This window comes from Psychrobacter sp. 78a-MNA-CIBAN-0178 (assembly GCF_040309625.1).
Classification (GTDB): Bacteria; Pseudomonadota; Gammaproteobacteria; order Pseudomonadales; family Moraxellaceae; genus Psychrobacter; species Psychrobacter okhotskensis.
Map to the genome: position 1 here is coordinate 1 of NZ_JBEOOZ010000019.1, position 57,671 is coordinate 57,671.

47 protein-coding genes (1 of these 47 running past the window's edge) are annotated in these 57,671 nt (G+C 42.7%); 25 read left to right on the top strand and 22 right to left on the bottom strand.

Annotated elements, in window-relative coordinates; all coding sequences use genetic code 11:
* Positions 1-80: 80 nt before the first annotated feature.
* The 4 genes from AAEY80_RS10520 to AAEY80_RS10535 all read right to left on the bottom strand — a co-directional run bounded on the left by AAEY80_RS10520 (position 81) and on the right by AAEY80_RS10535 (position 4,373).
* The gene (locus tag AAEY80_RS10520) at positions 81-2,168 is read right to left on the bottom strand and encodes a hypothetical protein (protein ID WP_350588276.1); all 2,088 of its coding nucleotides are present in this window, start codon (positions 2,166-2,168) and stop codon (positions 81-83) included.
* Between the two features lie 2 nt (positions 2,169-2,170).
* A complete protein-coding gene (locus AAEY80_RS10525) occupies positions 2,171-2,725 on the bottom strand; it encodes a hypothetical protein (protein WP_201567762.1) in 555 nt (184 codons plus the stop codon).
* Entirely contained in the window at positions 2,722-4,044 is a 1,323-nt protein-coding gene (locus tag AAEY80_RS10530; protein ID WP_201567761.1) for a DUF1376 domain-containing protein, read from the bottom strand. Before AAEY80_RS10530 ends, AAEY80_RS10525 begins: the two co-directional genes overlap by 4 nt.
* 62 nt (positions 4,045-4,106) lie before the next feature.
* A complete protein-coding gene (locus AAEY80_RS10535) occupies positions 4,107-4,373 on the bottom strand; it encodes a helix-turn-helix domain-containing protein (protein WP_201567759.1) in 267 nt (88 codons plus the stop codon).
* 237 nt (positions 4,374-4,610) lie between these two features.
* Here AAEY80_RS10535 and AAEY80_RS10540 point away from each other — a divergent pair, with 237 nt between their 5' ends.
* Positions 4,611-5,510, top strand: a complete 900-nt coding sequence (locus tag AAEY80_RS10540; RefSeq protein WP_201567757.1) for an XRE family transcriptional regulator — start codon at positions 4,611-4,613, stop codon at positions 5,508-5,510.
* 769 nt (positions 5,511-6,279) lie between these two features.
* Here the strand turns inward: AAEY80_RS10540 and AAEY80_RS10545 are convergent.
* On the bottom strand, positions 6,280-6,525 hold the full coding sequence (locus AAEY80_RS10545; RefSeq protein WP_201567755.1) for a hypothetical protein: 246 nt from the start codon (positions 6,523-6,525) through the stop codon (positions 6,280-6,282).
* Positions 6,526-6,901: 376 nt separating this feature from the next.
* Here AAEY80_RS10545 and dinB point away from each other — a divergent pair, with 376 nt between their 5' ends.
* The 7 genes from dinB to infA all read left to right on the top strand — a co-directional run bounded on the left by dinB (position 6,902) and on the right by infA (position 16,015).
* On the top strand, positions 6,902-8,095 hold the full coding sequence (dinB, locus tag AAEY80_RS10550; protein WP_445260949.1) for a DNA polymerase IV: 1,194 nt from the start codon (positions 6,902-6,904) through the stop codon (positions 8,093-8,095).
* 452 nt (positions 8,096-8,547) lie between these two features.
* Positions 8,548-9,750 (top strand): tRNA preQ1(34) S-adenosylmethionine ribosyltransferase-isomerase QueA, encoded by a 1,203-nt coding sequence (gene queA, locus AAEY80_RS10555; RefSeq protein ID WP_101210882.1) that lies wholly within the window; start codon positions 8,548-8,550, stop codon positions 9,748-9,750.
* A gap of 136 nt (positions 9,751-9,886) precedes the next feature.
* Positions 9,887-11,812 carry a type IV pilus assembly protein FimV gene (locus AAEY80_RS10560; RefSeq protein ID WP_350588277.1) on the top strand — a complete coding sequence of 642 codons (1,926 nt, stop codon included), beginning with the start codon at positions 9,887-9,889 and terminating at the stop codon, positions 11,810-11,812.
* Positions 11,813-11,870: 58 nt separating this feature from the next.
* Positions 11,871-13,526, top strand: coding sequence for a FimV/HubP family polar landmark protein (locus AAEY80_RS10565; RefSeq protein WP_201578547.1), 1,656 nt, complete (start codon positions 11,871-11,873; stop codon positions 13,524-13,526).
* A gap of 176 nt (positions 13,527-13,702) precedes the next feature.
* A complete protein-coding gene (locus AAEY80_RS10570) occupies positions 13,703-14,788 on the top strand; it encodes an asparaginase (protein ID WP_227675076.1) in 1,086 nt (361 codons plus the stop codon).
* A 44-nt stretch (positions 14,789-14,832) separates the two neighbouring features.
* Positions 14,833-15,672: a tRNA pseudouridine(38-40) synthase TruA gene (gene truA / locus AAEY80_RS10575; protein ID WP_201584498.1), complete on the top strand. Its 840-nt coding sequence runs from the start codon at positions 14,833-14,835 to the stop codon at positions 15,670-15,672.
* 121 nt (positions 15,673-15,793) lie between these two features.
* Positions 15,794-16,015 (top strand): translation initiation factor IF-1, encoded by a 222-nt coding sequence (infA, locus tag AAEY80_RS10580; RefSeq protein WP_010199824.1) that lies wholly within the window; start codon positions 15,794-15,796, stop codon positions 16,013-16,015.
* A gap of 403 nt (positions 16,016-16,418) precedes the next feature.
* Here infA and AAEY80_RS10585 read toward each other — a convergent pair whose 3' ends face one another.
* The 6 genes from AAEY80_RS10585 to leuC form a co-directional block, all read right to left on the bottom strand.
* Entirely contained in the window at positions 16,419-17,690 is a 1,272-nt protein-coding gene (locus tag AAEY80_RS10585; RefSeq protein ID WP_101210886.1) for a L,D-transpeptidase family protein, read from the bottom strand.
* A gap of 458 nt (positions 17,691-18,148) precedes the next feature.
* Positions 18,149-19,252 (bottom strand): 3-isopropylmalate dehydrogenase, encoded by a 1,104-nt coding sequence (gene leuB / locus AAEY80_RS10590; RefSeq protein WP_025651388.1) that lies wholly within the window; start codon positions 19,250-19,252, stop codon positions 18,149-18,151.
* Between the two features lie 197 nt (positions 19,253-19,449).
* Complete coding sequence (locus AAEY80_RS10595; protein ID WP_025651389.1) at positions 19,450-20,166, bottom strand: hypothetical protein; 717 nt, start codon at positions 20,164-20,166, stop codon at positions 19,450-19,452.
* A gap of 126 nt (positions 20,167-20,292) precedes the next feature.
* Positions 20,293-20,943 (bottom strand): 3-isopropylmalate dehydratase small subunit, encoded by a 651-nt coding sequence (leuD, locus tag AAEY80_RS10600; RefSeq protein WP_101210889.1) that lies wholly within the window; start codon positions 20,941-20,943, stop codon positions 20,293-20,295.
* 46 nt (positions 20,944-20,989) lie between these two features.
* Positions 20,990-21,454, bottom strand: coding sequence for a hypothetical protein (locus AAEY80_RS10605; RefSeq protein WP_201577661.1), 465 nt, complete (start codon positions 21,452-21,454; stop codon positions 20,990-20,992).
* A 24-nt stretch (positions 21,455-21,478) separates the two neighbouring features.
* Positions 21,479-22,897 carry a 3-isopropylmalate dehydratase large subunit gene (leuC, locus tag AAEY80_RS10610; RefSeq protein ID WP_350588278.1) on the bottom strand — a complete coding sequence of 473 codons (1,419 nt, stop codon included), beginning with the start codon at positions 22,895-22,897 and terminating at the stop codon, positions 21,479-21,481.
* A gap of 512 nt (positions 22,898-23,409) precedes the next feature.
* On the opposite strand from leuC, the gene AAEY80_RS10615 reads away from it, so the two are divergent.
* Positions 23,410-24,282 (top strand): LysR family transcriptional regulator, encoded by an 873-nt coding sequence (locus tag AAEY80_RS10615; RefSeq protein WP_025651392.1) that lies wholly within the window; start codon positions 23,410-23,412, stop codon positions 24,280-24,282.
* Positions 24,283-24,800: 518 nt separating this feature from the next.
* Positions 24,801-26,303, top strand: a complete 1,503-nt coding sequence (putP, locus tag AAEY80_RS10620; RefSeq protein WP_350588279.1) for a sodium/proline symporter PutP — start codon at positions 24,801-24,803, stop codon at positions 26,301-26,303.
* Positions 26,304-26,863: 560 nt separating this feature from the next.
* Here putP and AAEY80_RS10625 read toward each other — a convergent pair.
* The 3 genes from AAEY80_RS10625 to AAEY80_RS10635 form a co-directional block, all read right to left on the bottom strand.
* Positions 26,864-28,291 (bottom strand): outer membrane protein transport protein, encoded by a 1,428-nt coding sequence (locus AAEY80_RS10625; RefSeq protein WP_201616208.1) that lies wholly within the window; start codon positions 28,289-28,291, stop codon positions 26,864-26,866.
* Between the two features lie 408 nt (positions 28,292-28,699).
* Complete coding sequence (locus AAEY80_RS10630) at positions 28,700-29,911, bottom strand: OmpP1/FadL family transporter (RefSeq protein WP_025651396.1); 1,212 nt, start codon at positions 29,909-29,911, stop codon at positions 28,700-28,702.
* A 235-nt stretch (positions 29,912-30,146) separates the two neighbouring features.
* Positions 30,147-30,428, bottom strand: a complete 282-nt coding sequence (locus AAEY80_RS10635; protein ID WP_025651397.1) for a SlyX family protein — start codon at positions 30,426-30,428, stop codon at positions 30,147-30,149.
* Positions 30,429-30,669: 241 nt separating this feature from the next.
* Between AAEY80_RS10635 and AAEY80_RS10640 the strand changes: the two genes are divergently transcribed.
* The 6 genes from AAEY80_RS10640 to AAEY80_RS10665 all read left to right on the top strand — a co-directional run bounded on the left by AAEY80_RS10640 (position 30,670) and on the right by AAEY80_RS10665 (position 37,050).
* On the top strand, positions 30,670-32,613 hold the full coding sequence (locus AAEY80_RS10640; RefSeq protein ID WP_350588280.1) for an ATP-binding cassette domain-containing protein: 1,944 nt from the start codon (positions 30,670-30,672) through the stop codon (positions 32,611-32,613).
* A 521-nt stretch (positions 32,614-33,134) separates the two neighbouring features.
* Positions 33,135-33,719, top strand: coding sequence for a ubiquinol-cytochrome c reductase iron-sulfur subunit (gene petA, locus AAEY80_RS10645; protein ID WP_057759305.1), 585 nt, complete (start codon positions 33,135-33,137; stop codon positions 33,717-33,719).
* Positions 33,720-33,741: 22 nt separating this feature from the next.
* On the top strand, positions 33,742-34,947 hold the full coding sequence (locus tag AAEY80_RS10650; RefSeq protein WP_179798892.1) for a cytochrome b: 1,206 nt from the start codon (positions 33,742-33,744) through the stop codon (positions 34,945-34,947).
* Positions 34,947-35,660, top strand: coding sequence for a cytochrome c1 (locus AAEY80_RS10655; protein ID WP_350588281.1), 714 nt, complete (start codon positions 34,947-34,949; stop codon positions 35,658-35,660). The genes AAEY80_RS10650 and AAEY80_RS10655 overlap by 1 nt, the downstream gene beginning before the upstream one ends.
* A gap of 205 nt (positions 35,661-35,865) precedes the next feature.
* Positions 35,866-36,480, top strand: a complete 615-nt coding sequence (locus AAEY80_RS10660) for a glutathione S-transferase N-terminal domain-containing protein (protein WP_025651402.1) — start codon at positions 35,866-35,868, stop codon at positions 36,478-36,480.
* A gap of 132 nt (positions 36,481-36,612) precedes the next feature.
* Positions 36,613-37,050 carry a ClpXP protease specificity-enhancing factor gene (locus AAEY80_RS10665; RefSeq protein ID WP_025651403.1) on the top strand — a complete coding sequence of 146 codons (438 nt, stop codon included), beginning with the start codon at positions 36,613-36,615 and terminating at the stop codon, positions 37,048-37,050.
* Between the two features lie 141 nt (positions 37,051-37,191).
* Here the strand turns inward: AAEY80_RS10665 and dcd are convergent, their stop codons facing one another.
* From dcd to AAEY80_RS10705, 8 genes are all read right to left on the bottom strand, one after another.
* Positions 37,192-37,767 carry a dCTP deaminase gene (dcd, locus tag AAEY80_RS10670; protein WP_011513914.1) on the bottom strand — a complete coding sequence of 192 codons (576 nt, stop codon included), beginning with the start codon at positions 37,765-37,767 and terminating at the stop codon, positions 37,192-37,194.
* 156 nt (positions 37,768-37,923) lie between these two features.
* Positions 37,924-39,090, bottom strand: a complete 1,167-nt coding sequence (locus AAEY80_RS10675) for a DUF2804 domain-containing protein (RefSeq protein WP_350588282.1) — start codon at positions 39,088-39,090, stop codon at positions 37,924-37,926.
* Between the two features lie 23 nt (positions 39,091-39,113).
* Positions 39,114-39,539: a hypothetical protein gene (locus AAEY80_RS10680; protein ID WP_350588283.1), complete on the bottom strand. Its 426-nt coding sequence runs from the start codon at positions 39,537-39,539 to the stop codon at positions 39,114-39,116.
* Positions 39,540-39,641: 102 nt separating this feature from the next.
* Positions 39,642-40,874 carry an iron-sulfur cluster carrier protein ApbC gene (gene apbC, locus AAEY80_RS10685; RefSeq protein WP_025651406.1) on the bottom strand — a complete coding sequence of 411 codons (1,233 nt, stop codon included), beginning with the start codon at positions 40,872-40,874 and terminating at the stop codon, positions 39,642-39,644.
* A gap of 218 nt (positions 40,875-41,092) precedes the next feature.
* On the bottom strand, positions 41,093-42,445 hold the full coding sequence (gene mgtE, locus AAEY80_RS10690) for a magnesium transporter (RefSeq protein WP_025651407.1): 1,353 nt from the start codon (positions 42,443-42,445) through the stop codon (positions 41,093-41,095).
* A 343-nt stretch (positions 42,446-42,788) separates the two neighbouring features.
* Positions 42,789-43,589 (bottom strand): 3-hydroxybutyrate dehydrogenase, encoded by an 801-nt coding sequence (locus AAEY80_RS10695; RefSeq protein WP_350588284.1) that lies wholly within the window; start codon positions 43,587-43,589, stop codon positions 42,789-42,791.
* A 127-nt stretch (positions 43,590-43,716) separates the two neighbouring features.
* On the bottom strand, positions 43,717-44,346 hold the full coding sequence (locus tag AAEY80_RS10700; RefSeq protein WP_201576412.1) for a CoA transferase subunit B: 630 nt from the start codon (positions 44,344-44,346) through the stop codon (positions 43,717-43,719).
* A gap of 177 nt (positions 44,347-44,523) precedes the next feature.
* Positions 44,524-45,237 (bottom strand): CoA transferase subunit A, encoded by a 714-nt coding sequence (locus AAEY80_RS10705; protein ID WP_201576410.1) that lies wholly within the window; start codon positions 45,235-45,237, stop codon positions 44,524-44,526.
* Positions 45,238-45,583: 346 nt separating this feature from the next.
* Here AAEY80_RS10705 and AAEY80_RS10710 point away from each other — a divergent pair, with 346 nt between their 5' ends.
* From AAEY80_RS10710 to AAEY80_RS10750, 9 genes are all read left to right on the top strand, one after another.
* Positions 45,584-46,999, top strand: a complete 1,416-nt coding sequence (locus AAEY80_RS10710; RefSeq protein ID WP_350588287.1) for a GntP family permease — start codon at positions 45,584-45,586, stop codon at positions 46,997-46,999.
* A 388-nt stretch (positions 47,000-47,387) separates the two neighbouring features.
* Positions 47,388-49,493 (top strand): methionine--tRNA ligase, encoded by a 2,106-nt coding sequence (gene metG / locus AAEY80_RS10715; RefSeq protein WP_198551919.1) that lies wholly within the window; start codon positions 47,388-47,390, stop codon positions 49,491-49,493.
* A 37-nt stretch (positions 49,494-49,530) separates the two neighbouring features.
* Entirely contained in the window at positions 49,531-49,815 is a 285-nt protein-coding gene (locus AAEY80_RS10720; RefSeq protein WP_101210619.1) for a hypothetical protein, read from the top strand.
* A gap of 479 nt (positions 49,816-50,294) precedes the next feature.
* Positions 50,295-51,344, top strand: coding sequence for an ABC transporter substrate-binding protein (locus tag AAEY80_RS10725; protein WP_025651415.1), 1,050 nt, complete (start codon positions 50,295-50,297; stop codon positions 51,342-51,344).
* Positions 51,345-51,431: 87 nt separating this feature from the next.
* Entirely contained in the window at positions 51,432-52,469 is a 1,038-nt protein-coding gene (locus AAEY80_RS10730) for an ABC transporter substrate-binding protein (protein WP_025651416.1), read from the top strand.
* A 494-nt stretch (positions 52,470-52,963) separates the two neighbouring features.
* Positions 52,964-53,866: an ABC transporter permease gene (locus AAEY80_RS10735; RefSeq protein ID WP_025651417.1), complete on the top strand. Its 903-nt coding sequence runs from the start codon at positions 52,964-52,966 to the stop codon at positions 53,864-53,866.
* Positions 53,867-53,927: 61 nt separating this feature from the next.
* The gene (locus tag AAEY80_RS10740; RefSeq protein ID WP_025651418.1) at positions 53,928-54,722 is read left to right on the top strand and encodes an ABC transporter ATP-binding protein; all 795 of its coding nucleotides are present in this window, start codon (positions 53,928-53,930) and stop codon (positions 54,720-54,722) included.
* A 179-nt stretch (positions 54,723-54,901) separates the two neighbouring features.
* Positions 54,902-57,244, top strand: a complete 2,343-nt coding sequence (locus AAEY80_RS10745; RefSeq protein WP_201576392.1) for an FdhF/YdeP family oxidoreductase — start codon at positions 54,902-54,904, stop codon at positions 57,242-57,244.
* Positions 57,245-57,306: 62 nt separating this feature from the next.
* On the top strand, positions 57,307-57,671 hold the 5' portion of the coding sequence (locus tag AAEY80_RS10750) for a formate dehydrogenase accessory sulfurtransferase FdhD (protein ID WP_244952036.1). The gene runs 724 nt beyond the window's last position; the window shows 365 of its 1,089 coding nt (coding positions 1-365); its start codon is at positions 57,307-57,309; its stop codon lies off the right edge, out of view.

The following is a 57,671-nucleotide window of genomic DNA, read 5'->3' on the forward strand; positions in this document are numbered from 1 at the left end:
ACAGGTGTGGTTTGACTTCTATCGTCAGGCTGCGTAATTAAAATCTCCCAAGTTTGGTTCTACGGATTTGACGACAGGGGTCATCTCTTTAATTGATAGCGAACTTTGCTAGGTGTAATGCCTGAAAATCCCTTAGGGTTTTTACTAAAGATTTGAATAAGAGGTTGGCGAGAGTTTAAAATATCATCTATGGGAAACTGCTCAGAGGGATATATAACATTATGCAGTGAAGCAAATTCTTTTATATATTCAATATAATTTTGTATTGCTATAATTAAAAACTTGCTTAAAGGTATGAGTCTTCCCTGCTCTTGTCCTTGACGCTCTTCTTTATCAGAGACCCAAAACAACCCTGCTATAAAATCAAGCTGGTTTAACACACCTGGCGCATGTACAACAGGTCTTATACCTGTCTGAATCATAATAATATGCCATAGCCAAATACCATAGGCATTAAACTGCTCTATATAACGATCCTGTCGAATACTTAAGTTTCGCTCAAGGCATCCATTAAAACTTTCGGCTCCATTCGCTAATTCTGAAAAGAACTTTTGACATGTCAGTTTATTTAAAGCCATATCACTACCGATATAACTCTGGCGCTCTATATTTTCTGATTTAGTTTTGTAATCTTGACGAAGCTGTGATTGAATCATATCAGGACAATATTTTCTCATTAACAAAATAGCACTTCTATATGTATTCTCAATACTATTAGAATCAATGCTTGTGTAGTAAAGAGGCGAGCTATGTCTAACGTCAACACCAGTGATTAAATCAGCGTGCAACGGCTCATTTAACTTATTTTTTATGATGAGGTATAGAGCTGAATTTATGTGTTGATAACTGAGTGCAGGCAGGTCTAATTGTTCTTGTAGGTCTTTTAGTATTTCAGATATATCTGTATTTTCGATATTGACTGCGTCAATAATGGAATGCAACTGAGTAGGTAAAAGAAGTATAAATTCGTTATCAATACTCTTGCGATGTTGCAGTAGATGACTTCTGCGATTCATAGTAACGTTTACTACAATCTTCAAAGTGTAGTAGCTTTCACCTATTATTTTTTTACTGCTGAGCCACGTGCGTTGGCTTTTCTCTTTGCCAAGTTCATTAATGACTTCTTGGATCTTACGTCCACTAAGGAATGACATTAAGATAACTACATAGCCAAAACGACTATAATCATCCGTAACCATTGAAAGCTGCCAAACTCTATTAAACAATTTTTGAATACTCAGTAAACTTAGCTGCCGTAAACTTGTTGGAAAGCCAAATTGATTGCGCCTAGCGTGGCGAAAGTTATTTTTGAGTTTCCATTGCTGCAGTTCAGCAGACTTAGCAGTATATCTAGAAGGCTTAAAATCGTTATCTAAAAGCTTCTCTGGATCATCATCAGCTAAATTTTCATTGGAGGACACATTATCGTTTTGGTGACTTATTCCAAATATAGTGGCTCTAAGTGGTTCATCATCACTATCAAGAAAAACCTTGTTTAAACCAACACTATTATTGTCAGTGTCATCAGACTTAGAATAAGTCTTGCCAATAAACGCCTTATCTTCCGCTACGACCTCGTAAGCGAGCCTAATACGACCAATCTTTCCTGCCAGCTTTTTATTAACAACCTTACTTGAGGCTTCTGACTGCTTAGTTAAAACCTCATACTGGCGAATAGCATGTAGTACACTTTCTAATGAACTCTGCTGGGCATGTATACCAATAAGCTCCTTTACTATTTCAGATTGTGGATTGTTCGCATTTAACCCCATTCTGACTCTAACACCTAACTGACTCACCTTAGCAAGATGACCATCTCCACGCATTGTGATTCTTACAATGATCTGTAGATATATGCTCATAAACTGCCAGGCAATGCTTTTTCTATCTACCTCACCATACTTCTGATAAAAAAGTATCAGCATATAAGAGACAGCCCATTCTTCAATTTTCTGCTCTTTAATAATTCTAGTTGCTATGTCAGAGCATTCACCTTCTGTAAAATTAACCTCAAATATATCTATAGCGAAGTTTATATTCAAAGCAAAATTTGGTCTAAAGCCCAAAACGTAAATAATCAAATCTTGTATTCTTACAACATCAGGAGACCCTTCAGGTACTAGCTTATCAAGAACTATATCCAACTCATTCTTATTTAAATTCATCATAATTAGTTCACCAGCCAATCCATGTTTTTTGGAATACCTATCACATTGTTCTGAATAGCTTTTCTACATTGTTGATACTCAAAGTCTGCCTTTTTAATACCGGCAAATTTACAATACGACTCAACGGATAAAACATCTATGCGCATCAATTTACAAATAACTGAGCTGGGCGCTTTCTGCTTAAGCGCCTTAAATAAGTCAGGGTGATTAATATTTTTTAGGTTGACGAGTTGCACTACCTCAGCCCATGCCAGCATTCGAATATCTTTAATACTTTCTGGTGTGATGAGACATGGATAACTGTCCGTACTTTGCAGTCTTAATATCTCATCAACTCTCTTAAAATCATTAATAAAAAATAATGTATCACTACTGTTTTTGATCACTCTGATAGGCGGGCAATAAAACTTATCTAGATATCTAATGCTTACAGAAGATGAGCTGAGCCTGAGCCTTTGCCAAATTATTAAAGCTTGCTCAGCTTGCGGATGTATAAGCAATTTGTCTCTATTTAAATTAATAAGCTTTTGATTCGGTTTTAAGTTTGTAGTTTTCATACTGTCTCAAATTTATTTTCTTTTTGTATTTCAGTTATCAATCGATCATACGTCTCATCCTTCGACTCGCCTGGCATGTGATGCTGTTCTATATATGAGTAGGTTTCATCAACTGACATTTTAGGTAAAGTTGATTTCCATAATCCGTTAAGAACTACATTAATTTTAGGGTTGGCTTTAACTTTAGAAGTTGATGAATTTTTATGACTGGGGTGATAAACATCAGTCGTACTCTCTCTGCTATCATTCTTATTTGATTTGCTACTTCTCTCATTTTCCCAGTCTTCATCATCGATATTGAAGCGTTTATCAGTCTGCTCTTTAGTAGTGAGTTGGCGATCTGCAACACGTTGTAACCATTGGCGTAGTCTTAGCTTACGAATACCTTCACTTTCTAAAGGCTTGCCGTTCTGAGCCTTCTCTGCGTAATAAGTTTTAAAATCTTCAACGTGTAACTTATACTCATTATCTGTCATCTCTAATTTCACACTTGCCTGAGATAGATCAACTTGCATAACGCTCTTTGAGGGTGCTTGCCATTTTTCAATACCATCATAACCGCTAGTGGATAAATCATGGTTAGTATCATTTTGCTCAACAAAATCAGTTTGAACATCTGAGCACACAATAGAAGAACCTTGTGAGTGCGCCTCTCTCTCAAATGTTTCTTGTTTTCTGTTTTCTAGTTCATGTTTTATAGTTATAGCTTCTTTTTGCGTGACTATTGCGTGACTCTCAGAGTGACACGTTGCAATGTTATTGTTGTTTGAGTTAATTTTATGCTGATGTATGTCAAATAATTTTCGCAACTTAGTCATGCCTTTAGTGCCTGTGCTATCTACACCTATGTCTGATAACTGCTGACGCATTATCTTTTCAGCATCACGTGACTTGGCTTTTCTTTGAGCATCAGTTAAGGGAGTGGTTGGAATAACACTATTGTTATGAATCGTGACGTCATCATTATTTACTGTATCGTTTGTACTGTTCTTCCAATTGCGAGCTTTATAATTTTTCAGGATAGTTTCCCAAATAGTGTGTTTGTAGGATTTAGTACGTTTATCCAATTTAAATTTATCTTTTAAAATTATTTCTAAGGCCTTTCTTTCATCATCACTGTTACAAGATAACCTGTGCGCCAATAGATCTACATCAGAAGTAAACGGCTTACCATCTTTTAAATAATTCGTACGCATATCTAAATATATGCTTTTCTCTATACGCGTCATATGACGTGTTTCGAGCTCCCAATCACCGAAATTATGATTCACATAATGCATTCCACTACTGCCATTTGTTTCGTATTTTTGCTTTGGCATTTTTCAGATTCCTTCAATTAATATGAAGCTAAGTTTTAAGTTTCTTAACAGCTTTTTAAAAATTAGCTCGATGTACATGATTTTTCGCAGCTATCAAGGTATTCATCCAGATGTCTTTTTCTATACAAAATATGTCGGCCGACTTTGCTGTATGTAATAGCATCTGATTTATGACAGCGCATATGCTGCAACGTGTGCAATGATTTGCCTATGTAGGCGGCGGCGAATTCAGGCGAAAAAGGAGTATTTGGAGCAGCTTCAATGACTTTTTGTTTTAAAATCTCTTTTTCATCATCTGTATATTCTGACCAAGTTTTTTTGCGATACATAACTTCTTTCCTTGTCGATATAGATTATTACTTCTAAATACTAGTAAGTATAGTTTACTCTCGAAACTATCAAAATCAATCGAAACCTAAATTATTATTGTTAAGTAATGTAACTTTCATGTATAGCAGGGTACAAGTAGCTATGGCATAAGAAATCACTATTTTATGCTATTTCTTTTAAAAGTTTCTCGTGATAAAATAAATACAAGAAACTTTTTATGAGTTAAGGGGAAATTTGTGAGTGAAGATCTAAAACAGATGGCTAATAGAATTAAAGAGTGCATGAAGGCGAAAGGACTTAAACAAGTAGATATTGTTAAAACTACGGGGGTTTCTAAAGGAAGCATATCAAAATGGTTAGCTGGTAAAGCCAAACCAAGTGGCGAATATTTACTCCGCCTTTCACAGGTTCTAGGTGAATCAGAATATTGGTTATTGAATGGTGAATATCCTTATAGTTCTTATGAAGATATTGACGACGCTATGGACTATATGAACGCTTACGAAGAAAGTATGAGGGATCATTACATTACAGAGCTCGGTTTAGAACCTAGACTTCCGTATAGTATTAGATTTTTAAAAGAAGAGTTTGAGAATAAGATTTTTAGTGAGCATGAAGAGTTTGAAAAACGATACGAGCCTTCTGCTGAACAAGAGCGTCAAATCGAAGAGTATGAAGAGTGGCTAGAATGGGAGGAAAGAGCGGATGATTTTATTGAAAATAGGTCGACCTTAGAACAGATAAAGAAATATCCCAATTTAAGTGTTTTTATAGAAAATTTTAAACATGTAGAACAACCATTAAGGTCGCAATCTGAAATTGCTGAACGGACGAACAGTAACTTAAGTAAGACCCTATTCTATAATCAAGAAGACCATAGCATGCAGCCGATAATCACTATTGGTGCACAGTGCTCAGTAGATTTAACTAAACGCACTATAAAAAACGGCAAGTTTTACTTGATAAGAACGGATAGCTTTTACGGGGTAAGAGCACTATTTAATCAGTCTGATGGTGGCCTGCTACTACAATGTAAGAACAAGGAATATCCAGATGAGAAAATTTCTAAATCCAAAACAGACAGCTTAGAGGTTCTCGGTTATGTTTATGCTTGGACTAATATGGATCCTTGGTAAAGAAATGTCTTAACGTGACCTTAAAGCTACTTATGAAGAGTACTAAATATTAAAAAAAGGTCATCTGCACCTTTAGGAAGCATAAGCAAATAATAAGCTCGACTATCCAAACGCGCTAAATCAATAGTTTAATGACAATCGCTCGAATCTGAAGAGGATCAGTGATATTAAATGCATTTGGACTACTAAGGACTGCTTGTATCTAATGTATAATAAAGAATTATGTACTAGAGAGCTTATTGGCTAAGCAATAAATAAATGTACGCAGCTGATTCGATATGCTGCGCATTCAATGTAATAATTAGGGATAAACGGTTGGGTCAAAGTTTAATTATTACAATCTATATAATTTAATATTTTGTACAATCTGCTGATAACTTTTTTGGTACTCTTAACTGAATCGAAGTCCGTTACATAAATGCGTTTCATCATATTAAAATTAACGACGAGATCTAAAACTAGTTAAACAAACCAATTTTTAAAAGTAATTTTGATACTTATTTGATACTTGAAAAATATTGTTACATCTTTTTAGTTATAGCTAAATATAGTTAATTTAACCCTAAGTCATTGTTTATAAATATATTTTATCTCTACTCATTGCTTATTATCGTTAAGTATATCTAGTTATTTGAGATAGCCAAAGGATTCAAAATCCGTTGCCTATAAAGCGTGTCGGTTCGAGTCCGACCACTGGTACCATTATTTATTAACAATAAAGCCTCCTATTTTGGAGGTTTTTTTGTGCCAGCATGATTGGTCATTATGTTTATATTCCTACCTCATATTGCATGACGGCACTTATTTTGATTGGTACTGCGTAACCCCAAGGTGTTCCGCTGCTACAATAAAAATATCCGTCATAGTATGAGACAATATAAGCGGTAAAATCATTACCATAATGATCCATCATTGCTTGCTCATCGCTGTTATCACAAACTGCACACCATATCTCTTTATCACCACGTGTCAGCATTGCTCTTGTCAAATCGCTCCCTTTTAATTCGTTATTCATCAGCAGCTCCTTAATTGTCTTGCATCATCATTAAAAAGACATCTTTTTACGATGATGACTTGTGCCATTACTTGCTCTAAAAGCATGGCCTGAGCTATAAACAACACCTATCATTATTTTAGTAACTAAGCGGATAAGGCATTTTTTGTCCTTTCAACAGTCGTTTACTTCTGTTGAAATTCTAGTGTAAAACTTCAGAAGGAAAACTGTAATATAAAAAGCATTTATTTATGATAAACGGTATTAATTTATCGATGACCAGATAGTCATCGCACAATTATTAGAATAATTGTTAAGAAAAATTTCATGCGATGATAAAGATAAGCCTATTAATAGAGGCACACTAACTCACTAGAAGTTTAAATCAGAGCTATTTATGTCTGTTACTTTCTTAGATCTGTTCATTCAAGCATATCATCGTAGCTCGTTCCCACCTCCTACAATCAATACCAAAATAATCACCAAATCAGGTAAAATAGTTGTCATGACTGCTTCTATCAAACCAAGCTTGCGTAAGATTATTCACATCGACATGGATGCTTTTTATGCCAGTGTCGAACAGCGTGATTTTCCTGAGCTACGTGGCAAGCCATTAGTAGTTGGTGGTGACCCAAATGGTCGCGGCGTGGTAGCTGCAGCTAGCTACGAAGTCCGTAAATTTGGTGTGCGCTCGGCGATGTCCTGTTACGAGGCGCGCAAACGCTGTCCTGAAGTAGTATTTGTGCGACCACGCTTTGATGTCTACCGTGCGGTCAGTAGCGATATCCGCAGTATCATGCACCGCTTGACACCGCATATTGAGCCGTTATCTTTGGATGAAGCTTATCTCGATGTCACGGGTTTGCAAGCCCAGCAAGGTTCTGCGACTTTGATGGCCAATTGGTTACGGGCGCAAATCTTAGAACAAACTGGATTAACAGCCTCTGCAGGCGTGTCGTTTAATAAGATGCTAGCCAAAATTGCTTCTGATATTAATAAGCCTAACGGTACAGCGATTATCACCCCAGCTGATGCTGATGCTTTTATTAGTACACTACCTATCGAGCGCTTTCATGGTATTGGCAAAGCAACTGCCAAGCGCCTCCATGCGATGGGTGTGAGCAATGGCGCCGACCTTCGACGCACGCCAGCCGCTATATTGGTGCAGGAGTTTGGTAAGCGTGGCCAGTTTTATCATGACATTGCTCATGGTCGTGATGAGCGCCCTGTCAAATCTGAGCGCACGCATAAATCGGTAGGCTCTGAGACCACATTTAGAGACAATCTAAACAATAACGACGAACTAAAAGCACAAATCTACGAGCAAAATGACGATGCATTTAGACAAATGCAAAAGAAGCAATTGATTGCTTATACCATTACACTGAAGATTAAATACGCAGACTTTACTCAAATTACGCGCTCACACACCTTATCGACTGCATTTGTGAATGCTATAGATGCTCACTACTGGTTAGATAAGCTGTTTTTAGACATTCCACGCGAGCTGCCTATTAGGCTGGTTGGGGTGACTTATTCTTCATTGACCCCTGCCACACAATTATTACCACAGTTAAATTTATTTGAATAACCTAGGGTCTGTTGAACATTCAAATATTAGGACTACTGATTGCTAAAGTTGCCCCAAACCTTTTATCAAATCAGGCGTAAACCGACGATAATGTCGTGACCTTAGCTAGGTTTACAACAACGTTTGGGGTGATTTTAGTATCAGCCTTTCAGGGCAGGGCTATTTTTTGCCAATACATGGCGAAATTATCTAACCTAGAATGACTAGGCGTCAAGAGTTTCACTGCGTATTGTCTAAAAAATAGCCACTGCCAGTGCCTCATTTGAATGTTCAACAGACCCTAATATTTCTTTGGTGGAACAACTATAGGATTAATTGTGATTGATAAAAATGCTTAGGCTATTTGGGTAATCAAAATAACTTTTATACTGAGTCATTCTTTAGTAATTATCCTTTCATATTCTGATTTCTGCTACAATTACGCCAAAATTCTATCCTTTCAAAGACTGATTATGACCAATTCTCACCCTGTAGTTGCCGATAGTAATACTGCCATTCATATTGATGGAAACAATGATAGCTTAAACTATTTGAGCGTAGATGATTACGATTATGAGCTGCCAGATAGCTTGATTGCTCGTTACCCGTTGTCAGAGCGTTCAGCCTCAAAATTGTTATACCTGCCTGCCGACAGTAATGATAAGGTCAGTCCAGTAGAGGATCGTTTATTTGCGCAATTACCTGATTTATTAAATGCGGGCGATTTGATCATATTTAACGATACCAAAGTTATGAAAGCGCGCTTGTTTGGTCAAAAGGATACCGGCGGCAAGGTGGAGGTATTGATTGAGCGTTTGATTGAACTCTCGGATTTGGATATAGCGACTCTGCACTTAGTGACGACGGACGAGCAACCAGTTATTAGAGAGCATGTGGCCCTTTGCCATGTCAAAGCCAGTAAAGCGCCAAAACTGGGGCAGCGATTAACGCTCGCTGAGGGTCATATGGGCTGCGTAATGATTGGTCGGCAAGACAATTTGTTTATTTTAGCCTTTGATGCGTCTATTCTCCCTCATTTAGAGCTTTATGGTGAGTTGCCCATTCCACCCTACTTTGAGCGTCATGCTGATGACACAGACAATACGCGTTATCAAACGGTCTTTCATGATCCAGCCAAGCTTGCCAGCGTCGCCGCACCCACAGCCAGCCTACATTTTGATGAAACGGTATTAAATAAGCTTTCGGCAAAAGGCATTCATACAGCGTTTGTTACCTTGCACGTTGGCGCGGGTACTTTTGCTCCTGTTAAAACGGATAACTTACTCAACCACACCATGCACAGCGAATACGCACATCTGCCACAACCAACCGCCGATCTTATTAATCAAACCCATGCAAACGGCAAGCAAGTCATCGCTATTGGTACAACGGTGACGCGTGTCCTTGAAACGGCGTATCAAAAAACGGCAGTTGACGGCAACGCGCTTTCTAGCTGGTCAGGCGACACCGATATCTTTATATATCCTGGCTTTAAGTTTGGCGTCATAGACCGACTGCTGACGAATTTTCACTTGCCCAAGTCCACACTATTAATGCTTGTATCAGCATTTTCAGGTAAGGGCGCTATCGAACAAGCGTATCAACATGCTATCCAAGCTGAATATCGCTTTTTTAGCTATGGCGATGCGATGCTCCTTGATAAAAAAGTGAAATAATACTCTTTACTTAAAATATTATCAGTCAGCATTACTGTACAGTAGCTACTAAAAAACAACGTCTATGAAATAAACTGGTAAACTAAACCGTATTTTGTTATAACAGCACAGGTAACTCACATTCTAAGGGCTGCACATGTCTTGTCATTTATCTCATCGCTTGACTACTGTAAATTGTGCGGTGTCGATGGCGTTACTTTATTCCATAGGCTATGTGGCTATATCTTCTAGCGCGCAAGCAGCAACGATCGGTAAGACTGTTGTCACCTCTGCACAGCACGAACCCTTGACTGCCAGCATTGTGGTCACTGATATTAAAGCCGCCGACTTTTCAGCCAGCTTGGCCAATCCTGTTATTTATCAACAAATGGGGCTGACGCCAACAGATTCGATGACGGTTAGCTTTAGACCAACATCAGCGACCAGCGGTCAGGTTTTGATCAATACCACGCAGCCCGTCTCTAAGCCTTTTGCCGATGTGGTCTTAGCCATTAATGACGGGGGTCAACGTAATGTCATTCCTAAGACATTACTCATGCCTCTTGATGAGAGCGTACCGATTAAAGCCGCCAAAAACATCGTGACAGGGGCAAAAAAACCTAATTTACCTGTCGTGTCAGCCACCAATGCCAAACCGTTGACGGTTAGAAGAGGTGCGCCGCCACCACTGATATCAACACCTAAAGCAACAGAATTAACAAAAGCAACTGCAACAACATTGTCAGCGGCTAAAATGCCTGTGCGCACTGCTCAAGCCTCTATTCAAGCCCCGACAGTTACGCCAAACTTGCCGGAAAATACTGCGTCTACGCTACAAAGCAATAGCCCTGTTTATGCCCCTAGCCGCTTGGATAATGGCCGTTTGAATGGCAGTTTTAGTATCAATGATAGCGTTGCTTTGGTTGGCGCTAATGATAATAGCCGTGAGTCGGTCAGTCGTTTGGACAATGGTCGTGCAAATACTGACAACAGCGTTATGACAACGGCTGCTAGTGGTAACGATACCAGCGCTATAGTCAAGGCAGCTAACAATTCTACCGAAAACAAAGTAATCGCTAATAAAGTAATGGCTAACAATGTCGCGGTAAATAATGAGACGACGGCTGAAATCACTGACAAACAGTTCGATATTCTGAATATTCAAATCACAAGACAGATACAGCCTAGTAATAAGAGCAATAATGGCATCATGGTCAACTCGTCTACATCGCCGCTACCAAGTAACAATGTTGCAAACGCTAATGCTGCAGCTATACCCGCGGCAAATACTAGCAACGCTATTACTACAGCGCCAAGCCATATCCCCTCTAGCGAGATTGCTTCAGCTACGCCAACAGTAAATAGCAATGTCGCAGCTACAAATGGTACAGGAACTAACAACGCTAGTAGCACGCCAGTTGACTATCAAGTACAGCGTAACGATAGTTTGTGGGTCATTGCCCAGCAGGTTGCTCAGAAAAACAATCTAGACGTTCAAACGGTCATGAAACAGATTCAGGCCCAAAACCCGAATGCTTTTATCAATAAAGACGCAGATCAACTCAAAGCAGACGCTAAGCTGAGCTTACCCAACTATGAGGTTGTGCCATCACAGCAAAATCTAGAAGCGGCTATTGATGCTCAAAGACAATATCGAATGAGCGCAAACACCCCTAGCGGTAAGGAAATAGCGGCAGCAAAACCAGCGGCAAAAATAATGCCTAAGACAGCGCCTGAGCAACCATCTAAGACAACTCAAGCAGCCAAAAATCCTGAGAAGCCAGCCATTACTAACACTCAGACATTGCCAACAGCGCGCTTTTCTGTACTCGCGCCCGGTCACGATGCCAATAAAAATGGCAACGCCGATGGGACTCAAGCCAAAGCAGCAACCACCACGGGTAATGGTCTCAGTACAGAAACTTTAGCGACGCTCAAAGCCTCTAGGCAGAAAGCGGCATCACAAGCGCAGCGCCTGTCAAAAACCAACAGTACACTCGACAGCTATACTAGAAAACTGCAATTACAAAACCAAAAACTGGCGGAGCTTCAAGCTCGTCTCAAAAAATTACGCAATCAATAATTGCCTGACTGATCAGCGCAGTGTACTGCAAACAGTGATCGTAGGCGTGGGAGTAACTATGGACAATATGCTATATATCATCGCCGGACTGGTGCTTATTTTACTAATAGCTGTCTTGGTAATGCGCAAAAATAAAGCGCAAAAACCATCGGCACGCGCGCCTATACAGGCTGGTAAAAACTTGGCAGCCAATGCCCCAGTAACCACTTCTGGAGCCAATCAGCATCGTCCTACGCAGCAAAACGCGAGTAACGAAGGCAAGTTTGATAATCTGTCGGTTGCTCAGCGTTTTATCGATCAACAGCGCTACGACAAAGCCATCGAAACCCTCAATCGTGGTCTCATAGAAAAACCCAATGACAGCCAGCTATCACTTAAGCTGCTGGGTATATACGCGACCATCAATCAAACAGGTGACTTTTATAGAGTTTATGACGGTATCAAAAGTCATAGTGATGCAAAAAGCATTGCACAAGCTGACGAACTAAAAGCCTTGCTGGTTGAAGAGCAGAATCAAGTAGCACAACATGCAGTCGCGGCGCAAGATACTCAAAATACTGACTTTGAAAGTTTAGATTTTGACTTACCTGCCAGCCAAGTCAATAATACACCTACTGTCCAAGATACCGTTTCTGCCGAAGATAGTGCGATTTCTTTACTCGATACGCCTACTGAAAAACCCGCAGTATCTGATGATTTTAATGATGTCAGCGCTACCACTGAAAACGTCGATGACACCTTTGAGCTAACACTTAGTGACTTAGAAGATGATGTTGACGAGCCAACTGCTACTAGTATTATGCCGGTCAGTCAGGTCGATATCGCTGAAGAAGAAAATCTGGCTCTAGACGCTAGCAATGCTACGCCTACTATTCAAGACGATGATATCAGCGACTTCGACTTTGGCCTTGATGTGCCTGCACAAGCCGATAATAATACCGAGCCTTCTGTCAATGCCGCTGTTATTGATAGCGCGTCTGAAGACATCACGCTAGAAGATGAAGACTTTGTCTTAGATTTTGCAGACTTAGAGACTGCTGTGGATGCAGATGCTGAGCAAGCGACTAATGAAGCCACTATAGATGCACCTCAAAATAGCGAAGATGACCTTACCTTATCGTTAGATGACATCGATGAATCACTGCCTACCGATGATGTCTTAGAGAGTGAACAACCTGCTCTTGTGGAAGATAATGATCTTGGTGATTTTGTCCTTGAAGAGAACAACTTTAAAGACAATGACCTTGAAAGTGACAGCTTTGAAGACAGCAGCTTTGAAGACAATAGTTCTGAAGAGTTTCAGCTCGATGATAATAACGTAGAAAATACTCGTGAAGAGTCTAGCATTACACCTACTATGCCATTGATGTTCGATGACAATACTTTGATAGGTGATGATTTTGACTTTGACTCGCTAGCAGATGCACCAACGGCAGCGACACCCGTTGAAGCTGAACCTGACTTAAGCGCGCTAGACAGTGAGATTGTTACTGACAATCAGGTCGAAATAACTGAAGACTTCTCTTCACGTTTCGCCGCAGACTTTGACTTTGTTAAAACCTTGGATAGCAATCAAGTCACTTTAGATCTAGCTGGTCAATACTTACAGTTGGGTGAATATGATAGTGCCAAACGTTTGCTAAATGAAGTCATCACTCAAGGTACTAGCGAACAGCAGCAGCAAGCTCAAGTGCTACTCGACCGCACCGCATAGTCAATAACCTCTTCTCGTATCAGCAAGTATTTTCTATATCATTTAGAATAAATACTTGCTGATTTTTTTTGCATTTAACCTTTATAATATCTATTATCATACTACCTATCATTCCTAAGCTTTCCTCTCTTTTTTTCACATTCATTGACTGCGTCCATACTATGCCATCCTCTGTTATGACAAAAAACCTATCCGACCCTATTCACCTCATTTATGCTGGTGGTACTTTTGGTAGCTACGGACGACCCTTAGCACCTTTATCTGCTGAAATATTTTTGCCTACATTGCAACAACTGCTGGCTAAGCAAGATAATGCGAGCCATCTACCTAAGATTTCATGGCTTGACAATGCATTAATTAAAGACAGCAGCCAACTGACTCCTAGCGACTTTGTACATTTTTATACACTCCTATTAAGCGCCTATGCACAAGGTAACAGACGCTTTGTCTTAATCACTGGTACTGACACCTTAAGTTATTTAGGGGCGTTTTTAGCAGAAGCGTTCGCCGGTAGCGATATTAGTATCGTTGTGACTGGCAGTATGCGCCCGTTACTAGACAGTGAAGTGTTGCATGACTATAGTGTCGATGCCAATAGTGACGCATGGGACAATCTGACTGACGCCTTAAAACTCGCAGCGGCTGGCGAATCAGGCATTAAAATTTGCTTTGGTGGTGAGTCATGGCCAGCACAAACGGTGCAAAAGATACACAGTCATGATCTAATGGCATTTACCGGACATTCTCGAGCCGCTTATCCTGCCAATAGTTATATAAGAGCATTACCAGACACGCGGCGACAGCATTGGCTTGATGACCAATACGATATAATTGATGCTATTCAAGGTCGCGCTGAGCAGGTGCGCATCCATGCTTTATACTGTTTGCCTAATGACACCGAGGTGATGAGCAATCAGCTACAAGCATTATTGTCGCAGCCACCCTCTGGCATTATGCTACTAGGATTTGGCGCAGGCAATGTCCCCTATTCGGACGCGCTGGCAGCTGCTCTACAACTGGCTTATGAGCGCGGCCACATGGTGATCTGTGCCAGCCAATCGCCCTTTGGCGGGGTGAGCGATAGTTACGCTGCTGGTAGTTGGCAGTATGATTATCATGTAATAGCTGGCGGGCGCTTAACGATCCCCGCTATTTATGCTCGCTTATTATGGCTGCTGCTGCGCTATGACAGTCCTGCAAGGCGTCGACAGCGCTGGCTGAATAATGTCACCCAAGCTGGTACAACCATTAAAAAACGCTAACAGACCACTACCTCCTACTCAACTGTATATATTTTGAACACACCATGACTGAGATTAAGCATATAGCGTCTGACGATTCACCCATTTATACCTTAGCGATTGCGGTTGAGTTTTTGGGTACTCATTACCATGGCTGGCAACGTCAACGAGAAGTGCTCGGTGTCCAACAAGCGCTAGAGACTGCCATCAGTAAGGTCGCCAATGAACCGGTAGAAGTGATCGCCGCTGGTCGTACCGATGCCAGTGTGCATGCCAGCAATATGATTGCCCATTTTACTACCCGTGCTTATCGGCCTACGCAAAACTGGTTGCGCGGCGTCAATAGCTTGTTGCCTGATGACATCGCCCTGCGCTGGATTCAACCGATGCCAGCGGACTTCCATGCGCGTTTCGGTGCCATTGCCCGCCGTTATCGTTATATCACCCTAAATCAAGCACAGCGCCCTGCTATTTTAAATCATCAAGTAACGCATATCTATGAGCCACTCGACTTGGCGGCGATGCAATTGGCGGCTGCCGATATCGTCGGTACTCACGATTTTAGCAGCTACCGCGCGGCGGCTTGTCAGTCTAATCAGCCGGTACGTAACGTTAGCCATGCTAGGTTATTTGCTCATGGTCAGTTCATTGTTTTTGATATCCAAGCAGATGGTTTTTTGCATCACATGGTGCGTAACTTGATGGGCACATTATATGCTATTGGGAGACATGACTTAGAGCCAAGCGATTTTTTAAATATTTTAGCCAAAAAAGACCGTACCATTGCACCGCCTACCGCCTCTGGTGATGGCTTGTATTTTATTAACGCCTACTATCCTGAACGCTTTCAGCAGCTATTACCTAACGCCTCTTTGACGCCCATTTGGCTAAATTTGCCCGACTGAATGAACCTCAATGGACATACATAACAGTTACAGACTGTCAAGTAGAAACCTAGGGCTGTATTGCTTTAATCAGCAAACTTACGTATAATATCGGCTTATTTTTAATTGATTGATACAAATTATGGCAAAAGACGAGATTATTGAATTTGAAGGCGAAGTCATTGACACCCTTCCAAATACATTGTTTAAAGTTCGTTTAGAAAACGGACACGAAATCATTGCACACATCTCCGGTAAGATGCGCAAGCATTACATTCGTATCTTGACGGGTGATAAAGTGAAGGTCGAAATGACACCTTATGATTTATCTAAAGGTCGTATCACTTATCGTGGCAAAAACTAAATTATTATTTCCTAGAATGGTTATAACGGCATTTGTATCGAGACGTTTTATTAATAAACGGTTTGCACTGATATAAATTCTTGAGTGGTTTAACGGATAATAATAATGATATTGCTAACCTACTCATTATTGCCTATCATATGCTAGTTATTGGTTTTTATCATAAAAAAATACCGCTATTCAACAGCGGTATTTTTTTGTCTGGCTTTTAAGATTTACTAGGACGTGTCCTCATTTTAAAAATGCTCATAAAAATGAGATAAATTGCCGTCAAACGAGGAAAATAGCGCAAATAATATTGGGATATTAATCAGCTATTTGACGATGTTTGGCAAAATTTAGCCATTTTTAGCCCATATAGATACAAGCGCTTGAATTGAAGACACGCCCTAATACTGAACCGTTATTTAAATGTTACGGTTGCCCCATTTTGAATGACGCCTAGCAGCGCTAACGCGTCCCAGTTGGTCAAACGTACGCAACCTGCCGAGGCTTGGCGACTGATACGAGCAGGGTCTGGCGAACCGTGGATACCATACGAGGGCTTGCTTAGCCCAATCCATACCATTCCTACAGGGTTGTTAGGGCCAGGTGGAATAATCGCCTTACTACCATCATCAGCAGTATAAGTATAATTAGGCTCATGCACCTTGACTGCTACGGTGTGCGTGCCTGTGGGCGATGGCGTTGCCGTGCTGCCTACGGTGGTTGGATAGCTGGCGACCAAATTGTCTTGCGCATCGTAAGCGTAGAGCGTTTCAGTCGTTCTATCAGCGACCACGCGGCTGACAGCCTTGGTGTTCGGATTACCCGGATTGTAGACGATGATGGTTTCGCCAGCACTAAAACTGGCATTGGGATTAAGCGCTTTAAGATACTTTTCACTGATATGGAATTTTTCCGCCAGTCCTTCTATCACGCTTTCGTAATACATCCCCTCGAGCTTTGCTTTTTCTTTTGCTGCTGCTGGAATGGTCGTGGTTTTGATATTGACATCCGCCTCGCTCAACTGATAGCTGACCAATACGGGTTGCGCCAGCAGTTTGTCGTTTTTGGTTAATGCTTGCCACGTTTCGTTATTTAATGTCTCTGTGACCGTCAAGCCCTTGGCTTTTTGGAACGCTTGCATGGCTTTACGGGTGTTTTTACCCCAATAGCCATCCACAGGACCAACGCCGCTGTGCTGCCAATTTAATAATGCTTGCAACTTTGTGCCCGTATTACGATCGATATCTGCCCCCGCCTGCCAATTGGCTGCATTCACTTTTTGAGCAGTCGCTGGCAGATTTTCTGTACTGTACTTAATCGTGGGTAAAAATTTATTCAGCGATACGGCGGTCTTACTGTTGCCCGTCAGCTTTTGGCTAACCCCATTGGTCACTGGACTCATATCAGTAGCATCATCTCTCACGGCCTTACCAAGCATGTTCGGGTTAGGTTTGTTGGGAATAGCTCCGTTGATGATATCTCTGTTGGTGGCGACTTGGTTAGGGACATTAGCAGTATTCGTCGTCGTAGTCTCATTGGTTGCCTGCGTATCTTCAGGGGTTGCTGCCGTGCTTTCATCGGTCGCTGTCATATTTTCAGTGGTTGCTGCTACGCTTTGACCTATGAAAACAGTGGTTGATAAACCAATCGCCAATAACGCAGTGCTTATTTTTGTCAATTGATACATGTAATGCTCCTAAAATTATTTTTTGTTTTATTAAAGCGTGTCCTCAATCTGAAATAAATAGGCTAAAAATGAGGACACGCTCTAGAAATTTCGTTATTAGTACTTATTATTCTTACCCACTATTTACATCTATCGTTTACATTGCTAATGAGCAGTCTTTGGAGGAATAACATTATTACTGCTTATTTGGAAGTTACCAATATTGCCATATTCCGTTGTGAGCATATAACGGCTTTGTGTTACTAAACGCCTTATCCTACGGTGTCTGTGTTAATGCAACGCCTGCCTGATCAGTATTGTAAGTGCCGCATCCTGAATTTTACGACTGAATTGTTCTCATCAGTAATGTCGAATCGTCGGCGCATAAAAAACCCATAAACTGCTGAGCAATTTATGGGTTTTAGTAGAAAAATCAGACGATTAAAATATATTGTAAAGAAGCTATTAGCGCAGTTTATTTATACCAGTTTAGCCAATACTGCTTGACCCATTTCTTGACAGCCTACTTGCTTCAAGCCTGCCTCAGTGCTGTCCAAGATATCAAGGGTACGTAAGCCATCATCGAGCACTTCACTGACCGCTTGCTCAATCGCTTGTGCAGCTTGTTCTTGTTTAAAGGTATAGCGTAGCATCATCGCCACAGACAATATCGTTGCCAAGGGATTGGCTTTGTCTTGGCCAGCAATATCGGGCGCTGAACCATGACACGGCTCATACATACCCTTACCGGCAGCATCAAGACTGGCAGACGGTAGCATACCGATAGAGCCCGTTAACATAGCGGCTTCATCAGACAAGATATCGCCGAACATGTTGCCCGTCACCATGACATCAAACTGCTTAGGATCTTTAATCAGCTGCATACAAGCATTGTCAGCATACATATGCGATAACGCTACGTCATTATAATCCGCTTGCTGCATCTCAATCATCGTCTGCTTCCACAGCTCAGTGACTTCTAAGACATTGGCTTTATCGATTGAGCAAACCTTGGCTGGCGTACCTGCAGCCTGTGCGCGTGTTTTTGCCAATTCAAAAGCAACCTTACCGATACGCTGAATCTCACTGGTGCTATACACCATGGTGTTATAGCCTTGTTGCTCGCCGTTCTCTAAGGTTCGGATACCGCGTGGCTCACCGAAATAAATACCGCCCGTCAATTCACGGACAATCAGTAGATCCAGACCTGAGATAATCTCAGGCTTGATACTTGAGGCATTAACAAGCTGCGGATAAAGTTTGGCTACGCGCAGATTGGCAAATAAACCCAGCTCACTACGAATTTTAAGTAAACCACGCTCAGGACGTTTGCTACGCTCAATACCATCCCACTTAGGACCACCCACCGCACCCAATAACACCGCATCTGCTGCACGCGCACGTTGTAGCGTTTCTTCTGGCAATGGTTCACCCGTGGCATCAAACGCCACACCACCAATTAATCCAGATTCAAGGGTTAAGCCTAACGCAAATTTCTTATTAACCGCTTCGAGCACATCAACCGCTTGAGTCATGATCTCAGGGCCGATACCATCGCCCGCTAATGTTAAAATCGTTGCCATACAGATCCTTTTGGGTAAATAGTTTTTTATTGATTGGTAGTGCTAAAGCTGTATTGCCGCTTTATACAAAACCGACCTCTAGCGACAAATGCAATAATAGACCACCATTATCAATGGTAGTCAGTACTCAAGAGGTCGTTGTTTCTTATTTAGCTAAATGTTGCAAAATAATCAAATCGAGAGGCTAGCCATCACTATCAAGCCACCGTTTTTGCTTGCGTAGATTTTTGCTCAACAATGCTGGTCTCTACAAACTCTCCCTGATGCTCAGCGCCCAACTGCTTACAGAACCGACGCTGCAAACTTTTATCTTGCGACAGCTCGATGCATAAAGGCTCGGGTGATGCTGTGTCTAACAGACTGCCTGAATTGTCACTAGATTTTTTTTGATAAGCTCGCAACTGATAAGTGCCTGGTTCGACGAAATCATGAATAATCGCAAAACGCTCAACATAGCCGACGTTATTTTCTGGATAGAAATTAACCTGTACTTCGCGTTTTGCAGGTTTGACCCGTGCGTAGTAATTGGTCAATCCTGGCATACCAGATTTAGACAGTGGAACGATTTTGACCGCATTATTATTCAGCAGCGGTGCCATATCAATACTCATCTGTTCTTGTGCCGACTTATCGCCTTCGATAACGGGCATGGTAACCAGCATGTCAGGACTGACCGGCTCGTGGGTATCCGGAGCAATGACTAAAGTTTTGTCAATCTGCACAATTTCACAATGATAAGTACCTAGGCAAGAAATATTCACCTCACCCGCAACAGGTTGGATGTTCCCTGCTCGCACCTTAGCACTATCTGCCTTGTCTATTTGTTTATAGCCCGTCAATGATTGACAGCCTGTTAACAATAAACTTGCAGCGACAGCCATACTTGTCCAGACAGCATAACGTTGTTTATTCATAATGACGGCTACTATTTAATATGGAAGATAAGTTACCCTTCATTCTAGCCAGTTCATCAGCATAACTCAACGCTGCATTACTATTGTTCATCGGTTTTTTATAGCCACTGGTCTATCAGTCACGCTCTATGCTCTAACGTCATTAAATATCCAAGGCGTTTTTTGCATCATTTTATGCTCATAGTCTTTAATCGCATCGCTTTGCTGCAAAGTAAGACCGATATCATCAAGACCATTTAGCAAGCAATGCTTACGAAACTCATCGACCTCAAAAGCATACTCTTCACCGCTTGGGGTAATAACCACTTGACGCTCGAGGTCGGCGGTCAACTCATAGCCTTCATTGGCAAGCGTTGCTTTCATCAAGGTATCAACAATGGCTTCATCCAAGACAATTGGCAGCATGCCATTTTTAAAGCAGTTATTATAAAAAATATCGGCAAAGCTTGGGGCAATGATAGTACGAAAGCCATATTCTGAAAGTGCCCAAGGTGCATGCTCACGGCTCGAGCCACAACCAAAGTTTCTGCGTGCCAGCAATATAGTAGCGCCTTGATAACGGGGCTTATTTAAGACAAAATCTGGGTTAATTACACGAGTGCTGTTATCTTGACCCGGATAGCCTTCGTCGAGATAACGCCAATCATCAAATAAATTGACGCCAAAGCCCGTACGTTTAATGGATTTTAAAAATTGTTTGGCGATAATTTGGTCGGTATCGACGTTCGCGCGATCGAGTGGGCAAACGATACCGGTTTGGGTGTTATAAGCTTGCATGGTTTTTCCTTAAAATATCGATTACTAACGTAAATTTTCTAGCTGCTTAATGAAGCTTAAAAGAGCGTGCCATTTGTTTAACAATACTTGTCATTTTAGTTTTTTCACTCTCAGGATAGTTCAGATGTAATACTACTTCCTGACCATTATTAACCTTAATAACATGATAGAAAACTTGACCATCCTCTCTATAACCACTTACTGTATAGGTTTTATCTTTTAACCGCTCATAAGTAACTGTCATGCCTGTTTTATATCGATGCTGCTTTTCTTTCAGATAATCACTATCTGTATAAAAGAAGACACTTGGTGTATTACTGCCAAAGACCAAAATATCGGCATTGGAGTTGGGCAACTTAAAATGACGACCGTCACCATTATCTGCTTCAGGCAACCATTGCAATTGATTTGGCACATCGACACAATAGGCAAATCTTCCATTACAGTAATCACGAGCCATCGCTAGCTGAGAGCTACTCAGTATGCAAAATAAAAAGAGCAGTATTTTCATCTCTGTTCTCTCAGCCGTTCTAAATTAAAACGTCCGTACATCTACAAAGTGACCCGCTAATGCTGCCGCTGCTGCCATCGCTGGGCTGACCAAATGCGTACGACCGCCATTACCCTGACGACCCTCAAAGTTACGATTAGACGTCGAGGCACAGTGCTCTTGTGGCTCAAGCTTATCGGCATTCATCGCAAGGCACATCGAGCAGCCCGGCTCGCGCCACTCAAAACCAGCCTCAGTAAACAAGGCATCTAAGCCTTCTGCTTCAGCCTGCAACTTCACTTGCCCAGAACCCGCCACGACAATGGCTTCTTTAATATTGTCCGCCACCTTACGACCCTTGATAACAGCGGCGGCATCACGCAAATCTTCGATACGCGAGTTGGTACACGAACCAATAAAGATACGATCCAATTGGATATCAGTAATTTTCTGACCTGCTGTTAGACCCATATAGGTATAAGCGCGCAACCAGCCTTCTTCTTGCGCTTCATCCACGGCTTGCTCAGGTGTCGGTACCGACTGCGTGATATCGACGACCATTTCAGGTGACGTACCCCAAGAAACCTGAGGCGCAATCTCGCCACCATCAATCTCAATAATAGTATCAAATACGGCATCAGCATCTGAGTATAAAGTGCGCCAATAAGCTTCCGCTTGCTCCCACTGCTCCTCAGTCGGTGCATAAGGACGACCTTTGACGTAATCGATAGTCGTATCATCAACTGCGACCATACCCACGCGTGCACCTGCTTCGATGGCCATGTTACAGACGGTCATGCGACCTTCCATGCTCATGTCTTCAAAGACTTGTCCAGCAAATTCAATGGCATGCCCCGTGCCGCCAGCGGTGCCAATTTTGGCGATAATAGCAAGTACCACATCTTTTGATGTCACGCCAGCACCCAATTTGCCAGTGACTCGAATCTGCATGTTTTTGGATTTCTTTTGAATCAAGCACTGAGTCGCCAATACATGCTCAACTTCTGAGGTACCGATACCGTGTGCCAAGCAGCCAAGTGCGCCATGGGTGGCAGTATGTGAATCACCACAAACCACCGTCATACCCGGCAATACCAAACCCTGTTCAGGACCGACCACGTGCAAGATACCTTGACGCGCATCATTGATAGTAAACTCAGCGATATCAAACTTCGCACAATTGTCATCCAAGGTGAGTACTTGTAAGCGCGACACCTTATCCTTAATACCAGGCACGCCTTCTAAACGCTCTTTGGTCACCGTTGGTACATTATGATCGGGACTAGCGATGTTAGCCGACAGACGCCATGGCGCTCTATTGGCCAGCTCCAGACCTTCAAATGCTTGCGGACTCGTCACTTCATGCAATAGATGGCGGTCGATATAAATCAGGCTCGAACCGTCATCACGCTTGGTGACTTCGTGAGCATTCCAAAGTTTGTCATATAACGTTTGACCGGCCATGTTGCTATCCTTTATTAGTTGCTAATTACTGACTCTATGCGCCTGCTCACACCACAGCGAGCTAGGTTTTAGAGGCTTTTATCTAATTGTCATACTTGTCTAATCAATCACTCTATCGATAACGTGGCATTGTATTACCGCTGTCTTTTAAATTCAATTTACTGTCTATCAAGACTATTTATCAAACCTGTTCTTCAAAGGCACTTTTTATGGAAAGCCATTAAAAAGCACTGTCTATTAAATTGGTCCCTCACGCAACTATATCAATACTACTTGAGGGGTCTTTGGGTAAATCAATAAAATTGGTCGTCAATATAAGTGTTATACGGTCAATTACCAAGTTAATATAATAAATATGTCATAATACGTCTTGATGCCTTGTGATTATAGCAGGCTAATCCTATAATAATAATTGATGATTTTTGCATAGTCACAAACTTTTATTTCTAATTCATTATGATTAGGCTAGCCAACTTTTATTTATAGCTCGTTACGTAGCTAAGGAAACCGGTTTGAATACCACGAATTTGACGACATTCGTCACTGTTATGCACACAGGCAGCATCTCAGGCGCAGCAGAAAAGCTGTTTATCACTCAGCCTGCGGTCAGTAAGCGCATCAAAAACTTAGAAGATGAATTTAACATCACCTTATTTGATACAGTCGGGCGCGGTATTGTACCGACTCAAGCCGCCAGTGAAATGCTGCCGCACGCCAAACGTTGGCTTGAAGATTATGAAAACTTTAAAATAAACCTCCAGCATTCAAAGCATATTGTGTCGGGTAAACTCGTTATTGGCACCAGCCACCATATCGGCTTGCACCACCTTGCTCCTGTGCTCAAGCATTTTATTCAAGCCTATCCTGCGGTACAACTAGAAGTGCATTTTGTCGATTCAGAAACCGCGCATAAGGCCGTGCTCGATGGCGATTTATCACTCGCATTTTTAACCTTGCCGCCCGTCTACGATAAGCGTTTGACCTATCATACCTTATGGTCAGATCCGCTCTATTTTATGACCGGCACTTTATCGCCTTTAGCGACCAAATCTAATGTGACGCTCGAGCAATTGGCGCGCTACCCTGCTATCTTGCCCTCTGCCAATACTTTTACCAGTCAGATCACCTTAGCGGAATTTGCCAAGCACAATCTAAAACCATACGCGACGATGAGTACCAACCCGCTAGAATCTATCCGGATGTTGGTCTCTGTGGGACTTGGCTGGTCAGTACTGCCGCAAACGATGGTCAGTCAAGATTTAGAACGTATAGATATGGCGGATAATATTGAATTGCAGCGTTATTTGGGGGTGGTTATTAATCCAAAGCTTACCCAATCAAGCAGCGTAACCGCATTGCTAGACTTGCTTGCTCCTATTGATTAAATAATTTTTTATAGATGTTGAATAGTTATTTCTAAAATTAGCGGGCTTTATAAAGGTCATTAATTTATAACTCTAGGTCAGCCGTTCGCATTTTAAACAGCCATACGTTATAATACGTGTGGCTTTTTTATAACATAAATTTACCATAATAGCACTGATAGTCATATATTGAAGGCTTAGAGTAATATATGATGGTAAACAGTAGGTTTAATGGTTTTAAATGATTGATTTTATAAGTGAGTAGCATTTGTGAAAAATTAGCAGATAAGGGCTATAGACAAGATTTCGACGAAGCAATACTTGTTGTCCTCTAATCACTATTTTATGAATATTATTCTTAAAACAGTATCAATCATATAAAACTAACAGAAAATACTGACTAAAAGTCGAAAGCCATTATGTCCTACTTAATGGCTTTTTTTGTCTTTAGATATTGTTTGCGAACATCATCTTGTGAGACTTAATTTTATATAGTTAAAAATAATTACAGCCAACAACGTTGGTTAAGGACAGTTTATATGAATGGGATTTCTAGTGGCGTGCTGATATCGTTGGGCTCCTACTTCTTAGTGATGATTGGGATTGGCGTTTACGCTTATTTTAAGCAAGCCAATGATACCGAAGGCTATATGTTAGGAGGACGTAATTTAGGTCCCGCAGTCACTGCATTATCAGCAGGGGCGTCGGACATGTCAGGTTGGTTGCTCCTTGGCCTACCAGGCTATATGTATGCCGATGGCGTCGTAAGTATGTGGATCGCACTTGGTTTGACACTCGGTGCCTTACTGAACTATATCATTGTGGCACCGCGCCTTCGCGTTTATACCGAAGTCGCTGACAACGCCATTACCTTACCGGACTATTTCGCCAACCGCTTTGAAGATAAGTCGCACATGCTGCGGGTCATATCAGCAATCGTTATCATCTTATTTTTTACCGTTTATACCGCCGCAAGTCTAGTAGGTGGTGGTAAACTCTTCGAAAGCTCGCTCAACTTATCATATAGTACGGGTCTTTGGGTGACCGCTGGTGTCGTCGTTGCCTATACCTTATTTGGTGGTTTCTTAGCGGTATCGATGACTGACTTTGTACAAGGTGTCATCATGTTATTTGCAATGGTGATCGTACCTGTCGTAGCCTTCACCGATCTTGGCGGTATATCAGCAACGACTGAAGCCGTTAGAAACATTGATCCAAGTTTATTAAATGTCACTAGTGGCATGACTATCTTTGGTATTATCTCATTACTGGCGTGGGGCTTAGGTTATTTCGGTCAGCCGCATATCATTGTTCGTTTTATGGCGATACGTTCGGTCAAAGACGTCCCAACGGCACGTAACATCGGTATGAGCTGGATGATTGTGAGCTTAATTGGTTCTTTGATGACCGGTTTTGCAGGTCGTGCTTACGTCGAACGGACAGCAATGACTTTAGATGATCCTGAGACTATTTTCTTAGTCTTTACACAGTTTTTATTTACACCGCTGGTTTCAGGGTTCTTATTAGCCGCTATTTTAGCCGCGATCATGAGTACCATCTCCTCGCAACTATTGGTGGTATCAAGCTCGCTGACTAAAGATGTCTATAAGCTATTCTTTGATAGAGATGCGCCAGAAGCTCGCCAAGTATTGGTTGGTCGTATATCTGTAGTACTCGTCGCTATTGTATCAATTTGGCTCGCTTCCGATCCAGACAGCTCAGTTCTAAAGCTAGTGTCTAATGCTTGGGCAGGATTTGGTGCAGCATTCGGACCGCTGGTGATTATCAGCTTAATGTGGCGCGGCATGAACCGTAACGGTGCTGTTGCAGGCATGGTTCTTGGAGCCTTAACGGTTATCTTATGGATCTATGGTGGCTTTACTACTGCAGACGGTACGCCGCTTAATAGTTGGTTATATGCTATTGTTCCAGGCTTTATATTGAGTACTATCGCCATCTTCGTAGTCAGCATCATGACAGGCGGTCCAAAACCTTCAGTAACTGCGAAGTTTGAAGAGATGGAGCTTAACCTAAATAAGTAAGTTAGCTACTAGCTTGTCTACCTATTTTACTATCATCATAACCCTCGCTATTAACATAAGTAGCGAGGGTTTTCATTGTCTGTTCTAGATAAATAATACCTTTCTCCAACAATTAAAGTAGCGTGGAGAACGAATGCCAGCACGTCAACTTATAGGCATAGTAAGTTTGACAAAGCTTATCTATTTTTAATTTGGTAACATTATTCAAATCCATCTTCTATACCATCAGATAGAGCGTACTTTCAATACGTCTCAATCCATTCAACTACTTCACTCATGAATAAAAGCAGACGGCTTACCAATATTATCTTCTCTGATACCAAAGCTATTTTAAACTGGCAACGTCCATATAGTGAATAATTACCCTTTAGAACTATAAGGCTGATTACTTACGCTGGTTGTAGATTTTTAGCATAGCACTTAGTCTTTGCCTGCCTTATTTTATGCTTGCTGTATCCCTTTAATATATACATAAAAAAAGCGACCCATTATGGATCGCTTCTTACTAATATCTTGAGTTCAGATGAGGGTTACTATAATTAGACTACCCCACCTTTATACTATTGCGCTTGATAAGAGACTTTTACACCAACAATATAGCCATCGTTGTCTTCGAAGTCAGCGACAATTTTTTTACTTGGTAGTTGGCCTTTAGCATCGCCGAACCATAGGTATTTGCCACCGACTGAGAGTGCCCAGTTTTCGGTTACGTTATATTTAGCGCCAAGACCAGCACTGTAGTAGCCTTCAATAGGACCTAGAGAGGTCGTTGGATTACCTGCCCCACTATCCCAACCGATATTACCACTAACGGCTAATGCTGGAGATAAACGCTTAGCAAGACCCAGCTCAACCAACCATTGATCATCATCATAGTCAACCAATGCTAAACCATCAGGTCCATATGAATTTTTACTAACGGCATTATATAATGGCGGTACGATTTCGAAGTCACTCCATGGTACCCAACGTACTCTGGCTGTCGCTAGTGTGGTTGGGTTAATACCGGTTTGAAAGTCAAAGTTGACCGACTTTGGCGTGGTGATGTCAATAGTACCACTTTGAGTTGCTGCGGCTGGGTCACCTGCTAACACACCTGCTAGTGGATAAGTTTCAGATATTTGCATGCTATGGTCAATCTCAGAACGATAAGTCAATGCTGCCTTTAATGCAATTTCAGGCTTACTATAGGCAATACCGGCCAGCCAACCATAATCTTGGTCAGGGCTAATACGTGAGGTATAACCAGTAGCGGGTCCATACGCAAGACCACGTAGCTTCACATCAGATTCAACGCGCTGAGCAACAGGACCGCCATAGATTTGGAAGTTTTTATTTTCACCAAGTTTCATACCGAGAATGGCAGTAATGCTCTCACTACGGACTTCAACTTTAGTGCCTTCACCAGCAGTAGCTTCTTCTGCGTCTGCTATTGCTTTTGCGGTAAGAAGCCCAGTCAACCCTTCTCGTGCTGCTGCTAACTGTTCAGGAGACAAATTACCAGGATTTCCTGGAGTAAGTGCACCTTGTAACTGAGGTATTACAACATTATCAACCACTGCTTCAGTATACGCTGGGTTACCTGTAACGTCTTTAATAACTGCATCACGGTCACCGTTTGCCACAAAGTTATTATCACCTTCATAGGCAGCAGCAGCACCGAAAGGCTCATCATATAATATACCAACACTAAAGGTATCATTGATGTCCGCTTTTACGCCATAACGGAAAAAGTCATAAGACTCGGCAATGTCACCGGTAGCGTTACCTTTGGTATAGGCATCATTGTCTGTACCGATATAAGCATTATCGTTACCAGTGACGTCCGCATCAATATAAGTATAGACAGCCTCAGCGTACAAACCATCTTGAAAAAAAGCAGTGATATCTTGACCTGAACGATCAAGACCTGCAGCGTTAGTCATACTGGCTACAGAAAGAGTAGCTATCGCTACAGCAAGAGTTTTTAAATGAAAAGTAGCGCGCATTGTATATCTCCAAACATCCTCGTTGTTTAATCGTTGTAATAATCAACATTTAGCATTGTTACGCAAAATATATGATTATGTAAACGATGTCCTAAAATGAATAGTAATGACTTTCTGACATTAAAACAACGATTAAAACGCTTTATTTCTTGTTAATGACTGAGCGGTACAAAAAATTAAATTAATTTAATAAACAATAGTTTGCTAAATATACAATCATTAATTCCTAATTAACACTATTGGCGAACTTAAATGGAAAAACATAGGTTTTTATTCTTAAATTAAAAGATATTGATTATTGTATTTTTCTTTATTACAAACATAAAAAAACGACCCATTCAGGATCGCTTTTTTATCGTTGTTAAATTACCAAATAAATAGCCAAACTATATAATGCTCAGTTTGCTATTACTTCGCTTGATAAGATACTTTTACACCAAGTGCAAAACCGTCGTTGTCTTCAAACTTGCTGACAACTTGCTTAGTTGGGATTTGGCCTTCAGCATCACCGAACCACAGATATTTACCACCAGCAGACACTGCCCAGTTTTCAGTGATGTCATATTTACCACCTAGACCGACACTGTAATAGCCTTCAATTGGGCCAAGTGAAGTGACAGGATTACCTGCACCACTATCCCAACCAACCGTACCGCTAATTGCAAACTGTGGGGCTAGACGCTTAGCAAGACCTAACTCAACCTGCCACTGGTCTTCATCATAACTAACTAATGCCAAACCTTTATCGTCTTGTGTAGAAACTTTACTCACATCGTTGTATAACGAGGGTACGATAGCAAAGTCACTCCAAGGTACCCAGCGCACTTTAGCCGTTGCTAGTGTCGTTGGATTAATACCCGTTTGAAAATCAAAGTTGACTGATTCAGGTGTGGTAATTTCAATACTTTCGCTTCTAGTTGTTGAAAGACCCAATGCAGTTACAACAGGAGCTGGGATAAGACCAGAACCGACAACAGGATAAATTTCTGCTGATTGTGCATTATGTTCGATTTCTGAACGGTAGGTTAAGGCGGCTTTCAATGCAATTTCAGGCTTGCTGTAAGCAAAACCTGCAAGATAACCATAGTCCTGATCGGCACTAATGTGAGTGGTATAACCGTTAGCAGCACTATAAGCAGTACCACGTAATTTTACGTCAGCTTTTACACGTTGGGCTACTGGACCACCATAGACTTGAAAGCTTTTATTTTCGCCAAATTTTGCACCGATAATACCAGTAATGTTTTCAGTACGCACTTCTACATTGGTACCTTCACCATTTGCATCTATAAAATTGTTGTCGCCGCTATAATCAGCAGCAGCACCGAAAGGCTCGTCGTATAAGATACCAACACTGAATGTATCATTGATATCTGCTTTTACGCCATAACGAAAAAAGTCATAATCTTCTGCGATGTCATCAATTTTATTGCCTGATGAATCCTTGCCACTCACATCGGCATCGATATAAGTATAAACGGTTTCGGCATAGGTTCCATCTTGTAAGAATGCGGTGATATCCTGACCTGAACGATCAAGACCAGCAGCACTAGCGACGCTAGCAACAGAAAGAGCAGCAACAGCTACCGTAAGGGTTTTTAGGTGAAAAGTGGCCCGCATTGTGTATCTCCAAACATCCGCATTGTTTTACCGCCATACCGAGGGATTGATAAGTAGGCAGCAGCTAAGGGGAAGGATACTAATGGCTTTTTCACCTTAAGACAACTGTAAAAATACATTATTACCGAATTATGACTAGACAGTCATCGACTAGTAACTGTATCTAAAAATGTGGATATAATTTTAGCTTGAAATATACAGATATAATTAGTGGCCTTTAAAGGCTCATAGGTATTTAATAATGAGGTGGTCTATCAGCCATCACATCAAACGGCGCAATCCCCCCTTCAGTATCTTGGCTTTCAACTTGTTTATATATAAGCTGCAGCTGACGTTGCAGGGTCTGGATATGCTTATCTTGCCGAGCGACTACTTCATCGAGCCGCTCTACCGTCAGCTCCAAATGAGACATATTCATCTGTAATTCGATCACTTGAGCATGTAGCTCGCTTTGGTCGGCAGATGTATCGCCTTGAGAGTCGAGTAACGGTTTCGTTGGTGGTACAGATTGATCCATATTTTTCTCTAAGTGATTGTATTTATGTGAGGTGTTTGAAGGAATATATATTAGTGATTGATGACCGTTAAATAGTAGCCGTTAAATAGCGATAACATTGACAGCCTATTTGCTATTGATAGAAGCGAAAAATAGTGCTGATAAAGCATTTACTCGCACTACAGTCAGGTGGTGGCATGTTATACTGCTGCCAATTTTGCAACAACCCCTACCTCACTATTATATAAGCTTAAGATATTTTATGGCACTGATACATCTAAAAGATATTCACCTCGCATTTGGCGTCGCTCCCGTCCTCGATGGTATTGATTTTGCAATCGATGCTGGCGAGCGCGTGTGTTTGATTGGTCGCAATGGCGAAGGCAAATCCACGCTGTTTAAGTTAATCAATGGCTCGTTGCAGCCTGACAGCGGTGAGATTATTACCAACAGTAGTATGCGTGTCGCTATGCTAGAACAAGACGTCCCCGAAACCAGTGGCCGTATATTAGATATCGTCATGGGTGGTAGCCGTCGCACCGCGGATCTGCTGATTGACTATAATAAGCAGGTCGATATGTGTGCCGATGGCGATATGGATGCTTGTGAGCATATGGCGAACTTGCAGCATGATATCGATGCAGTACATGGCTGGGATCTAGAGCGTGATGCCACGCGACTGATTACGACCATGGGACTTGATCCAGAAGATGATTTATCGTCGCTATCTGGTGGTCGTAAGCGCCGTGTGCTACTCGCGCGCTCACTGGTTACCAAGCCTGATGTCTTGCTACTAGATGAGCCGACCAACCATTTGGACGTCGAAAGTATCGAATGGCTAGAGCGCTTCTTGTTAGATTGGCAAGGATTGACCTTGTTATTCGTGACCCATGATAGAGCATTCGTCAATAAGCTCGCGACGCGTATTGTTGAGCTTGACCGTGGTCAGCTGACAAGCTATGACGTCACTCAAGGTGCTAAAGGTTATGCACGCTATCAAGAACTAAAAGAGCTACAGTTACTCGCTGAAGAAAAAAACAATGCCAACTTTGATAAAAAACTGGCCCAAGAAGAAGTTTGGATTCGCCAAGGCATCAAAGCTCGTCGCACCCGTAACGAAGGCCGTGTACGTGAGCTAAAAGCACTGCGTGAAGAGCGTAGCGGTCGCCGTGAGCAAGTCGGTAACGTTAACATCACTATGGGTGAAGGCGAAAAAAGTGGCAAGCTGGTTTGTAAGGTTAAAAACTTGCATCTGGAATATGATGGCAACGTACTGGTTGATAACTTTAGTACCATGATTATGCGTGGTGACAAGATTGGTATCGTTGGTCCCAACGGTGCTGGTAAAACCACGTTGATTAAAGCCCTACTCGATATGTCTGATGACGAAGTTACCAAGTCTGGTAGCGTCGAATTAGGTACTAATCTGAAAATCGCATTTTTCGATCAGCTGCGTGATCAATTGGACCTTGAAGCGAGCGTTGCACAAAACGTTTCGGAAGGCTCTGACTTTGTCGAAGTTGGCGGTCGTAAGACGCATATCATGAGCTACTTGCAAGATTTCTTATTTGCTCCAGAGCGCGCACGTACACCTGTCAAAGCCTTGTCTGGTGGTGAGCGTAACCGAGTACTACTGGCTAAACAGTTATTAAAACCTGCCAATATCTTAGTACTCGATGAGCCAACCAACGATTTGGATATGGCAACACTTGAGCTATTAGAAGAGTCAGTCGCCAGCTTTGGTGGTACGATTTTGCTGATCAGTCATGATCGTTCATTCATGGACAACGTCGTTACCTCTACGTGGGTGTTTGGCGAAGATGAAGATGGCAAAGGAGTGGTCAGTGAGTATGTAGGTGGTTATCAAGAGTACCTCGTACAAAAGAACCGCGAAGAAGCATCTCGTGCTGCAAAAGCACCTGCCAACAATGCAGCAAGCAATAAAGCGACAAACAAGTCTGGCACAGCAGCGAAACCAAATAAGGCAGCCAAAAAGCTAAATTATAATGATCAACGCGAACTGGATAACTTGCCAAAAGAAATCGCTGCACTCGAAGCCGAACAAAATGCGCTACAAGAAAAATTGGCTGATGGCTCGTGGTTTACTAAAGACTTCGATGCGGCAACAGCGGCTAGTGAGCGTTTACTGGTGATTGAAGATGAGATGATGAGTAAGCTTGAGCGTTGGAGCACACTTGAAGGCTAATGTGAATCGCTAAAGCCTACCTTTAATAGATGCTTTAATAAACACACGCAATGGATAGAGAGATTAAATTTTCATTGTGACGTTGGTCTTTAAGGGAACAAAAATTATCATCATGCTATTACATGCTATTAATAGTGTGGTGATAATTGCTTTACGACTACTTACATAGAGATTAGGGACTGAAAGTTAGTGAACATTACCTTAATTTCAAGTATCATTCGCTATTGCTGAAAATCCTTATTATTTATAAGGTCATCACATCATAATCCTTGTTAAAGCAAAGTTAGCGTTAAGCGTTGATAATCCAACTGTTTTGGTTTGATTATCATATTCAACCTTCTAATATGTCCTATTGAGGTTGCTTTATTTTTAACGCAATAATTTATTTTATCACCGAAATAGCTTAGAATAGCAACAATTAGCAAAATTAGGCACAGCTAAAGTGGCTTGATATTGTATATTTTCTAAGCCACAAACCCAGTGTGGGATAATCCCATTTCATTCACCTGGAGGAAGTATTAATGAGCCAAGCCGAAGGCGTTAATGTACAACGCCGTAGAGTTCTTATTGCCTCAACTGCCGCGATTGGTGCAGCTGGGGTAGCTGCCGTGGCGACACCTTTTGTCCGTTCTTGGTACCCAAGCGCTAAAGCTGAGGCTGCAGGGGCTGCAGTGACCCAAGATATTGGTTCTATCGAAGATGGACAAATGATCGTCGTCAAATACCGTGGTAAACCTATTTATGTGGTTAAGCGCACCGAAGACATGGTTGCAGGACTAGAGTCAGTCAAACCTCTATTATCTGATCCTGAGTCTGATGCGTCTCTACAACCTGAATATTGCAAAAATCCTACTCGCTCTTTAGATCCAACCGTATTGGTGGTCGAAGGCGTTTGCACACATTTGGGCTGTGCACCAAACTACCGTCCTGATGTGGGCGCGGTGGATTTAGGTGGTAATGATTGGTACGGCGGATTTTTCTGTCCGTGTCACGGGTCAAAATATGACTTAGCAGGTCGCGTATATAGCGGCGTTCCTGCACCACTTAATTTACCCGTTCCAGAATATGGTATGGATGGTACCATCTTGACGGTTGGGGAGGCTTGATATGAGTATGGGTAAAAAGTTAATGCATTGGGTGGACGCGCGTTTTCCAGCGACCGAAACCTATGAATACCATATGTCAAAGTACTACGCACCAAAGAACTTTAACTTTTGGTACTTCTTTGGCGTGCTATCAATGATCGTACTGGTCAACCAATTGGTGACTGGTATATGGCTTACGATGATGTACAACCCAAGTGCCGAAGGGGCATTTGCGTCTGTTGAATACATCATGCGTGACGTAAAAGGTGGTTGGCTCATTCGCTATATGCACTCAACCGGCGCATCTGCGTTTTTCGTCGTTGTATACCTGCATATGTTTAGAGCCTTGCTATATGGTTCATACCAAAAACCTCGTGAGCTTATCTGGCTCATCGGTATGGGTATCTACCTAGCACTTATGGCAGAAGGTTTCTTCGGTTACCTACTACCTTGGGGCAACATGTCATTCTGGGGTGCTCAGGTTATCTTGAACTTACCTGCAGCTCTACCTGTTATTGGTGATGGCCTTGCTGAATGGGTACGTGGTGACTATATCATCTCTGGTATTACTCTAAACCGTTTCTTTGCGCTACACGTTGTTGCTATTCCATTAGTACTGGTAGGCTTAGTATTCATGCATATTGTAGCATTGCATCATGTGGGCTCGAACAACCCTGATGGCATCGATATTAAGAAGCTAAAAGATAAAAATGGTGTGCCATTAGACGGTATCGAATTCCATCCGTACTACACTGTGCATGACATGGTTGGTATCGTAGTGTTCTTTATCTGTTTCTTTGCAGTGGTATTCTTCTTCCCAGAAGGCGGCGGTTTCTTCCTTGAACCACCAAACTTTGAGACAGCGAACTCACTGAAAACACCAGCACATATTGCACCAGTATGGTACTACACGCCGTTCTACGCTATTTTACGTGCGGTTCCTGACAAGCTTGGTGGCGTGATTGCGATGGGTGGTGCGATTGCCGTACTGTTCTTGATCCCATGGCTTGATAGGTCTCCTGTGCGCTCTATACGTTACAAAGGTATATTATCTAAGATTGCGCTGACCGTCTTTGCTATTAGCTTTGTTGTATTGGGCTACTTGGGTGCGACGCCTGCTACACCAACGGCAACCATCATGGCTCGTGTATTCACGATTCTATATTTCTTGTTCTTCTTACTGATGCCTTTCTACACTGCGATTGAGAAGTGTAAACAGCCACCAGAACGCGTTACCGGAGGTCACTAATGAACACGCTAATTAAATCCCTAGCTGGTCTAGGCTTAGGCGCGGCATTAACCTTGACTGCTGGTACGGCAATGGCTTCAGGCAGTGGCTGCGGTACATTCACCAATGCAGATGGCGTTGATGAACACCTGGCTTGTAGTACAGCTCCTATTGATTTTACCAATAAGGGCTCACTACAAAACGGCGCGAAGATCTTTATGAACTACTGTGCTGGGTGTCACTCAGCCAAGTACGTTCGTCATTCGCGCATTGCTAAAGATTTAGAGATACCGCCTGAGTTGGTTGAAAAGTATTTGATGGTTACTACCGATCAAATCGGTGACCACATTACTGCTGAGATAGATCCTGAGATTCAAGCATCTTGGTTTGGCGCAGCGCCGCCTGATCTATCACTTGAGACACGTCTACGTGGCGACGACTGGGTATATACTTACCTACTATCGTTCTATGAAGATCCAAGCCGTCCTTGGGGTGCAAACAACTTAGTACTGGCCAATGCAGCGATGCCTCACGTATTGCATAATATGCAAGAGACATTGAGTCAAGAAGAGTTTGAATCTGAAGTTGGTGACTTGGTTAACTTTATGGCGTGGATGGGTGAACCTGCTCGTCACGACCGTCAAGTAATTGGTTTCTTCGTCATTCTATTCTTATTAGTACTGCTCATACCAGTTTACTTATTAAATAAAGAGTTCTGGAAAGACGTAAAATAAATAGAAGTTGATGGTATAAAAATTGAGCATGATATAAAGCACTACTTCGGTAGTGCTTTTTTATGCACTACTGTTTTACTATCCTAATAAAACCTCAAGAAAGCAGACAAATAAGGCGCTCAACAGCAACATTTACGCGAGTTGCCTTGATAAACACAGCGACTTTGTTTACGATGACAGCCTTCACTATTAACATTAGGCTTTCATGATTGATGCGAATGACATTCCAAGTAGTCAGCTGATTTTATATGCTGATGACGGCTACGACAGTCATGTGGTGCGCCTATTGCTTGAAGAAAAGAAGCTCGCTTATTATTTATCACGTTTGCATTCTGAGCGTCCTGAAGATCTGACCGAGCTCAACCCTTATCATACCTTGCCTGTCCTGCAACAGCGTGAGATTGCACTCTATGAGATTAACGTTATTTTTGAATACCTTGAAGAACGTTATCATGCCAACAAACTGCTACCTGACACCCCGCAAGAGCGAGCACAGTTTCGACAGCTGGCCTGGCGTATTCAGCGCGATTGGCTGGTCCTCGGTAAGCGACTGCTTACGCATCCAGACAGCTTTAACAAAGCACAAGCCGCATTGGCAAAAAAACAATTGGCTGATTCATTGATTACCTTATCCCCACTGTTTGCTCATAAGCCGTACTTTATGGCGGATGAGTTTGGCTGGTGTGATGTGCTGCTCGCTCCTTTATTATGGCGGCTTGAGGAGATGGATATCGAACTGCCGCGCGCTATCAGTCGTCCGTTGTTTGACTATCAAACGCGTGTCTTTGAGCGTGAGAGTTTTAAAAAAAGCGTGCGTTAATTAGACAAGTCTAAAAAACTGTCCTAAAATTGGTACCAGTGAAACAGACATTCAGTAGCATTTATCCTCTGATAAATTGCTGAAATAACTATTTTTTAATTATAAAAAATCATTAGTATAGGAAATCATCAGATGAGCGAAACCACCTCTATTACGCCAACCCGTCCCTACATGGTACGCGCGCTATACCAATGGATAGAAGACAATGCTCTGACGCCCTATCTGATGGTCGATGCGACAGCTGAAAATGTGCAAATCCCAACCGAACACGTGCAAGACGGTCGTATCGTCTTAAATATCGCCAGCCGCGCCACTGGTAATATGAGTATGGAAAATGACTATATACATTTCAGTGCGCGTTTTGGCGGCGTGTCACAAGAGATCTGGGTACCACTGACAGCGGTGCTCGGTATCTATGCTAAAGAGAACTCGCAAGGGATGTTTTTTGATCCGAATGAATATGACAACTATCAGCCTGAAGAAGATTCGACTGCTGCTGCTAAGAAAAGTCCAACAGCCGCACCCAAGCCAAAGCGTGATAATAAAGCGGGCTTAAAAGTCTTAAAATAAAGATGCAGTGAATAAACCGTAACGCATAAAAAAGCTGGTCGTATTGAATACGTCCAGCTTTTTTATTGTCAGTCTAAAAGATTAATAGCTTTCAAACGATTAGCTCTTGGCAATTAGCTCTTGGCAATTAGCTCTTGGCGATTATGTTCTTGGCAGTGTCACACCGCGTTGACCTTGGTATTTACCACCGCGATCTTTATAGCTGGTCTCACAAACATCATCGGCATCGCTTTGAAAAAATAACATCTGTGCCACGCCTTCACCCGCATAAATACGCGCTGGCAAATTGGTAGTATTACTAAACTCTAAAGTCACGTGCCCTTCCCACTCAGGCTCAAGCGGCGTCACATTCACAATGATACCGCAGCGCGCATACGTTGATTTACCAAGGCAAATGGTCAATACATCGCGCGGAATACGAAAATACTCCATGGTGCGTGCTAGCGCAAACGAGTTCGGTGGAATAATACACTCGTCACCAATGACATCAATAAAGCTTTTTTCATCAAAGTTTTTTGGATCTACAATCACTGAATGAACATTGGTAAAAACTTTAAATTCAGGCGCGCAGCGTACATCATAACCATAGCTTGAGGTGCCGTAGCTAACCAAACGTTCGCCTGCATCATTAAAACGTACTTGACCCGCTTCAAACGGCTCAATCATGCCGTGTTCTTCAGCCATTTTACGAATCCAGCGGTCAGACTTGATAGACATTGTTGTTCCTTAGCAGCTATAAAATAAAATTTATGATATGAATCGTATTTTGATAGCGACGATTATACGGAATTGAAGGCTCAATTTATAGAGCAATGGCGACTTTAAAATGAATACGTTCCATAACCTAATGATCCTCACCTTATATTTTACAATCTACCATTTAGCAAAATGGTCTTCCGCTAACCCCATTACCTTATCAATCTTAATCACCTCATCTTTGATGCGAATCTCACCGCTATAAAAGCCTAGCCATTGCTCGAAGATACTGGCAAGCATACCAAAGTTATCGGTTTTCTTATAGACGCTAATCGGTGTAAAGGTTAAATCAATATCTACATTACTCCAACCGAGGTTTTGATGATAAATACGCCAAGGCTGTCGCGTATTATCTATGGTTTTAGCATTATCATCTTGCTCATTAGCTGGCAAATTTAAACCATCACGGACAAACATCACAGACGGTAAATAATAAATATGCCCATCCAGCCAGCACGCATTTTCGCTAACCCCTGTTTCATTGACGCCCATTGCTAGATTTAGGGCAAAATGACGACGGTCTGGCAAATAGCTATTAATACAGCTCCAAAACCAATTGGTCTCGTGGCGCATATAGCCAAGTGTCCAATCTAGATTGGCTATAGTGGTGTCAGTAAAGTCTATTTGCTGAGCCTGAGTGTCGGAAGCACCAACAGCATCAGCATCAGCATTAAATTTTGAATTGCCCTTAACGAGTATATGTCCAGATACAGCGGTTAATGGCTCTTTTTGGGTAAACGTCCAGCCGCGTCTGCCCGTTGGTGTACAGATAGCAAGTGGCTGTGATTGCCGTGCTAATGTTGCATGGAGTGCAAGGTATTGGCTGTCCAGCACTACTTTAACTTGTGCAGGCATAAAATCTAAAGTAACGGTCAGTTTGGCATGGGTAAATACCATTTGCCCTTGATAGCAATCACCTTGTAGTTGCGTATGGCGAGTCAAAGGTTGCAAGGCTTCACATACCTCCAGCTCACCAGTCTCATCGTTATAAAGGTATACAAAGGCACTGGTCGCCAGCTTAATGGTCGCTACTGCTAAACAGACTCGATACGGCGGCTGAATAATTTGAATAAAGCAGAATTGATTGGCTTTTAGTTCTTTGCGCCAATTGGATAAGGACTTTTGCGAAATAAGATAACTGTGATAATCCAGATAATTGATGCTTTTGACTTGAGCAAAGATGCCAAAAATAGGCTGACCGTTTTGGATCAATTGATCAAGTATCATTGGTTTTGAGCTGGCTGATGAGTCTTGTTGGTTTTGGTCGTTGCGACTTTGATTCATGATTGAGGCATCCTAGCCATGGTTCATTGAGAGACTACCTGTCCTTGGTAGCTGACGGTGGTACCTATAATCCTTCTTTTTGCCTGTCCTGATGCTGCCCAAACTGTTTCTCTAATGGCTTTAATCTCTATGAATGTCAATCCATCTGCCAGCTCCTCAGTCACATTTTCTATGGCAAAAGCACTGATGCCAAATGGATGTTTGGGAAATTTAAGCAGTAGATCAGTCATCGCTTGTACCGCTTTAAAAAAATCAGCAATCACCAGTCGGCGATTGCTAAAATCCGCATGGACTTCATAGCGTTTGCTACTGCCATCTTTATAGTAGCAAACGGCACTCGCTTGATTGTTCGAGAGCTCAATCACGTATATCAGCGGGCGGAATAATTTTAAGAGCCTGTATTGCTTTGGAGTATCATCTAAATGACGTTGATAAATCAATAAGCTCATACTATTCCCCGTTTAAAATTCAAGCCTTTCAAACTTTATATGCTTAGGCTATTTTGCTATTAATAAAAGCCATTAGCACTATTAAGAGCCATTAGAAAACCATTAAAAAATACGCTTATCATCGACAGGCTTTGCAAACTTACTAATATTGGCTTCGATATTTTTAGCAATGTTTAGATAGTACGGCGCAAACTCATCATCTGCCAAAACACTTGGTTCACCTTTATCTACTTGTGCACGAATACCACTGGCAAGCGGCAGTTGTCCCAATAGCGGCACATGGTATTGCTCAGCGATTTTTTCACCGCCACCTGTACCAAAGATGGCTTCGGTATGATTACAATTACTACAGGTATGCAGCGCCATGTTTTCAACCACACCAAGTACCGGAATATTAGTCTTGTTAAACATCTCAATGCCTTTTTGCGCATCAAGTAAGGCGATATGCTGCGGCGTCGTGACAATCACCGCACCAGTCACGGGGATACGCTGGGCTAGCGTGAGCTGAATATCACCGGTACCCGGTGGCATATCAATGACCAAGTAATCTAACTGCGGCCAATTGGTTTGATTATAGAGCTGCATCAACGCCCCAGTAGCCTTTGGTCCACGCCACGCGACAGGCGTATTGTCACCATCGAGTAAGCTACCAATCGATAACATCGCCATGCCATGCGCATTGATAGGAATAAACTGCTCATTTTCTAGCTCAGGTCTGACATTATCTACGCCCAGCATGGTTGGCATACTAGGACCATAAATATCAGCATCGAGCACGCCAACACGGTTGCCTAGCTTTTGTAATGCCAAAGCGATATTCACGGTAGTCGTTGATTTACCAACACCACCTTTACCCGACGCCACCACGATAATATGGCGAATACGCGGATGCGCTGTCAATGATGCTTGTGTCGGCGCGGCTTTGGTAATCGGCGGTTCGGCAGCAGTATCAGTTTTAGTGCCACTATCAGGCTTTGATGCTGACTGATTCTGGGCGTCCATTGCATTGGTGGTCTTGGGCATGGCCTTCGGTAAGCTTGACCCTGTCCCTTTCGCTGGTGCTGGCAGACGGACGTTCATATGGATCGCTTTGATACCGTGCGGATAGAGCAGCTTTCCAAGCTCTTGTTGAATGGCTTCAGGATTACTATTTACAGGTAGACGCAAATCTAAAGTGAGCTGATCGCCGTCGCGCTCAAGACCCGTGACCATAGTGGCAATGCTGATAGTGCCTACTTCATAGCCGAGCAGTACCTTGTCCACGGCACTATCGCGTTCTGCTTTTTGCTGCGGGGTTTCATTGTGAGTGGTTTTTTTCTTCATAAAGTTAAACATAGCTACCGTTACTGCCTATACAAGTGGGTGGGTATGGTCAAACAACTCAGTGAATACTGTAGCGCATAGGATAAATATTATAGCCCATAAGCTTTTTGGCCAAACCTTTTATCGTGACAGTGTAGCTGAATTACAAGTATAAAAAAACCACAACGCCAGTAAGACCGAGCTTGGTATCAGGTGTTACTATTTGCGCTACTGCGACCGTTTGCCGTGCGCTATCCTATAGACAAAAACTGTGAAGCAATAAACAGATAAATCAGCACGCCAGAAGCATCACACACTGAGGTAATCAGCGGTGCACTGGCAGTGGCAGGGTCAAGTCCTATTTTGTTCAATACAAAAGGCAAGCTCATGCCAATCACGCAGCCAATCATGACTACGGACATCATACTAAGCGCGAGCACCAGTGACACAATAGCATCGCCGCGCACATAACCGATGATAGAGATAGCAACGGCCATCGTCGCACCCAGCATCAGGGCGACGATGGCTTCTCGTCCTAATAGCGAGAGCCAATCACGCATGACGACATCGCCCGTCGCTAGCGCACGCACCATCAACGTAGCAGACTGAGAGCCGGCGTTACCGCCACTATCTACCAGTAGTGGTAAGAAAAATACCAGCACTAGATTGGCTGCTATCACCTCTTCAAAGTTAGCAATGCTAAAGCCAGAGAGCAAGTTTCCAAATACCAAAAACACTAGCCAGAATACGCGCTTACGATACAGCACTTTAATGCTGACATCTTTAAGCCTGCCAACCATCGTCGTGACACCACCCGACTTGTGAAAGTCATCAGTAGCCTCATCGCTGGCAACGTCCATGGCATCATCATGGGTCACGATACCGACCAAAGCGCCATGGTCATCAGTAATTGGCAGGGCAATCAAGTCATAACGAGCCACAACTTTGGCGACATCTTCTTGATCGTCATTGACATTGCAAGAGACCACAGTGCTCAGCATAATGTCATTAATTAATTGTTCAGGAGCGGCTAGTATTAATGCTCGTAATGACACTACCCCTGACAACTTACGCTCATCATCAATTACATAAGTATGATAAATGGTCTCGGCATCAGGTGCTTCTAATCGTAGCGCCGCTAATGCTTCAGTGACGGTCATATGCGCCGCTAACGTTGCATAGTCAGATGTCATCAACGCCCCAGCAGTACGTTCTTCATAGGCAGAAAGCCTGCGAATATCTTCACGCTGCGCCTGTGCTAATGCTGGCAATAAGGCATCACGCTGATCCTGATTTAGATGTTTGTATAAATCAGTGCGTTCATCTGCGGGCATCTCGCCCACTAGTATTGCCATACTTTCGCGAGGAAACTCATGCGCCATAGCGACTTGAATATTAGGCTCTAAATAAGCAAATACCGTAGAACGATTGGGCAAACGTTCTAGCAGCTGCCAAGCAAGTTTAGATGCCATGAGCGTAAGCACATCCGCGATATCAATGGGGCGCAACTCTTGCACTTGATTAATCGCTTGCTCGAATTGCTGCTGCTCGATGGCACGGCTTAGTTTGGTTGCAAAAGTCTCTGCAAGGTCTTTATTATTCATCATGTTACTCCGTGCAACCCAAAACGGTGCAGCAAATACTCACAAAAAAGAGCCAATCTAATTGGCTCCAATTAATATAAACAAGATGCTAAGGCAATGGGCTTTTATTAGCAAGCCAATGATTCTTAAACCAATCAAAGCGCCCGAACAAACCTATTAATCCGTCATTCAGCTAAGGCGTGTTCTCATTTTAAAAATGCTCATAAAAATGAGATAAATTGCAGTCAAGTGAGGAAAATAGCGGAAATAATATCGGGATATTAATCAGCTATTTGACGATGTTTGGCAAAATTTAGCCATTTTTAGCCCATTTAGATACAATCGCTGGAATTGAGGACACGTCCTAGTTCATAAACCAACCATGACTGGCAACGATAGATTGACCAGTGAATACATTGCTTGGGAAGGCTGCCAAAAATAGCGCCAATTGGGCAATATCGTCTACCGTCGTGAATTCTTTATCTACCGTATTCACCAGCATAATATCATTGACTACAGATTCTTCGCTGATGCCCTTTTCAGCCGCTTGTTGCGGAATTTGCTTTTCGACCAACGGCGTTTTGACAAACCCTGGGCAAATCACATGCGACCGTACATTATGCTCAGCGCCTTCTTTTGCTAATACACGACACAGCCCAAGTAGACCATGCTTGGCAGTGACGTAAGGTGCCTTAAACATTGATGCCTCATGCGAGTGCACAGAACCCATATAGATGACGGTGCCACTTTTATCCTCTTTATACATATGCTGTACAGCCGCTTTGGTGGTTAAAAATGCCCCATCCAAATGAATAGCGAGCATTTTTTTCCAGTCATCAAACGACATTTTGTTAATCGGATCAATGATCTGAATACCGGCATTAGAGACTAAGATATCAATACCGCCAAAGGTATCTACTAGCTTTTGTACACCATTATTTACGGCAGCCTCAGACGTTACATCCATGGCAATGGCAAGTGCGCGTCCACCTGCCGCTTCAATAGCATCAACGGTTTTCTGAGCCATTTCAATATTGATATCTGCAATACCTACCGCTGCGCCTGCTTTGGCATAAGTTTCAGCGATATCACGTCCGATACCGCTGGCAGCACCTGTGACCAAGGCCACTTTGCCCGTCAAATCCTGTTGTAATTGGGTCGCCATATATTGTCCTTAATAATAGGTAGTGATGGGAAGTGATGAGGTCAACCAGTAAATAAGCCACTAGAATATAGTGGCTATTAAATAAAGCAGTAAACAGTCGTTATAACATCAAAACTATTGAGCAATGCTATTGAATAATGCTCACTGGCGTTTTTTCTTGTAGTTCTTCAAAAGTGACACCCTCTGCTAGCTCGACCAGTTTTAGACCATTGTCGGTGACATCTAATACTGCAAGCTCGGTGATAATACGATCAACCACCCCTTTGCCTGTCAATGGTAGCTCACAATTGGCAAGAATTTTTGGATCGCCGTGTTTATTGACCTGTTCCATCAATACAATCACGCGTTGTACACCTGCGACTAAGTCCATCGCACCGCCCATGCCTTTGACCATCTTTTTGGGAATCATCCAGTTGGCCAAATCGCCTTTTTCTGACACTTCCATCGCGCCCAATATAGCCAGATTAACATGCCCGCCGCGAATCATCGCAAAGGATTCTGAACTACCAAAATAACTAGCACCCGCCTCTGCGGTCACGGTTTGCTTACCCGCATTGATCAAATCTGCATCGACGTTTTCTGCCGTTGGAAATTCGCCAATACCTAATAGACCATTTTCTGACTGCAACCAAACATCCACGTCTTCAGGGATATAATTGGCGACTAGCGTTGGTAGACCGATACCTAAATTGACATAATAGCCATCTTCTAATTCTTGTGCAGCCCGCTGTGCCATCTGTTCTCTTGTCCATGCCATGGTAATTTCCTTATTTTTATGACCACCCCAACAAATATGATTAATGGTGTCAAATTCGCTTAGTCTACTAAATGTAGCACTTTCACTCGTTTTTCTTGCCACTCAAATTTTTAGGAATAGTATTACAATACTCTATTATTAATGTCATCTTTTAAAAGGTTTTGACAAACTCTGCTTCTAAGCGCCTTCGACTGCTTTGGTCGTGGTTTTTTCGATACGCTTTTCAGGATTGCTATTTAATACAATACGCTGTACAAAAATACCCGGTAGATGAATCTCATCAGGGTTAAGTGTGCCCGTTTCTACGATTTCTTCAACTTCGACAATGGTGATTTTGCCTGCCATTGCACAGTCTGGATTGAAGTTACGAGCCGTTTTATTGAATATTAAATTACCTGCTTTATCTGCTTTTTGCGCTTTGATTAATGACACATCAGCACGTAATGAATGTTCGAGCACATAAGTACGTCCATCGAAATCACGGGTTTCTTTGCCTTCAGCGACCAGTGTGCCAACGCCAGTTGCGGTATAGAAAGCAGGAATACCAGCACCGCCTGAACGTAGTTTTTCCGCTAAAGTACCTTGCGGCGTTAATTCAACATCTAACTCGCCTGCCAAGTATTGACGCTCAAACTCTTTGTTTTCACCGACATAGGATGAAATCATTTTTTTAATTTGGCGCGTTTGTAATAGCAAGCCTAAACCAAAGCCGTCGACACCAGCGTTATTGCTGATACAAGTTAAATCCTTTACCCCACTATCACGTAATGCTTCGATTAATGCTTCAGGAATACCGCACAGACCAAAACCACCAATAGCGAGGGTTTGTCCATCGTTGACGATACCTTTTAGTGCTTCTTCAGCACTGCTATATACTTTAGAATGACTCATGCTTATCTCCTTGCAAGTCTATTTTTTGTTATTAACTTCTATCATCAATGATTATGAATGGGTTACTTTACTCAATATTTCAATATCTATATTAATACAATTTCTATCGATATATCATCTATAAGATTCTTATGCTAAGTTAACATATTATTCTCTTAGCGAGAAGAGAATAACAACAAGAACATACAGGCCAGCGCAGTAGCGGCATAGATGGTAGGACAATGTCGTCTTAAGACAGACTTATATTTGATAAATTATTAAATAATATCTATTTTGATTCATTTTATTGACCGATATTAATATGCCCTACATACTCGCTGCCTTAATTTTGCCAAGGAGGGCGATCATGTTTAGTACCTTTGCTATTGTCATTACTTTATTACTATTGATGTTCTTTGCGTATCGCGGTTATTCCGTGCTGATTTTAGCACCAATTATGGCGATATTGGCGGTATTCCTATCTGGTGATTTCTTAAGTAGTATCCCTGCCTACACCGATATCTTTATGGGTGCATTGAGTGGGTTTTTACTCAAGTTTTTCCCTATCTTCTTACTAGGCGCGCTGTTTGGGCGTTTGATGGCAGATTCTGGCGCAGCAACAGCGATTGCCAAAACCGTGGTAGAAAAGCTTGGGGCCAGCAAAGCTATTTTAGCCGTTATCTTAGTTTGCGCTATTTTAACCTACGGCGGCGTCTCTTTATTTGTCGTAGCATTTGCTATCTATCCAATCGCCAAAGACTTGTTTAAGGCGGCGGACATTCCTAAGCGCTTAATTCCAGCAGCGATTGCCTTAGGGTCATTTACCTTTACCATGACGGCATTACCCGGCACACCAGCCATTCAGAACGCCATTCCGATTCCTTATTATAATACCAACGTCTTTGCTGCGCCTATTTTGGGTATTATTGGCGGTACGATCATGTTTATCTGTGGTTGGTTATGGTTACAGTCACGGGCCAGAAAAGCCAACGCAGCAGGTGAAGGCTATGGTCAGCATGACGAAGAGGATGTAGGCGGCGTTGGTGCAGTAAAAAAACAAAACGAAGTGCTAGATACGCATCACACCTCATTTACCGTTGCGATGATTCCGCTGGTATTGGTTATCGCCTTAAACGCTTTATTAACTTATGCAGTGTTCCCTTCACTAGACTTTAGCGGCTTACAAGCTCAGTTCCCGGATTTAAATATCGCCGGTTCGCTGGGGCTGTGGTCTATTATTATCTCATTGGTAGTGGCTATTATCGTATTGATAGTCATGCGTATCGGTCATTGGAATAATCTACAAAAAACCATCAACCGTGGTACTTATGATTCGATGTTGCCCATCTTTAACACCGCCTCAGAAGTGGGTTACGGCGCGGTCATTGCTTCATTGGCAGGCTTTCTTATTATTCGTGACAGCATCTTAAACCTAACGCCTGATAACCCACTTATCTCAGAAGCGGTCGCGATGACCACCCTTGCTGGTATTACTGGCTCATCTTCTGGTGGTTTGAGTATTGCCCTATCGACGTTGGGTGAAGATTATTTAAGAATGGCGGTTGCCGCTGGTATTGATCCAGAACTGATGCACCGTGTTGCTGTCATGGCAGCGGGTGGTTTGGATACGCTCCCTCATAGTGGTGCGGTCATCACCCTACTCGCGATTTGTGGCTTGACCCATAAGCAATCCTACTTGAATCTTGCGATGGTCACGATGATTATTCCATTAATTGCGGTAGTCGCGGTTATTATTCTAGGGACGATGTTTGGCTCATTTTAGAAACCGTTTAAGCTTCAAGCAATTTCTTGAGCTTTGAATATCGATGAGTTTTAATGTGCAAACTCAAAACCCACTTGGCAGATTGCTTGGTGGGTTTTTTATCGCCGCTTTACGACTATGTTCTTTAAATAAAATAGGTTATTGACACCTGATAAATGCATAGAAATCTATCGGCATAATAGAGCCAATGATTATATTGATTAACGTATTAATTACTGAGGAATGTCACAAATTTGGCCGAATTACGGTATCATAGGCACACTTTTTTGGTTTTTCCTTTTTTAGAAATTTTAAAAGCTTTAGTATTGACAATATCGCGTCCGCTCGCCATAAAGCGCTCAAGACGTTTGATAACCAACCCGTTTATATAAAAATATAGGTGACAAAAGTGCGTGAGATTCTAGTAACCAGTGCGCTGCCCTACGCCAATGGCTATATCCATTTGGGGCATCTTGTAGAATATATTCAGACCGACATTTGGGCGCGTGCGATGAAAGCGCAAGGCCATCAGGTCACTTATGTCTGCGCGGATGATGCACACGGTACGGCTATCATGCTCAAAGCAGAAGCCAATGGTGTAACACCCGAAGAGCAAATCGCCTCGGTTAAAGCTTCGCATGAAGCGGACTTTGCTAAGTTTTTGATTGACTTCGACAATTATCACACCACCCATTCAGAAGAAAACAAGCATTTTTCTGAGCTGATTTATCGTCGTCTTAGTAGTGCTGGACATATCAGTACTAAAGACGTTGAGCAATTATTTGATCCTGAAAAGCAGTTGTTTTTAGCGGATCGTTTTGTCAAAGGTACTTGCCCTGAATGCGGTGCGCTGGATCAATATGGCGATAACTGTGAAGTGTGCGGTACCACTTATGATGCGACAGATCTGAAAGATCCGTACTCGACGTTGTCTGATGCCACACCCATTCTAAAAACCTCTAAACATTACTTCTTTGATTTGCCAGAATTTGAGCAATTCTTAAAAGATTGGACGCGCAGTGACAATCGCTTGCAAACATCGGTCGCTAATAAATTGCAAGAATGGTTTGACGCTGGCCTGACCAGCTGGGATATCTCACGTGATGCACCTTATTTCGGTTTCCAAATTCCAGATACCCCAAGCGATGAGCCAGACAAGTACTTCTATGTTTGGCTCGATGCACCGGTCGGTTACATGGCGAGCTTTCAAAACTTGTGTGATAAGCGCAAAGGTACTGAAAACGAATTAGATTTTGATCGTTATTGGATGCAAGAAAACGAGCATAAGACCGAGGTTTATCATTTCATCGGTAAAGACATCGTTTACTTCCATGCGCTATTTTGGCCAGCGATGCTAGCGGGTAGCGAGCTGCGTACGCCGACCGGCGTCTTTGCCCATGGCTTCTTGATGGTCAATGGCGAAAAAATGAGTAAGTCGCGCGGTACTTTCATTAAAGCCGAAACGTATGCTGATCACTTACATCCTGAGTACTTGCGTTATTATTTTGCTAGTAAATTGTCTGATAAAGTCGAGGATATCAACCTTGATTTAGAAGATTTCATGCAAAAGGTTAACTCTGATCTAGTTGGTAAAGTGGTCAATATTGCCAGTCGTAGTGCTGGATTCTTAGTGAAAAAATACGACGGTATGCTGTCGGAGGTTTGCGTAGAGTCAGACTTATTAGAAGACATCACCAAAACGGGTGATGAAATTGCCGCCGCGTACGAAAACCGTGAGTTCTCGCGTGCCATGCGTTTGATTATGCAATGTGCTGATAAAGCCAATGAATATATCGATGAGAAAAAACCATGGGCGCTTGCTAAGGTCGAAGGCGCAGAGCAAGAAGTTCAAGATGTTTGCTCGGTCGCGATTAATATCTTCCGTCAATTAATGGTTTATCTTGCGCCAGTATTGCCTGAGCTAACCGCCAACGCTAAAGCGTTTTTGAACATTGACGATCTAAGCTTTGCCAGCCGTAACCAATGGTTGCTTGGTCATAAAATCAATAAGTTTAAACCTTTAATGCAGCGTATCGAAGAAAAAGACGTCGCAGCGATGGTTGAAGCGTCAAAGGAATCTTTGGCTCAAACTGCGACTCCAGTTGCTAATGCTGATAATACGTCAGCAAAGAAAAACACTCCCTCAGCGAAAGAGGCTAATACTGGTAGTGATAATGAGCAGGCTGACTATATCGGTATCGAAGACTTTGCCAAAGTTGAGATGAAAGTCGCGCACGTCTTAGAGTGTAACCATGTCGAAGGCGCGGACAAGCTACTACAATTTACCTTAGACGTTGGCGAAGACAAGCCACGTAATGTATTCAGCGGTATCCGTAAGTTTTATGAGCCTGAGCAATTACTGAATAAAAAGGTCATTTGCGTGACCAATCTTGCGCCGCGTAAGATGAAATTCGGACTCTCAGAAGGCATGGTGTTATCGACTGGCAATCCAAAGACAGGCTTAACGGTCGTTACCTTGCCTGATGATTGCGTCATTGGTGATGTGCTTGCTTAATTAACATGGCTGATGCACGAAATATTGGAGAATGATAGTGGTATTGCTGAGACTGTTAGCAGATATTCTCCTTTATTTAACAGTAGGCTTGCTGGTTTACTGGTATTTTACCGAAGATATAACGGTACTATTTATAGCCATTGCTAGTGGTGTTATCAGCGCGTTGTTGTTTATTATCACCACAGATATCAAACAGTCACGGCGTAACCGTCGTTCAGAGCCTTCGAGTATCTGGGATTGGTTGTACTTTATCGACATACTAGAGATTCCTCTTTATGTGATTGGCTGGCTATTTCGTAGTTTATGGCGGGTCTTTGATTGACAGTTAAGCGATAGATTAAACATAAAAAAAGACGCCCTAAGTAGCGTCTTTTTTTATGTCATTTATATAGATAGTGGAATGGCAATAATTTCGATACAAGCAAACCAAGTGCAAGCGATTACCAGTACCATATTTGAATGCTCAACAGACCCTAGCATAAAGATGCAGAAGCTGCTCAGTAAAACCATCCTTATATGGCTGAATAATACGGGTGACGAATACGCTTTAATTTTTTATTGCGATAACTTACATTACTGTCATAATATGAACATAATGATCGACGGAACGATTATCTTATTGTTAGCCTGCTATCTTGGCATCAACATAGCATTGACTCGGCTAACCTGCATTTTCCAATACTATCTGTAAAAATCAAACACAGCGAAGACGAATCCAAACACTACCCTGAGTAGTTTTAACGAATCCGAGAATGTTGGTGTGGTTTTTATGATTGATATAACCGATGAGTTACTATAATAATGACTATTGCTTCTACTTTACGCTTGAGCCTCTATGGTGCTGCTATCAGCGCCACCCTTGGATTGATTGGCTGCTCAAACTCTACCGACACTGCCTCCAATAGTGAGAGTGCAGTCGCTGATACCGATAAGCCCGCCAAGACTTTGGCCATCACGCAAATCGTCGAGCATCCTTCATTAGATGAGATGCGCCGCGGTATCATTGATGAGCTGGCTGATAATGGCTATGTCGAAGGCCAAAACCTAACGGTCAACTTTCAAAGCGCCCAAGGTAATACAGCGACAGCAGGACAGATTGCCAAGCAGTTTGCAGGAGACAATCCCGATGCCATCGTCGCAATCTCGACGCCCTCTGCCCAATCAATTGTGGCCTCAACCAAAACGGTTCCGGTTATTTATACGGCTATCTCTGATCCTGTCGCAGCGAAGCTCATTAATGAAAACAACGTGCCTATCCAATCTAATGTGACAGGACTATCAAGCGAGTTACCGATTGAGCCGCAGTTAGACAACATTCTAAAGATTGTACCCAATGCAAAAACCATTGGCTACGTCTATAGCCCAGGTGAAATCAATTCTGTAGTGGTGCTCAATCAGCTTAAAAAACTCGCACCAGCGCGTGGTCTGAAAATCTTAGATGTGACAGCCAATCGCCCAACTGACGTTGCGATGGCGACTCGTAGTCTTGCTGGTCGCGTCGATGTCATTTATACCTCATTAGATAACAACGTTGTGTCAGGGTTTGAAGCAATGGCTGGTGCTGCCAATGAGCTTGATATTCCGGTTATTGCCTCAGACGAGTTTAGTGTGAGACGCGGTGCGACAGCGGCGCTAGGTGTCAACGATTATGACTTTGGCCGTACCACGGGCAAAATGGTCTATCGCGTATTAAATGGCGAAGCGATCAATACGATCAAGCCTGAAGTGATGAATACCTTAACCTTGTACGCAAGCCCTAAACACGCGGCAGAGCAAGGGGTGAGCTTGACAGATGACTTGTTAAAAAATGCCATTAATGTCGACGAAAAAGCGCAGAGTGCGGACAAATAACAGTCAGCCATCTGTATAGACAGCTGCCCTTAATTTTTAATTATTAAATAATGTACGGACACATTATTATTTTCAGGAGTGAGACCTATGTTGTATCAAAATTTTGGACGTTTTAATTTTAGTAAGGCGCTACTACTAGGCGGCGTTTGTACCGCTATCTTGACTGGCTGTAATCAACCAGCGCAAGATGCTAGCGGCACTGATGCTGCCGCCAATGGCGATACTGCCACAGAAATGAAGACGGTGGCTATCACTGCTATCGTTGAGCATCCAGCACTTGATGATGTGCGCAAAGGCGTCATCGATGAGCTTAATGAGGCCGGCTTTAAGGACGGTGAAAACTTAACGGTGAACTTCCAAAGCGCCCAAGGCAATACAGCGACTGCAGGACAGATTGCCAAGCAATTCGTCGCAGACAATTCAGATGTTATCATCGCGATTGGTACGCCATCAGCGCAGTCAGTAGCTGCGGCGACTAGCACCATTCCTTTAGTATTTTCGGCAGTCACTGACCCAATCGCAGCCAAACTAGTCACAAAACTAGATGGCTCTGGTACCAATGTCACTGGCGGCTCTGATGCACTGCCTTATGAGCCACAAATCGAATTGATGCGTCAAATCATTCCTAGCTTAAAGAACGTCGGCTATGTTTATAGTCCGGGCGAAGTTAACTCAACAATTATCTTAAAAAACTTAAAAGAGAAACTGACACCACTAGGTATCAATGTCCTCGAAGCGCCTGCTCAGCGTAGTACTGATATTGCCATGGCCGCTCGTAGCCTCGAAGGTAAGGTCGATATGATCTATACCTCAACCGATAACAATGTCGTATCGGCCTATGAGTCACTATATCAAGTCGCTAAAGAAAGCAAAATCCCACTGATTGCGTCTGATACCAGCTCGGTTGAACGCGGCGCGATTGCTGCCTTAGGCGTAAACTATTACGATCTTGGCCGCGAAACTGGTAAAATCGTGGTACGCATCCTAAATGGTGAAAAAGCGGACGCTATCCCTGTCTATACGCCGCAAATGCTTGATTTGTACGTCAGTCCAAATCATGCCAAAGAACAAGGCGTTACTTTGCCACAAGCAGTTATCGATAAAGCAAAAGAAGTGGTAGAATAGCGCACCTTTATACTTGGCTTTTATTAGCAGCTGCTAGGTAAACGATAATTCGACTATATAATATAATCAAATTTTATCGCTTAACGTCAGGCTATGATGCCAAATGTTTAAACAAGAAACCCAGCTATGAGTCAGTAGGCTGGGCTTCTTGTTTAAGCAGTGCTGGTTTGACTGGTTGTTGCTTAATGGCTTTTTATTTAAGGCATTGCTTATAAGGTCGTGTTTGCTTATACAGTCATTGTGCAGTATCTAAATCTCTAATATTTATGAATAAAAGCTTTGAACCAAGGTAGCTTATGATAGTTTTTCATCGTGATATGTTTTGGTTTACCCTAACCGCAGATTGCTTAATCTGTTAAATTCACCGCTTAGCCGTTTAGCGAAAGCTGACTGTTAGATTTATAGATAAGTGCGCGTTTATACGCTATTTATTTTATGAATTAATGATCAGAACATGCATTGCTGAACGCTTGGTTATGACTTATTGATCTCTTATGTCTTTAATTGCTTTTTTTGGTGCGCTTGAAAGTGGTCTGATTTATGGCCTAGTGGCACTTGGTGTGCTGATCTCATTCCGCACCCTCGACTTTCCTGACTTGACCGCTGATGGTAGCTTTCCATTAGGCGGTGCCGTCGCGGGCATCTCTATCGTCGCTGGTGTCAATCCATGGTTGGCATGCGCTTTTGGTATGCTAGCAGGTTCAGTCGCTGGTATCGTCACTGCATGGTTGCACGTCAAACTTGGCATCCTGCAACTACTTGCCAGTATCTTAGTGATGGTCGCTCTATATTCTGTCAACCTACGCATCATGGGTGCGCCGAACTTGCCACTACTGGGTGAAACCACGGTATTTAGTACCTTAGTGACAGATGGCAACGGCTATTGGATGCGCTGTCTGATTATTGGTGTGGTCATACTGCTTGCCAAGTTATTCTTAGATTGGTTTTATAGCACTGAAACTGGCCTATCTATGCGTGCAACTGGTTCAAACCTCCGTATGGCCCAAGCGCAAGGCATTAATACCTCTTGGATGACCATTATCGGTATGGCCGTCTCTAACGGCCTAATTGCACTTGCAGGGGCGTTGTTTGTGCAGACCCAAGGTGGCGCAGATATCTCTATCGGTATTGGTACTATTGTCATTGGTCTAGCAGCCGTTATCATCGGTGAGACTATCATTCCTGCCAAACGTATCTGGCTCATTACCTTTGCGGTCATCGTCGGTGCGGTACTATACAAGCTGTTTATTCAGGTCGCGCTATCGAGCGACACGCTGCGTAGTATTGGTTTTGGCCCGCAAGATTTAAACTTGATTACCGCTCTACTCGTGGTATTGGCTTTGGTATTACCAAAAGCGAAAACCAAGTTTTTATCGCGCAAAGTTCGCGTTCAATGACAGCCAATACAGACGGTAAATAACCGTATTAAGCTTGAAGAGACAATAAGGAATAACGATTATGATGCAAGCCACTGATTTACGGTTGACCTTTAACCCGGGCACGCCTATCGAAAACCCTGCACTGCGTGGTATTAATCTAAACATCGCTGATGGTGAATTTGTGACCGTCATTGGTACCAATGGTGCTGGTAAATCGACATTTTTGAACGCTGTAAGCGGCACCACGCGCGTCGATAGTGGGTCAATTTTATTAAATGGTATTGATGTCACTAAGAAAACTGCCCATCAACGCGCTCATTGGGTCGCGCGTGTCTTTCAAGACCCAATGGCTGGAACTTGTGAAGCTCTGACCATTGAAGAAAACATGGCATTGGCCTATAAACGTGGTGGCAAACGCGGTCTGAGCTTTGCGCTAAATCAGAATAACCGTGATTTGTTTCGCGAAAAACTTGCTGTTTTAAAATTGGGCTTAGAGAACCGTCTAACCGACCGTATGGGTCTACTATCCGGTGGTCAGCGCCAAGCAGTCAGTCTGCTTATGGCCTCTTTACAGCCTTCTAAGATTTTATTGCTAGATGAGCATACTGCTGCCCTTGACCCTAAAACCGCTGCTTTTGTTTTAGAGTTAACGGATAAGATTGTGACTGACAATAAGCTCACAACCATGATGGTCACCCACTCAATGCAGCAAGCATTGGCACATGGCACACGTACCGTCATGCTGCACCAAGGGCAAGTCGTACTAGATGTCGCTGGTGATATTCGTAAAGATATGACAGTGCATGATTTACTTGATATGTTTGAGCAAACACGCGGCGAAAAAGTTGAAGATGATAGCTTAATATTGAGTTAAATAATTTAGCAAATACTTTGAATATAAACATAAAAACGCCTGTTTAATAGCAGGCGTTTTTTGTTATCAATAGTTAATGATCCTACCAAGTTTTGGTCAGTCATTATATAGTTGCTATATCAATACCTATATCAAAACCTACTTATTATTCTTATCGCTATTTATCTATGAGGTCTGCCATGCGCAAAATCCCTGTTTATACTCATCCTGCTGCTGGTTGGCCTGCTCTGATTGCCTCTACTCGCAAACTCATGGATTATAAGGCTTTTTTGCGTGGTAGCTTGAGCGTATTAAACAGCAATCAACCCAAGGGTGGCTTTGATTGTCCAGGCTGCGCATGGCCAGATCACAAGTCACACAAAGCGCTAGATGTCTGTGAGACAGGCATCAAGGTGCTGGCAAGTGAAACCATGTCTACCCGTGCAGATGCGCAGTTTTTTGCCAAGCACTCGGTCACAGAGCTACAAGGTTGGTCAGGGTATGAGTTAGAACATATCGGTCGATTATCCGAACCGCTATACTACGATGCCACGCAAGATCATTATCTACCCATCTCTTGGCAAGCCGCTTATGAGCATGTCGCTGAGCAGTTGGAACAGCTTAATTCACCTGACGAAGCACTGTTCTATACCTCAGGTCGCGTCACTAACGAGCCTGCCTTTATGTTTCAGTTATTCGTCCGCTGTTTTGGTACTAACAACCTACCAGACTGCTCTAACATGTGTCACGAACCAACCTCGGTCATGCTTGGCAAGCAATTAGGCATCGGTAAAGCGACGGTGAAACTAGAGGATTTTGAGCTAGCCAAATTGATATTGATGTTTGGACAAAACCCGGCAACCAACCATCCCCGTATGCTTGAGATGCTTGCCCACTCTCACGAGCAAGGATGTCGAATCATCTCGATAAATCCTATGCGTGAACAAGGCTTAAGTAAGTTTAGAAACCCGCAAAAACCAACTCATATGGCGGCAGGACAGAGTGATGACATGGTCGATGAGGTCGTTCAAATTCAAATCGGTGGTGATGCGGCTCTACTGACGGGTTTGGCTAAATGGCTGATTGAGAATGATAAAATTAATACTGACTTTATTACAACCCATACCTCTGGTTTTGAGCCATTGAAACAGTGGTTGACCGAACAATCATGGGCAGATATTCAGCTTGGTTGCGGTATTTCTCAAGCAGAAATTATTAATCTTGCTAAGCTGGTGGCCGCCAGTCCAGCGACTATTTGCACTTGGGGTATGGGCATAACCCAGCATGTGCAGGGCGATGACAATGTCGCTATGATTACCAATTTGCTACTGTTGATGGGTATGATAGGTATTGACGGTGCGGGTGCGTCACCTGTGCGGGGTCACTCCAATGTGCAAGGCGATCGCACCATGGGTATTCATGAGCGTCCCAAGCAAAGCTTACTTGATAGCCTAGAACGTGTGTTCGAGCACCCAATGCCACAAGACAACGGTCTTGATGTCGTTGCAGGGGCAAAAGCGATGATACAAGGTGATATTAAGGCTTTCTTTAGTATGGGTGGCAACTACTCGGTTGCAGCGCCTGACTCAAATAACATCCAACGAGCATTGACCAAAAATAAGCTTAACGTCTTTGTTGGCACCAAGCTAAACGAAACCATGCTGTATCCGGGTGAAAATAACCTCATTCTACCTTGTGTCGGTCGTACCGAACACTTAATCACGGCTAAAGGTGAGCAGTTTGCCACAATTGAAGATTCAATGTGTCAGATAGTACCCACTCAAGGTAGCCTCAAGCCCATCAGCGATACGCTAAAATCTGAAGCACAGATAGTCGCCGATATTGCAACCCAGATGTTTGGCTCTGACTCAGCCATTCCTTGGCAAGCGATGGCAGAAGACTTCGATTTGATTCGTGATTATATCGCCCAAGCTATCGATGGCTTTGAGAACTTCAACGTGCGTATCCGTGAGGCTGAGCGCGGCTTTCATTTATATCATGCGGCTCGTCATCGCGTGTGGAACACCGATAGCGGCAAAGCGCAGTTTGAAGTACCAAAATACCCGATTACTCATGTCGCAAGCCAAATGGCAGAGAAAACGTCCACCTCTAAAATTGATGCCCAAAATGCGCAAAATACTGATGACAGTCAACACTCGGAGCAGAAGATCTGGCAGTTGACTAGTGTACGGAGCCATGATCAATTTAACACCATGATATTTGGCTATCAAGACCGTTATCGTCAGACCAATCGCCGCGATGTTTTGTTTATGCATCCGGATGAAATGACACGATTGGGTTGGCAAAAAGGCGATCATGTTGTGGTGTCGCGTCAAGACAGCCATGGTGAGCAACGCACATTGGGACCTTTGATACTTACCGACATGGATATCGCCGCCAACGCTGTGGCTACCTACTATCCTGAATGTAATGACTTGTTTGATTTGGACACGCATGCGCCAGACTCTCATATCCCTGCCTACAAGTCTGTTACCGTGGCCTTAGAGCGCGTCAATGCAGGCGAGTTGGCAGCTTCTGCCTAAGATAGTTTGCAAGATGAAAGGTGAGTTATGTCAACAATGATAAAAGACTGTCAGCACTTATAATGACTAAATTAAACACTCAAGCTTCAGCCATCGATATGTCTGAAGCGACGGCAGAATCTACTGTGACACCACTATCGCGCGCGCATTTGGTACAAAAATATTACTATGCACCTACAGAATCAGGTGGTAGCCAGCAAGCGTATATTGAAGATCAATCAGCAAATTTGGTCGTAGAAGCAGCGATTTCTATTATCATTAACGGCATTCATTATGCAGTATTGATGGCAAGCCCTTATCAGCTAGAATATCTAGCGATAGGCTTTTTGTTCAGCGAAGGTTTGATTCAACACAGCCATGACTTATTAGACTGGGAAGTGACCCAGCTGACAGATATGGCAAGCTATCAAAGATTTACTCAAGACTC

Coding starts and splice junctions, on each gene's coding strand:
- AAEY80_RS10520 (WP_350588276.1), bottom strand. CDS start 2,168: ATGATGAATTTAAATAAGAATGAGTTGGATATAGTTCTTGATAAGCTA.
- AAEY80_RS10525 (WP_201567762.1), bottom strand. CDS start 2,725: ATGAAAACTACAAACTTAAAACCGAATCAAAAGCTTATTAATTTAAAT.
- AAEY80_RS10530 (WP_201567761.1), bottom strand. CDS start 4,044: ATGCCAAAGCAAAAATACGAAACAAATGGCAGTAGTGGAATGCATTAT.
- AAEY80_RS10535 (WP_201567759.1), bottom strand. CDS start 4,373: ATGTATCGCAAAAAAACTTGGTCAGAATATACAGATGATGAAAAAGAG.
- AAEY80_RS10545 (WP_201567755.1), bottom strand. CDS start 6,525: ATGAATAACGAATTAAAAGGGAGCGATTTGACAAGAGCAATGCTGACA.
- dinB (WP_445260949.1), top strand. CDS start 6,902: ATGTCTGTTACTTTCTTAGATCTGTTCATTCAAGCATATCATCGTAGC.
- queA (WP_101210882.1), top strand. CDS start 8,548: ATGACCAATTCTCACCCTGTAGTTGCCGATAGTAATACTGCCATTCAT.
- AAEY80_RS10560 (WP_350588277.1), top strand. CDS start 9,887: ATGTCTTGTCATTTATCTCATCGCTTGACTACTGTAAATTGTGCGGTG.
- AAEY80_RS10565 (WP_201578547.1), top strand. CDS start 11,871: ATGGACAATATGCTATATATCATCGCCGGACTGGTGCTTATTTTACTA.
- AAEY80_RS10570 (WP_227675076.1), top strand. CDS start 13,703: ATGACAAAAAACCTATCCGACCCTATTCACCTCATTTATGCTGGTGGT.
- truA (WP_201584498.1), top strand. CDS start 14,833: ATGACTGAGATTAAGCATATAGCGTCTGACGATTCACCCATTTATACC.
- infA (WP_010199824.1), top strand. CDS start 15,794: ATGGCAAAAGACGAGATTATTGAATTTGAAGGCGAAGTCATTGACACC.
- AAEY80_RS10585 (WP_101210886.1), bottom strand. CDS start 17,690: ATGTATCAATTGACAAAAATAAGCACTGCGTTATTGGCGATTGGTTTA.
- leuB (WP_025651388.1), bottom strand. CDS start 19,252: ATGGCAACGATTTTAACATTAGCGGGCGATGGTATCGGCCCTGAGATC.
- AAEY80_RS10595 (WP_025651389.1), bottom strand. CDS start 20,166: ATGAATAAACAACGTTATGCTGTCTGGACAAGTATGGCTGTCGCTGCA.
- leuD (WP_101210889.1), bottom strand. CDS start 20,943: ATGCAAGCTTATAACACCCAAACCGGTATCGTTTGCCCACTCGATCGC.
- AAEY80_RS10605 (WP_201577661.1), bottom strand. CDS start 21,454: ATGAAAATACTGCTCTTTTTATTTTGCATACTGAGTAGCTCTCAGCTA.
- leuC (WP_350588278.1), bottom strand. CDS start 22,897: ATGGCCGGTCAAACGTTATATGACAAACTTTGGAATGCTCACGAAGTC.
- putP (WP_350588279.1), top strand. CDS start 24,801: ATGAATGGGATTTCTAGTGGCGTGCTGATATCGTTGGGCTCCTACTTC.
- AAEY80_RS10625 (WP_201616208.1), bottom strand. CDS start 28,291: ATGCGCGCTACTTTTCATTTAAAAACTCTTGCTGTAGCGATAGCTACT.
- AAEY80_RS10630 (WP_025651396.1), bottom strand. CDS start 29,911: ATGCGGGCCACTTTTCACCTAAAAACCCTTACGGTAGCTGTTGCTGCT.
- AAEY80_RS10635 (WP_025651397.1), bottom strand. CDS start 30,428: ATGGATCAATCTGTACCACCAACGAAACCGTTACTCGACTCTCAAGGC.
- AAEY80_RS10640 (WP_350588280.1), top strand. CDS start 30,670: ATGGCACTGATACATCTAAAAGATATTCACCTCGCATTTGGCGTCGCT.
- petA (WP_057759305.1), top strand. CDS start 33,135: ATGAGCCAAGCCGAAGGCGTTAATGTACAACGCCGTAGAGTTCTTATT.
- AAEY80_RS10650 (WP_179798892.1), top strand. CDS start 33,742: ATGCATTGGGTGGACGCGCGTTTTCCAGCGACCGAAACCTATGAATAC.
- AAEY80_RS10655 (WP_350588281.1), top strand. CDS start 34,947: ATGAACACGCTAATTAAATCCCTAGCTGGTCTAGGCTTAGGCGCGGCA.
- AAEY80_RS10660 (WP_025651402.1), top strand. CDS start 35,866: ATGATTGATGCGAATGACATTCCAAGTAGTCAGCTGATTTTATATGCT.
- AAEY80_RS10665 (WP_025651403.1), top strand. CDS start 36,613: ATGAGCGAAACCACCTCTATTACGCCAACCCGTCCCTACATGGTACGC.
- dcd (WP_011513914.1), bottom strand. CDS start 37,767: ATGTCTATCAAGTCTGACCGCTGGATTCGTAAAATGGCTGAAGAACAC.
- AAEY80_RS10675 (WP_350588282.1), bottom strand. CDS start 39,090: ATGAATCAAAGTCGCAACGACCAAAACCAACAAGACTCATCAGCCAGC.
- AAEY80_RS10680 (WP_350588283.1), bottom strand. CDS start 39,539: ATGAGCTTATTGATTTATCAACGTCATTTAGATGATACTCCAAAGCAA.
- apbC (WP_025651406.1), bottom strand. CDS start 40,874: ATGTTTAACTTTATGAAGAAAAAAACCACTCACAATGAAACCCCGCAG.
- mgtE (WP_025651407.1), bottom strand. CDS start 42,445: ATGAATAATAAAGACCTTGCAGAGACTTTTGCAACCAAACTAAGCCGT.
- AAEY80_RS10695 (WP_350588284.1), bottom strand. CDS start 43,589: ATGGCGACCCAATTACAACAGGATTTGACGGGCAAAGTGGCCTTGGTC.
- AAEY80_RS10700 (WP_201576412.1), bottom strand. CDS start 44,346: ATGGCATGGACAAGAGAACAGATGGCACAGCGGGCTGCACAAGAATTA.
- AAEY80_RS10705 (WP_201576410.1), bottom strand. CDS start 45,237: ATGAGTCATTCTAAAGTATATAGCAGTGCTGAAGAAGCACTAAAAGGT.
- AAEY80_RS10710 (WP_350588287.1), top strand. CDS start 45,584: ATGTTTAGTACCTTTGCTATTGTCATTACTTTATTACTATTGATGTTC.
- AAEY80_RS10725 (WP_025651415.1), top strand. CDS start 50,295: ATGACTATTGCTTCTACTTTACGCTTGAGCCTCTATGGTGCTGCTATC.
- AAEY80_RS10730 (WP_025651416.1), top strand. CDS start 51,432: ATGTTGTATCAAAATTTTGGACGTTTTAATTTTAGTAAGGCGCTACTA.
- AAEY80_RS10735 (WP_025651417.1), top strand. CDS start 52,964: ATGTCTTTAATTGCTTTTTTTGGTGCGCTTGAAAGTGGTCTGATTTAT.
- AAEY80_RS10740 (WP_025651418.1), top strand. CDS start 53,928: ATGATGCAAGCCACTGATTTACGGTTGACCTTTAACCCGGGCACGCCT.
- AAEY80_RS10745 (WP_201576392.1), top strand. CDS start 54,902: ATGCGCAAAATCCCTGTTTATACTCATCCTGCTGCTGGTTGGCCTGCT.